Genomic DNA, 54590 nt, shown 5'->3' on the forward strand with positions numbered 1-54590 from the left:
CGCAGGCCGATCCGGACGAATCTCACAATGTGTCTCCTCGAACCAGCGTAACACCTGACGGCAGGGTGAGGCGCGTCTTTTTGAGGGGAGGGGCCGGGTCAGTTGGCCTGAGGCTGTGGTTCTTCGGGTTTGATCCGCTCCAGCGGGTAGTCCCAGAGCATCCAGCCATCGCTGCCCTCAGGGAGCCAGTGGACCGCTGTGTAACCCCATTCGATGGCGCGTTTTCCCGCGTTCCAGCTCATCCAGCAATCCTCGAGACAGAAGATCACCACCGGATGGCTCTTGTCCCCGCCCGTGGCCCGGGCGAGGCCGTCGCGAAAATAGGCGGCCGTGATCTCGGCCACGGCGCCGTAGCCCACATTGGGCAGCCATAGGGCGCCGGGGATCGAGTTGCGCGGCTTGTCGCGCCAGATCGTGCCCTCGGGCAGGTTCGCCGGTTTCGGGGCCTGGGGCATGACATCGATGAAGGCCGCCTCCCCCGATTTCCAAAGGGCATGGGCGGCTTCGGGCCCGATCACCGTGGCCCCGCGCAAGGTTGCGGGCACCGGCGCGCGGTAATGATCCATCCGGTAGTCATCTGGCTCGGGCACCGTCTGCGCAGTGGCCACCAGCGGCAACCACAGCAGAAGGGCGAGCGCCCGGATCATTGCGGAGGCTCGATCACTTCTTTGCCCAGATCCGTCACCAATGGCACGCCCGCGTCAAAGAGCACGGCGTTGATCTCGTCCTGATGGCGACGGATCAGGGAGTTGAGCTTGCGCTGCCAGACCTTCTCGCCTTGCCGTACGCCCATGGTGATCCGGAAGAAAAGCCGCGGGGGCAGCGTCTCGCTTACAAGCGGGATGAGCTTGAGATCCGGGTGGTTCTGCTTGACCAACGGGCCGCCGATGGGCCCCCAGAGGATCGCGGCGTCGATATCGCCCGCCTCCAGATCGTTGAGCATATCCGCCGCCGGGCTTTCGTGGCGGCGATCCACCACGAGGTTGTAGGCCTTGGCCTTGCCCACCAACCCGTTGCGCGCCAGATGGGCCGAGGGCGGTGTGCCTGCGATGATCCCGATCCGCCGCCCCTTGAGGGCCGGATCCTGCAGCGAGGTCACGCCCGCAAGGTCCCCACCGGCCGGCACGATCAGGGAATAGACCGAGGTGAAGTAATGGTTGGTGTTCAAAACCAGTTCATGACCCTGGGCATAGCCGATCACCAGATCGCATTGCTTGGCCTTGAGCGTGTTGCGGATGAACCCCGTGGCCATGGGATACCACGTGTATTGGACCGGCAGCTCGAGCTTGGAGCCGATGAGCTCGGCCAGCGTGTTCTCGAACCCGTCCTCGGTCTTGGCGGACATGGGCAGGTTTGCCGGATCCGCACAGACCCGCAGAGCATTGGTCGAGACCAGATCCGAGGTCTGCGCCTCTGCCCCATCGGCCAGCGCGACCCCGATCACCAGGGTCGCGGCCAGGGTGCCAAGCGTCTTAGCCCATGCAGCCATTCTCTTCCTCGCGGATCAGGTCGCTCTTGGCTTCCTTTTTGGCGGGGCGGCCGCGCGGAACGGCATCCACGGCACGGGCCTTTAGATAGACGTAGATGTCGTCGAGGTAGCACATGACGTTCTTGTTGTCGCCGAAATGGGGCATGACCGAGTTGCCAACCTGACGACCATTCACGACCACGTCGAAGAAGTCGTAATAACCCATGTTGATGGCGGAATTCTTGATCTTGGGGGCGTAGCTCGACCCCTCTCCGTCGGGGCCGTGGCAGACATGGCACTCGGCGTGATAGCGGCGGAACCCGTTAAAGGTCAGCCAGTCCACGGTACCGTCCTCGGCGATGTTGTAGGTCGGGATGTCTTCTTCGGTGAAATACCGTCCATCCTCGGTGTAGGCGACCGGAATTTCCGGGTACTCACCCGCCGGATCGACGTCCTGATCGGACCAGTTTGCCGCGTAAACAACGGTTGCGGTCAAGGCGGCCGCGACGGCTGCGGCGATCGCGAGGGGGGCTGCGGAGCGCATCATTCTGCTGGCCTTTCAATAGCTAGGGGTTGGACCACGGGGTTGGCGCATCGCGGGACGCGCCAACCCCAGTCTCTTCACGAACCGGGCTTAGTTCGGGAGGGCGAACACGGTCAGCTGACCACCCAGAGCGGTGTAGTCGCTCAGCGCGGCATAGCCGCCAACAGCGCCCAGACCGTCATTGGGGTTGGTCAGGCCAGCCGCAAGGCCGATCCCGGCCCAGCCACCAACACCCGACAGGATGCCGATATACTGCCGACCGTCATGCTCATAGGTCATCACGTTGCCGATGATGCCGGACGGGGTCTTGAAGCGATAGAGCTCCTCGCCCGTGTCCGCGTGCACCGCCTTCAGGTGACCTTCGAGCGTGCCGTAGAACACCACGTCACCCGCAGTGGCCAGAGCACCGGACCACACCGAGAACTTCTCGGGGATGGACCACTTGATCTCGCCATTGATGTTGTCCCAGGCGATGAAGTTGCCCATACCGCCATGGCTGTCCGGCGCCGGATACATCGCGAGGGTCGCACCCACATAGGGCTGACCAGCGGTGTAGGACACGCGGAACGGCTCATAGTCCATGCAGACGTGGTTGGTCGGGACGTAGAACATCTCGGTCTTGGGCGAGTAGGACGCAGGCTGCTGGTCCTTGGTGCCAAGAGCCGCCGGGCAGATGCCGGTGGAGTTCACGTCTTCGCCGTTCTGCTCGGTGGAGTACTGGGCCACAACCGCCGGACGACCATAGGTCTCGGACTCGGGGTCCATGTCGACACCCGTGGTCCAGTTCACAACCGGATCGAACTTCTCGGCGACGAGCAGCTCACCAGAGACGCGGTCCATGGTGTAGGCCAGACCGTTGCGGTCGAAGTGGGTCAGAAGCTTGCGCTCCTCGCCATCAATTTCCTGCTCCGTAAGGATCATTTCATTGACGCCGTCATAATCCCACTCGTCATGCGGGGTCATCTGGTAGAACCACTTGGCTTCACCGGTGTCGATGTCCCGCGCCATGACGGTCATGGACCAACGGTTGTCGCCCGGGCGCTGCGCCGGGTTCCAGGTCGAGGGGTTACCGGTTCCGTAGTAGAACAGGTTCTCGTCCATATCCGCGGAATACCAGCCCCAGGTGGTGCCGCCGCCGATCATCCACTGATCACCTTCCCAGGTGTTCGTACCGGAATCGACGCCAACAGGCTTGCCCAGATGCGTGGTTTTTTCCGGATCAACAAGGATATCGCTGTCCGGTCCCATGGAATAGGCGCGCCATTCCTGCTCGCCGGTTTCCATGTTGTAGGCCGTCACGTGCCCACGCACACCGAACTCACCGCCCGAGATGCCGACGATGACCTTGTCTTTCACAGGCAGAACCGTTGCGGTGTTGGTCTCGCCAATGGCGGGGTCGCCATTCTGCGCTTCCCAGAGCACGTCACCTGTATTAGCGTCGAGTGCGACGACCTTGGTGTCCGCCTGGTGCAGGAAGATCTTGCCATCCGCATAGGCCACACCACGGTTCACCGTGTCGCAGCACATCACCGGGATCACGTCCGGATCCTGCTTGGGCTCGTACTTCCAGATGATCTTGCCTTCATTGGCCAGATCGAGCGCGTAGACGATGTTCGGGAACGGCGTGTGCACGTACATCGTGTTGCCGATCACCAGCGGCGAACCCTCATGGCCCCGCAGCACACCGGTCGAGAATGTCCAGGCCACCTGCAGGTCGCCCACATTGTCAGCATTGATTTGGTCAAGCTCGGAATAGCGCTGGTTCTTGTAGTCGCCGGTCTGGATCGCCCATTGTTCCGAATTGTCCATTTGGGCGATCAGGTCGTCATTTGCATACGCAACCGAGGCGGCACAAAGAGCTATACCTGATGTTAGAAGCGAAAGCTTTCTCATCAATATTCCTCCCAGAAAAGCGGTGAAAACACCGCAAGAGTGATGGTCGCCCCCGATTTGGGCCGAGCATCTTGTCGTTCATTTCTTCGGGGCCACGTTCCTCCTCGACCCCGCAGAAAGTCTTGCCTTAAATCCCGTCCGCCCCGAAGGAGGCGAGATAGGCAATCACGTTTTGGCGGTCCTCTTCTTTCCGCAGACCGGCAAAGGCCATCTTCGTGCCTTTTGCATAATCCTTGGGTTTGGTGAGAAACGCCTCGAGGTTTTCAACACTCCAGACGGTGCCGTCGGCATTCAGGCCGGCCAGCGCGTCCGAGTATTTGAAACCTTCAATCGAACCGACTGCGCGGTCGACCACGCCGTTGAGCACGGGTCCCGCGCGGTTCTTGGCATCGGCCCCCACCTGGTGGCAGGCCTTGCATTTGCGGAACACTTTTTCGCCTGCTGCCGCGTCTCCGGCGATGTGACCATCGGCCAGCGCGGCCATGGGCATCGTCAGAAGACAGGTCGCTGCGAGGAGGTTCCGGATCATAATCTCCCTTTCCGTTATGTCAGTTCAGGCGCGCGGCGTGCCATTCAACATGGTCGCCCGCAAAGGTGTTCACGAAAAAATAGGAATGGTCGTAGCCCGCCTGCATACGGACCTGACCGGGCTGGCGCCGGGCGGTCAGCGCCTCGGCCAGGGCCTCGGGCTTGAGCAGGTCGAGGAACTGGTCCGACGCGCCCTGATCCACCAGCAGGTCGCCCTTCCAGCCATGCTCCTTGAGCAGGATCGTGGAATCATGCTCGGACCAGGCTGCCTCGTCATTGCCGAGATAGGCGCTGAGCTGCTTGCGGCCCCAATCGGATTGAGTCGGATGGGCAATCGGCGCGAATGCCGAGAGCGAGGTGAACATGTCCGGATTGCGCAGCGCCATGGTGATCGCGCCATGCCCGCCCATGGAATGGCCGGTAATGCCGTGGCGGTCCTGCACGGGCAGGGTTTCGACCACGAGCCCGCGCAACTCCTGCAGGATGTAGTCATACATCTGGAAATGCGGCTTCCACGGGTCGCGGGTGGCATTCACATAGAACCCCGCCCCCTGCCCCAGATCATAGGCATCGTCATCCGCCACCCCCTCGCCCCGGGGCGAAGTGTCGGGAAAGACCACCGCGACGCCATGCTCTGCCGCGTGTTCCTGGAAGCCGCCTTTGACCATGGCGTTTTCATGGGTACAGGTCAGCCCGGACAGATACCACAGCACCGGCACCGGCCCATCCGCCACCTGCGGCGGCAGATAGGCTGCGAAGGTCATGTCGCAGCCACAGGTGGCCGAGGCATGGGTGAAGACCTTCTGGGTCCCGCCGAAGCTCCGGTTTTCTGAAACCAGATCGACCACGCCTCAGAACTCCACGACGGCGCGAATGGATTCACCTCTGTGCATCAGGTCGAAGCCGTGATTGATCTCGTCCAGGGTCAGCTTGTGGGTGATCATCGGATCGATCTCGATCTTGCCGTCCATGTACCAGTCGACAATCTTCGGCACATCCGTCCGTCCGGACGCACCGCCAAAGGCCGTGCCACGCCAGACCCGGCCCGTGACCAGCTGGAACGGACGGGTGGAGATTTCGGCCCCCGCAGGCGCCACGCCGATGATCACGCTCTCGCCCCAGCCCTTGTGGGCCGCTTCGAGCGCCGTGCGCATCACGCCCACATTGCCCGTCGCGTCGAAGGTGTAATCCGCGCCGCCCCCGGTCAGCTCGACCAGATGCGCCACCAGATCGCCTTCGATCTTGGAGGGGTTCACGAAATCGGTCATGCCGAAATGGGTGGCCATCTCGACCTTGCCATCGTTCAGGTCAACGCCGACGATCTGATCCGCACCCGCCAGACGCAGGCCCTGGATCACGTTGAGGCCGATGCCACCGAGGCCAAAGACGATCCCGCGCGAGCCGATCTCGACCTTGGCGGTGTTGATCACCGCGCCGATCCCCGTGGTCACGCCGCAGCCGATATAGCAGATCTTGTCAAAGGGCGCGTCCTTGCGGACCTTGGCCAGCGCGATCTCCGGGACCACCGTATGGTTCGCGAAGGTCGAGCAGCCCATGTAATGGTGGATCGGCGTGCCATCGAGCATCGAGAACCGGGTCGAGCCATCAGGCAAGAGGCCCTGGCCCTGCGTGGCGCGCACCTTCTGACAGAGGTTCGTCTTGGGGTTGAGGCAGTATTCGCATTCCCGGCATTCCGGAGTGTAGAGCGGGATCACGTGATCCCCGACCTCTAGCGATGTCACGCCTTCACCGATCTCGATCACGACGCCTGCGCCTTCATGGCCGAGGATGGCGGGGAAGATCCCCTCGGGGTCATCACCGGACCGGGTAAACTCATCGGTGTGACACAGGCCGGTTGCCTTGACCTCGACGAGGACCTCGCCGGCCTTCGGGCCTTCGAGGTTCACCTCCATGATTTCCAAAGGCTTCCCAGCGGCCACAGCCACCGCAGCGCGTGTTCTCATAAATTGTCCTCCCACTGACCAGGGTGACGCATGCCACCATGGTCGTAGGATGACTATGGGCGGGCGAGGTTCAATCCATCAATTAAGACAATGGTGGGTATTCGGAAGATTGGACACGCGAAAGCCGGTTGGTCATACTGCGGGGACACCTGAGAAAGGATGTCCCATGTTCAGACCTCTGGCGCTTTCCCTTGCACTTCTGGCCCCGTCCCTGCCCGCATTGGCGGCGGATTACTCGGATCCCACTTGGCCATGCGTCCAACGGAAAGTCGAAACGCTGTCCCCGGGGTTGATGTGGGCCTTTCCTCTGGACCCTGCTGCGGTGGCCCCGGACGAGGCCCGCGACCAAGATGTGCGCGAGCTGGCCGGATACCTGTCCCTGCGCCGGGTCCCCCTCGAAGAACTGGAGCCTCGCGTCGCGGCTTTTGCCGAGACCTATGGCGGGGATCCCGAGGCGCTGGGGCTGGCGTTCTACACGGTGTTCGACACCCTGTCCAAGCGCCGCAGCCGGATCATCAACGGTATTGGGGACTTCTCGTTGAGCCAGATCGCGTTGGCCGAACAGATCGACGCGAACCGCGTCGCCATGGATGTGCAGATGGCCAAGGATGCGCCGGATTTCGACGCGGTGGACGCCCTGGAAGAGAAGATCGACTGGGACCAGATCATCTATACGGACCGCCAGCGCAACATCGCCTATCTATGCGAGACCCCCACCCTGCTGGAACGGCGGCTCTTCGGGATTGCCCAGATGTTGCAGCGCGTGGCGGTGGTCGAGTAGGGCCGCCTATTCCCATTCCAGCTCGGTAAAGGCGACGGTGGCGTTGCGCGGATTATACGCTTCAAAGAGCTGCCAATGGTCTTTTTCCTCGGCCGCGATCACCTCGACCGCATCGCCGAGCCGGGCGCCCTCATCCAGAGCCTGTCGCGTGTCCCGCTCGAGCACTGCGAGATAGCGGAGCATGTCCGCGGCCCCCACCGGCCAGTCGAGAAGCGGGCCGCCATGACCCGGCACCACCCCGGTGACCTCGCGCTGCGCCAGCTCCGCCATGACCGCGCGCCAGCCCAGAAGACTGCCATCGAGCGCGGGCGTATGCTGATCAAAAACCAGATCCCCGGCAAAGAGCACGCCCGTGCCCTGATCCAGCACGGTCAGATCCGTCCCTGTATGGGAGGTCGGCCAGGTCTCGAGCCGGAGCACCCGCCCCCCCAGATCGATCTCGGCCCCGGACTCGACAAACTGGTCGAGCGTCGTAACTTTGGTCCCGAGCAAGGCCTCGGCCCCCATGAGCCGCCCAAGGCTCTCGAGATAGTTGGCCTGCCGGTTGATCAGGGCCCGGGGCAGGTCCGCGTGTCCGACGGCCAGCGCGCCAGCCTCGACGAAGACCGACGCGCCAAAGACATGGTCAGGATGCATATGCGTCAGGATGATGTGGCTCACGGGTTTGTCGGTCACCGCCCGAATGGCGCGCCAGGTCCCCTCGCCCATCCAGCGGGCGGTGCCACTGTCGATCACGGCCACGCTGGTCTCGCCGACCACAAAGCCCAGGTTCGAGACATCCCCGCGATTCGTTGTGTCCGGTTCCGCAATCGCCCCGCGATGGACAAAGACCCCTGCCGCCACCTCGGTCATCTCGAGCGGCGGACCCACCGGCGCACATTCGGGCGCGCCCTTGGGCAGGAGCCCCGCGATGCCCAGATCGGGCGCGCGATCTTGCAATTGCCGGAGACAGGCCGCCTGGCTGGCGGCCTCGAACCCCGGCAGCAGATGGTCGCGGCACGGGCCCGCCTCAAGCGAAACACAGAGGGTTACGATGGCTTCAAACACGGGGGCTGTCCTCCTGCAGGGCGGATACACGCGATTGTGAAACCCGTCGCCTCCCGGGATCCTGTGTCATTTTGCGTATTTTTATGGCATAAGTGTCAAGTTTTCACCCGGGAGGAGAAGATTATGGCCCCAAAACTGATTTGCGCTGCTGCCTTGGCGGCCCTGACCGCAGGACCGGTCTGGGCGGGAGACGCTGTTCAGAATCCGTTGACCGCGAGCGCCACTTGGGAGGATCTGCGCGAGGATGTGCTGGGCGATGTGGCTCTGGCCTCGGCCGACGGGATCCTGTCCGTGGACGCGCCCTACCGCGCCCATGATGCCGCGACCGTGCCGATCCAACTGAAACAAACCGACCCGAACGCGCAAATTCGCGCGGCCACTGTGGTCGTGGACGAAAACCCTGCGCCGGTTGCGGGGGTCTTCACCTTTGGCGATGGCATGGGCGCGCTGGATTTCGAATTGCGGGTCCGGGTGGATCAGTATTCCAATGTGCGCGTCATCGCCGAGACCGAGGACGGGTTCCACATGACGGGCCGCTATGTGAAAGCCTCGGGCGGGTGTTCGGCCCCGGCGACCAAGGACGCGGCGGCAGCTCTGGCCAATATGGGCAAGATGAAGCTGAAATCCTTCGACAGCAGCGCTCAGATGTCCACGCCCCGGCGCGAGGCTCAGATCATGGTGCGCCACCCGAACTATTCCGGCCTGCAGCGGGATCAGATCACACAGCTCTTCATCCCCGCCCATTTCATCGACCATCTGGAGGTCTGGCAGGGTGACGAGCTCCTCTTCACCATGGATGGCGGCATCTCGATTGCCGAGAACCCGGTCTTCCGCTTTGGCTATAACGACAACGGGGCCGAGACCCTGACGGTCAAGGCGACAGATACCGATGGCAATAGCTTCGAATCCGTGCTCGCCAAGAGCGTGACCGGCTAGACGCATACCGCGCCAAGGATCAGGCCGCCGCCTCGCTATCGGGGCGGCGGCCTTTTTCGTGACCCGTCAGGATCAGAAGCAGATCACCTCGGCCTCGGCCTGGGCCCGGCGCAGATCCGCGACGATGTTCTCGGCCATGGCGGCGTTCTGGAAAAACGACATCCGTTCGCCACCGACCCGCCGCATCGAAAGAACCGTCTCTGCGGCGAGGTAATCCTCGTAGGACAGGATCGACGCGATCTCGTCAATCGAGCAGGAGCAACGGTCCAGCATCTCGCGGGTTTGGCCATTGGTGACCATGCAGGCAAAGACATAATCCGCCCGCGCCGCGGTCGGGTAGTCGTTGAGCCGCTCGGCCACGCTCTCGGCCTGGACCAGCGCCGGAATCAAGGCGGGAATCAGGGCCGCGCTGGCCGCGGCGATCAGGGCGCGCGCCTTCATTGCGCCGTGTCGAGGCGGTCGAAGGCGAGGGTGTTGCTGTAGACCTCCCCGCCTGCGGCCTCGGCCTCAAGGCTCATGTACCAGCCGGGCACGGCATCCGACATGGTGACCCGCAATTCCAGATCTCCGAAACCGCGCATCCGGTCCACATTCGGATCCCCCTCGAAGGGCATCATCCGGATGGTGCGCGTCTCGACGGTCTTACCATCGATCACGGCCTCTCCGGCGGTGATGTCCGAGGGTTTGACCAGCGCCTCCTTGACCCGGTTGCGGATGTAAAACGGGCTGCCGCCTGCGGCCTCGGCCATGTCGCGCACGACGGTCTCGTAGAAATACATGATCATCGGATTGCCCACACTGGCCGGGAAGGTCCCCAGCGCCCGATGCTTGCCATCCTGCCGGAACTCGAGCATGGCCATCACCGCCTCTCCCTCGCGAAAACTGAGGGCGACGGCGCCCGTATCGCGCTCGGCCGCTTCGGGTTTCAGGCTGTTGCTGACCGTCCGGCTATAGACCAGCTCGGCATCCCGCGCGACCGTGTCCAGGGTCCCGTTGCGGAACAGCATCTCGTAGGTTTTCTCGCCTTCCAGAGGCGCGGCGACGGCGACCGAGGCGCTCAACACCGCTCCGACCGCCAGGCTCAACATTGTCTTTTTCATTCTTGTCCTCCCCTTGAACCGACTGTGCGGGCGTCGCTATGCCCTGTCACCGCCGACCTTTGTCTGTAGTTGCGTCTCGACCTGTGCCCTCTGATGCGCGGCGGCGGCGGCGTGGCGGCGGATCTTCCAATCGATCAGGGGCCGCAACCGGCTGAGCGCGGCGGGCTTTGTCATCACCGTCAGGTCATTCTCGAGCCCGAGACGCCGCACCAGTTCGCTGCGATCGGCGGTGATCATGATCGCGGGCACATCGCTGCCGGTGATCTCGCGGATGGCGGTGATCGCCATGATGCCCGTATCCGGACCGTCGAGCTGGTAATCAGCGAGGATGATATCCGGCGGAATGCCCATGTCGTTCACATGGGCCAGCGCTTCTTCGGTGGAGCGCGCCGCGAGCACGCTCGCCCCCCATTGCTCCAGCCATTGGATCGTGCCGTAGAGCACATCCTCGTCATTCTCGATCACCATCACGATGTGATCGATCGGGTGACCGCTCTCATCGGCCAGAGCACTCTGGGCCTCGCGCCGGATCGGCACCCCATCCGCCAAGGCGATGTTCATGCGGAACACAGAGCCCCAGCCGGGTTTGGAGCGCACCGACAGCTCATGGCCCAGCAGGCGGCAGGCCCGGTCGACAATCGACAGGCCAAGCCCCACACCCGAGCCGAGCTGCACGTCGTCGCCCCGGGTGAATTCCTCGAAGATCCGCGCCTGATCCTTCTCGGCGATGCCGACCCCCGTATCCCAGACCTCGACGACCACGTGATCGCCCCTGCGCCGCGCCCCCACCAGCACCCGTCCGCCGGGTTCGGTGTATTGCACGGCGTTCACCACAAGGTTCTGGATCGACCGCATCAGGTAGACCGGATCCGAGCGCACAAAGAGTAAGCAGGGCACCACCGTCAGCCGCACGCCCTTGCGGGCTGCAAGCGGGGACTGATCGTCGCGCACGCTTTCCATCAATGCGCCGAGATCCACCGCCATGACCGAGACTGCGTCCGGATCCGCGCTCTCGAGTCGCGAGATGTCGAGCAGCGAGTGCAACAGGTTCTCCGCCGAGGAGAACGCCCCCTTCAGCCGCTTGACCATGGGCTGAAACCCGGTCTCGCGAGTGGCCTCCTGCAGGGTCGAGATCAGCAGCTTGGCCGCGTTGATCGGCTGCAACAGGTCGTGGCTCGCCGCGGCGAGAAACCGGGTCTTGGACGAGACCGCTGCCTCGGCCCGCTCCTTGGACAGGCGTAGCTCTTCCTCGACCCGGGCCTTTTCCTCGTATTGCGCCGTGAGCTGTTCATTCGCCCGGGTCAGCTCGGCGGTGCGGGCCATCACCCGGTTCTCCAGAAGCTCCGTGGTCTGGGTCTCGAGCGTCACATCCTTGAGCTCGACCAGAAACCCGCCATCGGGCAGCACATTCGCATGCACGTCGAGCACCCGGTCCGATCCGTGGTTCACCCGCCGCACCAGCGCGCCCTTGCGGCGCAGCTCGTCGCGCCATTCATCCACCCGCAGCCAGGCATCCTCGGAGATCAGCGACCGGGTGCGCAGGAAGTCGAGCAGGGTGCTCAGCGGTGTGCCCGGCTGCAACAGGGTCAGCGGCACGCCCAGGATCTCGCGGAAGCGGCCATTCTGCATGATCACCTCGCCCTCCGCCGAGAAGGAGCAGACCCCCGACCCCATGTTCTGGAACACCGCTGCCAGGTAATCGGCCTGCCGGTCGATCAGGTGTTCCTTCTCCATCCGGTTGCGGCGGACGAGGGCGGTGATCTCGGTCATCAGAACCACGGTGTTCTCGACCGAGGTCTGCTGAATACTGAGCTGGTACCAACGGTCATCGACCAGCTCGACCACCAGCGCAGTGGTGGCGCCTGCCGATTGGCGCACCTTCAGGGTCTGGCGCAGGACCGACAGCTTGCGGTCCGTAGAGACCACGCGGGCGCTGATCTCGACCAGTTCCAGGTAATGGGACAGGGACAGGCCCGGGATGATCTTGTGCGAGATATCCGGCAGCAGCCCGCGAAACAGGTCGTTGCAGATATTGAGCCGCTCATCCGAGAAGAGCGCGACCCCCTCCCCCATGGAGGACAGCGCCTCGACCAGCGTCTTGCGGGTGCGCTCGCGCTCGGAGCGGACTGTCTCGAGCTCCAAGGTCTGGGCGGCCACCTGCTGCTGCAGGTCGATGGCGGATTGGAAGGCCCGGTAGGCCGAGGGCCCGATCTCGCTCTGGCGGTTGGCGCGGCGCACGAGCGCGTCGATGATGCGGGCCTGTTTCTCGATCTGCACCTGCGGCGGATCATAGGGGTTGACCATGCTCATATGACATAGCCCCGCCCCGGCCCGAAAAAGGCGACCCCCACGAATGTCTGGTTCATGTGAACGCCGCAATACTGCTCGCCATAGGTGTTGAACCCGAACACCCGGGAGGAACAGAGAATATCCGAGACCGCGCGGGCCAGCTGTTTCTGCTCGATCTCGAGCTTGCGCAGCACGCAGTCGAACCCGAGAATGAAGTCAGGCTGTTCCCCGAGGCGGTCCTGTCGCCGCAACCCGGTCTCAAGCGTTTGCAGGATCTCCTGTCCCTTGCCGAGGGTCATGATCAATCCGTCATCGATGGCGGCCATGAAGGACAGCCCCCCATCATCATCCGCATCGGAGATCGCGCGCACATAGTGACGGTCGCGATACTCCACCAGCATCGGGTTCTCGGCAAAGATCGTGGGCGACAGATCCTCGAGCTTGCAGCCGACCAGCCGGGCATATTCCTCGGCCGCCGGCGCGCCGTTGATCTCAAACACCTTGCGGGCCAGCGGATCCGCCCCGGTGATGACCAGAGGTGCCCCCGAGGGCAGGAAATGGTCAAAGCCCACGCCCTGAAATTCGAGATCGGTCTCCAGCATCAGCAGGACCGCCGAGTTGGTATGCGCCACGCCCTTGTGCAGAACGAAGGTCTGCTCGAACCGCAGGGAATCCCCCGCCGAGCCGCCAAAGATCGGCAGATCGCTCAGCACCGCCTCGAGGGTCGAGACCAGCACGTCCTCCTGCTGCGACACCCCGTCTGAGAAGATCAAGCCCAGCCGTTTCCAGCCTGCCGTGTGCTGGAACTCCTGCGCATGGCGCTGCGCGGTCGTGGCCAGCGCCGTGGGCGCAATCGGATCCAATGGCGCCAGCAGGACCGAGGAACAGCGGAAATGCTTCTTGGGAAAGGCCAGCAGCAGAAGCGCCCGGGTCTCGTAGCCCTGATCCGTGATCTGGCCCGCAGTTGAACAGCCAAAGACAGGCACCCCGGCCAAGGCCTCGTCCAAGGCGCTGGCCACGTCGTCCTTCGGCATGTCACCGGGCACGAAGGCCAGCACGAAGCGGGTCTCTGCAAGGCTGATCCGCGCCGCAGCGTCCAGCGCCGCCTCGCGCGCGGAGGTCAGGTGCGAGACCGCCACCTGCACAATCGAGGGATCCATGAAATGATCGCGCATCCGCTCCCTTCCCTATCGACGCAAGAAGGCGCGGGCTTCGGGTTCATCCCCGCGCTGCTCGGCCATGGCCTCTTCGACGACCACCACCGCCTCGGTGCGGTTGCGCGCGCCCAGCCGCCGCAAGAGCGCGGTGATATGCGCCTTCACAGTGGCCTCGGCAAGCGACAGCTCATAGGCGATTTCCTTGTTCGGCTTGCCTTTGCAGATAAGGCGCATGATGCGCTGTTGCTGCGGGGTGAGCTCGGCGAGCTTCGGGTGGTCGAACTCGGCGGCGAGACCTTCGGTATCCTCGGTCTCGGCCTTGCGGAAATCCTTGGGCACATAGGTGCGCCCGGCGGCAATCTTGGCCAGCACCGAGCGGAGCTGCGAAGCGGAAGTGTCCTTGGGCAGAAACCCCGCGGCCCCCTCGCTCAGCAGGGATTGGACCAGCTCGACCGAGGCCAGGGACGAGATCACAAGGATGCGCGAGTTCGGCAGGCGATTGCGCAGGGTCTTGAACCCCGAAACACCGGTCACGTCCGGCAGCTTGAGGTCGAACATCACGAGATCAGGGTCAAATCCCTGCTCCGCAGTCTCCAGCGCCGCATTCAGGGTCTGCGCCTTGCGGATATCACAGCCCGCGAACATCATCTCAAGCGCGGATTCGAGCGCATCGCTATAGAGCGGATGGTCATCCACGATAAGGATCGATGACACAGGTCGGGCTTCGATCGCCGAACGTAGCGTTTGCATGTTTTCCTCCCCCGGGACTCAACCCTACCTAGAAATCAAATCATTTCAACGGTGCCGCGTCATCGGACCGTGTCGGAACGGTCTGTCGAAGGGGACATCCCCCTGCGATGGCCCGCGCGGCCTCATGGTTTTTCGGCCAGAAAAGACCGCGCGAAGGCCGTCAGATCCGGGGCCGTGGCGCGCGGGTCGAACACCGCCTGATCCAAGCCACGCAGCAGGGCAAGCCGGGCCTCGGACGGCCCGTCCCGATCCACGATCCGCCGGGCCATCCTGCGACTTTGCGCGACCTCACCGGCCCGCGCGGCCCGGCGCATCCCCCGCGCAAGAGGGTCGAACAGGGCAAACCGGTGCAGGGCCGACAGCCCCCGAAACGCACGCCCCAGAAGCGCCCAACCGGCCCCGCCCAGAAAGACCACCGCCGCCAGAAGGCCAACGGGCCACCCCGGCAAGCTGGCCTGTACCAGCGCTGCAGGCGCTTGTGAGGTCTCAGGCGCCTCCGGGGTCACGGTGCCGAAGGCCACCCGTTGCGCCGAAATCGTGACCGACCGATCCTCGCGGTTGTCCGTGTCGAAATAGCGAAAGGTCAACGGCTCGACGATGGTCGAGGTGTCATTGCCGGGCCGGATCGTCCAGCGCCAGAACGCATAGGAAATCGGCCCATGGGGTGAGAGCTCGACAAAGCGTTTCTCCGGATGGGGAAAGATCATCGCCGAGGGCGAGGTCAGATCGGGCATCGGGGGGATCATCTCGGGCGTCACTCCCAGCGCCTCGACCCGCACGATGCGCAAGACCCCCTCGCCCGGGGCGAGCTGATCCGGCGCGTTCGACCAATTGTCCGACACCTGCAGCGTCTTGACCGGGAACCACCAGTCCGCGCCCTGCGTCGCGGGCGCCGGGGCTACCTCGATCGTCACCGGCGCGGTCTCGATCCGATGCTCGAACCATTCATCCGCCTCATCCGTCAGGGTCAGCTTGTGGGTGAAGGCGCCGATTGTCAGACGGCCCGCCCGGTCCGGATAGACCGCCATGCGCCGGGTAAAGGTCTTGACCTTGGCACCGTTCAGACGCTCTTCCCGCCAGGTATCCGCACCAAGCTGCGTCCAGCTGAACCCTTCGAAATCCGGCTGCACGATCTCTTCGCGGGTGATGTGCCGCCGATAGATCCCCCGGAGCGTGATCAGCACCATCTCCCGTTCCATGGGCATATAATCGGTCTCTTCGAGCTCGACCCAGATTTCCAGCTCCTCGGGCAGGACCTGACTGGATTGTGCCGCGGCAAGCCCCGGTACGAGCAGGAGCAGACACAGGAACAGGGCCTTCATCGCGGATCCTCCGCCTTGGGGGGCGAGAGGCCGAGCTTCTGGCGCCGTTTGAATTCCGCCGAGATCCGCGCGGCGAGATACTCGCCCGGCACATCGCTGAGCTGCTCCAGCCAGCGTTCATCGGCAATCATGAACTTGTCGTCAAAGACCCGCCGCACCCCGAGACGGCCCCGGCTGTCGAGCTCGGCCAGACCCAGCATGGTGTTGGAGTTCGTCACCTCGCTGCCCGTGCCCGCCGCGCGAGCATCGCCGCGCGCCACGAAGCTGTCCTCCTGCGGCCCCTCCTTGCGCTCGGGGAAGAGCCCCAGCGCCTCGGGGTCGATGCCCAGCCCTGCGTAATAGGCCGCGACCACATCGAAGTTTGCCCGCGCATCCGGGTCGCCCCGCGCATCGGCCAGATCGAAAGCTTCCAGCGCGGCGGCATGCTGCCCGCGATGGGCCTCGGCATTGCCCAGATTGTAGAAGGCGCGCGCCTCGGCAAAGAGCCCGGCGGCGGCGTCATAGTCCCCCGCCCTGTAGTGCGCGACCCCCTGCCATTCGACATCCGCGAAGAACGGCGCGGCCAGACCCGGCATCCCCAGCGCCAGAAGGACCCGGCCATAGGGCGCGCCCCCACCGAGCAGCGCCGCAAGCACGAAGGCCAGGGCAGCGACAATGGCCAGCGCCTTCATGCGGCCCCCTTTCGGAACAGCAGCAGCAGCGGTATCAGCGCCAGCGCGAGAAGATACCGGCCCATGTCCTTCCAGAAAAGCAGCGGGTAATCCTGCGCCTCCAGCCGGGTGCGGGCATCCTCCTGAACCCAGTCCGAAAAGGCGTCGGTCTGCTCCAGCGTGAAAACAGCACCCTGCCCCGCCGCCGCATGGGTGGCAAAGCCCGGGCGCGGCTCCAGCAGCGAGACCAGCGACAGCCGCGCGCCCTGTGCAGCGATCTCTCCGGCAGCCCGGAGAGAGGCGGGGCCAAGCCCGTCGCCATCGGTAAAGAGGACCACATCCCCTGCGATCACCTCTGCATCGGCCAGCAGTTGCGCGGCGAGGGCAAGGGCGCGTTCCGGGCGCGAGCCGCCATCGGGCACCGTCTCGGCGCTCAGCAGTGACAGGGTCTGCCCGAGCTGCAGGTGATCGCCGGTCATGTCCGTCGCCACATAGGCATCACCGCCATAGACGATCAGCCCCCCGGGCCGCGTGCCCAGAGCGGCCAGTCCGAACCGACCCATGGTCAGCATCTGTGGCCAGCGCGCATCCTCTGTGACGCTGGCCGAGGCATCGACCACGAAAAGCACCCCGTCGAGATTGCGATAGGACAGGGTCTCACGCCGCTCGATAGCCGGTCCCGAGAGCGCCAGAAGGATCACCGCCAGCGTGGTCAGAAGCGCCCAGAGCGGCGCGCGACTGCTTTGGCTATCGACGCGGCCCAAGGCGGCCATGGCCCTGAGAAGCGCGGGATCCACCGCCCGCTGCCAATCGCCGAGACCGCCACGGCGGCGCAGCACCCACCAGCCGAACCCGGCCAGTGCGAAAAGCGCCAGCAGCCAGACAGGCCGCAAGAGGGTCACGTCGAGCCCGGTCATGACAGCTCCCGCCAGCCGAACCAGACCCCGATCATCGCGGCCAGTGTCGCGGGCCAGACCCAGTATTCGCGATAGATCTCGGCGGCGAGCCCCTCGCTATCGGTCGCCTCGAGACGATCCAGCGCCTCGGTCACGGCCAGCAGGTCCTCGGTGGTGCGCACCCGGAAGCTTTCCCCGCCCGAGATTTGCGCAATGGCACGCAAGGTGGCGGCGTCGACCACGCCGCGCTCTCCGACCTCGGCCGTGGTCAGGTCCTTGGGCCCCAGCGCAATCGTGTGCACCCGCACCCCGCGACGGGCGGCCAGTTCGGCGACACCGCGCGGATTGGTGGCCCCGGCATTGTTGATCCCGTCCGAGAGCAGGATGACCACCCGGCTTTCCGCCTCGCTGGTCGCCAGACGTTTGAGCGCGAGGCCGAGCCCATCCGAGATGTTCGTGGCCCGCCCCGAGATGCCGATCGTCGCTTCCTCGATCCGGCGTGCAACGGAGTCCGTGTCAAAGGTGAAGGGGGCTGCGAAATAGGCCTCGGACCCGAACACAACCAGTGCCACCCGGTCCCCGGCCCGGCGGCGGGCGAAATCCGCCCCCACGGTGGTCACGGCCTCCAGCCGCGTGACGGGCCGGTCGCCCAGATGGAAATCGTCCCGCACCATGGATCCGGACAGGTCCAGCACGATGGCCAGATCCCGTCCCGAGACCTTGAGCGCCGAGACCGGGGCCAGATCCCGCGGTCCGGAGATCGCCAACAGCACCAGCGCCCAGATCAGCCAGAGGGCCATGCTGCGCCGGTTCACCAGCTGCGCGCCCCCCTTGGGCCGCCCCGCCGCGACCAGAGCATCGCCGATGCGCTCGGGCACGTGGATGGCGCTGCCGGTCACCTGCCCCGCCCGTGCCACACGCAGCGCCAGAAGCGGCAGCGGCAGGAGCAAAAGGATCCAGGGGTCGGCAAGATCAAACAAGGCGCGCCACCTCGCTTTCGAGACTGCCGAGGGGCAGGCCACCGTCAGGCGCATAGAGCGTGCCGCGCAGTTCGGCATAGCGGTCGGGCGCATGCTCGCGGATCAGGTGCAACAGGGCGACGCGGCGCGCGTCCTCAGGCAGGGTCTGGAGCGTCGCGATCCGGTCCTGCAGCGATCTGGATGCGGGGCGGGGCCGCCGTACCGTCAGGGCCCGGAGACCTGCCGCCAGCACCAGCGCCGCGAGGGCCGCCAGCCCCACCGCCACGCACAGCTCGGCCAGGGAACCGCCGGGTGCGAGGGCTGGCAAGTGGATGTCCCGCAGGCTGGCCAGCATGGCCTCTTCGCTGAGAGCGCGGTCGCTCATGCCGCGCGCTCCGCCGGGAAGGCCGCCGCGATACGTCGTGCGGTCGCCTCGATCTCGGCCCCGGCATCCAGCACGAGCGCGCTATGCCCGGCCACCGTCTGGACCGGCGCGGCGGTGCTGTCTTTCGCCTCTGCGCCCCCGCCCAAAGCAACGCGCAGGCGTTGCCCATCCCGGGTGACGATCGGATAGACACCCCGGGGCAGGTCCTGCCCGTCGCGGATCATGACAAGCCGGGGCACCCGGCGCCGCGCCAAGGCGTTCAGTCGATCCGCCAGTCCCGGGCCAGGCACATCAAAGCCCGACGCGATCACGATCTCGCTGCCCGAGGGGACGAGACGATCCGCCCGCGACAGGGCCGCATCCAGGGACGGGTCGCCGCCCTGCCCCGCCGCCATATCGGCAAGCGCGGCCTCATGGGCCCGCACAAGACCGCCAATCACATTCAGCATCCCGCGCACGCGCCCGGCGGGCGGCACCACGACCGGAGCCCCCTGCCCCAGTGCCATCATGCCCACGCGTCCACCGCTTTCGATCACGTTCCAGCCGATCAGGACCAGCGCCTCCGCCGCCGCGACCGAGCGAAAGGCCCGGCGCACACCCCAGAGCATGGCGGGTCGGAAATCAGCCACCAGAAGGGTGACCCGATCACGCTCTTCCTGAAACTCGCGGATATGCAGACGCCCCGTGCGCGCGGTGGTGCCCCGGTCCAGATGACGGATGTCATCCCCGGCCACGTATTCGCGCATATCCGCCACTTCGAGCCCATGCCCCTTGCGCCGTGTCGCAAAGCCGCCGGGAAGCGCGGCAAGAACCGGCGGAGTCTCTGCCGACAGGACCCTTCGGCGCAGGGCGATCAAGGGGTCCGCCCGCAGCGCGATCCCCGGCGCAGAAAGCGCCTCGCTCACAGCGGCTCGACCGCGGCGAGGATGTCGCGCACCACATCCCGTGGCGTGCGCCCATCGGCCACCGCGCGCCAGCTCAGAACCATGCGATGGGCCAGCGCGTCACCGGCGAGCTCGGACACGTCCTCGGGAATGGCATAGTCGCGCCCCTGCAGCAGCGCCCGCGCCCGTGCCGCTGCGGCCAGGGCGAGCGAGCCACGCGGGGAAACCGCATGTTCCACATCCGCCGCCAGAGGCCCTTCGCGCGTGGCCATGACCAGCCGAACGATATAGTCGCGCAACTCCGGGGCCAGATGGATCGCCCGCACCTCGGCCCGGGCGGCGTTCAACGCCTCAAGCGACAGCGATTGCGCCGGGGCCGCGCCCGTCTGGGTTTCGGCCTCGACCAGATCGAGGATCTGCCGCTCGGTCTCAAGCCCCGGCAGGTCGAGCACGATATGCAGCAAGAACCGGTCAAGCTGCGCCTCGGGCAAGGGAAAGGTGCCGTCATGCTCGATCGGGTTCTGGGTGGCGACCACCAGAAAGGGCTCGGGCAAGGGATGGGTCTCGACACCTGCGGTCACCTGATGCTCGGCCATCGCCTCGAGCAGGGCCGATTGCACCTTGGGCGGGGCGCGGTTGATCTCATCCACCAGAACAAGGTTGTTGAACACCGGACCGCGCACGAACTCGAACACGCCGTCCTGAGGTTTGTAGACCGGGGTGCCGGTCACATCCGAAGGCATGAGATCAGGCGTACACTGAATGCGGGCAAAACTGCCCTCCACGGCATCCGACAGCCATTTGACCGCGCGGGTCTTGGCCAGCCCAGGCGCACCTTCGATCAGAAGATGACCATCGGCCAGCAGAGCCACCAGCAAACGTTCGATCAGGCTCTCATGGCCCACAAGACCAGCTGCAAGTTGTGCGCTCAGCGCCGCAACACCCGCATCGCGGGGGGTCGGTCTTGTATCCATGTGTCCTCCTCATCGCCGTCTTTGCGGCGTACCCGCGAGGGTAGCCGAGGAGAGGGAGTCCGCAAACACCGCAGAAAGTCTTAACTGGTGAAGGGGAGCCGGGGCCTAGATCTCGGGGCGTTGGCAACCCGGGGAGATGATCGCGGCAAAGCGCGGGTCCTGCATGGTGTGCTGCGCCTCGATGAGCAGGCGGTCATATTCCAGATCGATATATTCAATGAAGGCCGGATCGACAGTCTGATCCACGGGCGCCTGCGCCACCGCATGGAGCATGAACACATCAAATGCGCAGAGCCCGGGAGGGTTTGAGTTCAGCAGCGCCCGCATGAAGGCCCGGGATTCCCAGTTCAACCGGTGCAGGTTTGTGGGCAGTTCCTGGAGTTTCGACTGAAACTCTGCCGCGCGGTCAAAGAGGATGATATCCATGCCGAAGCTAAAGGACTGGAACAGCTCTTCGATCAGGATCGACTTGTAAAAAAGTGCCTCGAGGGCGCCGACCCGTTCCAAGGCCGGTTGCTTGACCATGATATGGGTGCCGAGCCCCCTGCGTCCGAAAAAGGTCTGCGCCATCGCGGGGGAGGACACCGCGTAGGCGCGCCGCTTGGGCAAGCCCAACTGATAGGTCTGGTTCAGCCAGCCAAGATCGTTCGACAGATCACCATTGGGGGGATAGCCGGAATAGAGCCGCAAAACGACCGTTCGCCCCGCCCCGCAAGCCGTGGCACTGCGACCCGCATACCGCATGGTCAGCGGCTTGCCGAAAACATGATGCGCGAGGTCGCGAAAGGCGTTGATAATCTCGAGCGATGCGGGATGGGGCCTCTCCCCCACGAGACACAGGCTGGCACCGGCCAGATCGCGGCCGTTGATATGGACCGGGATCGACATGTCCCGACCCACCATGGTCGTGCGCAACTCGTAGTTCCAGCCACGCTTGGCCAGATCGACAAAGCTTGCACGGTCAGCATGGGCGACCGTGGCAAACGCCACAGCGCATAAAACAGTCAGAAGCAGGGATCGCATAGGGGGCCTCCAATGCCCCGAACCTAGGGGGCTACCCCGCCCACGTCCAATTTTTCTGGATGTTCTCCGGGACGCGTAGCCGCTGGATCCCGGTCTCTGCCCAAGAGATTCGCAGAAAACAGGGGCGTTTTCGTGATTTATGCGCGATCCTGGACTGGCGGGGTCAGTCGACCAGGCCGCCAGCCTCAAGCGAAGGCCCTTGAAAACAAGGTATTTCGGCGGGCAATGCAGGGCGCAGCCCTCAAAAACAAGAATATCTTGCCTTAGTCTTGTCTTTTGAGGATATACTGCTCCTAATACCAAGAGTACGCGGCGAAAGACCGTGCATTGGCAGGCACCCCGTCACGGGACAAATACAGGCCCCTGATATGCTTGCGTCACTTCAGTGTGTGTTCCGGTCTGCGGAGCATTTGTCACGCATAGAGGAGAAGACGACCCTTCAAATGCCCGTGCCGAGCGGCGGCAACCACTCGGCACGGGCATGATCATAACCTAGCCGGCTATTCACATCTCATCTTCAAAATAGCCCGGCGAAACCCAACCCGCAAGCAAATTGCATTGCGGGAATGAGGAAAATATGTCCGAGCAGATCTCATTCAACCGCGACAAAGGCTTTGTCGCGCTCCCTGTGGGTGTCCTTGACATGGACCTGTCACCCGGGGCTTTTCGCACACTCGTCGAACTCTGCCGCATGGCGAACATGGAAGGCTATTGCTGGCCATCGCTCACTCAGCTCAGTGATCGTCTGGGTCGTTCAAAATCAGCCATCTCCGGCTATCTGAAGGAATTGAGGGGCGTGGGTCTTGTCGCCACCGAAGAGCAGCGCACGGCGAATGGCTACAACTATCGCCTCAAGTATCAGGTCACCTTCTGGGCGGACTGGCGCGCTTCCCTGAGCAATTCGCGTGCCCAGAAAGCTGAACGCAGCATTCAGCCTGTTGAACGCAATACAGAGGATAAAAATCAGAATCATGAAAACCAAACAAGGGTGGATGAATTTGATGATCTTTTGCGTGAATGGAGTCAGTGTTTTGGAAGGGCCCCCTATCCTCAGACCGAGCACGCGCCTGACCCACAGCTTGTGAGCGAGACGTCGAAAGCGATCAAGTTCGCCGAACCCAAGCCTATATCCGCGGATATAACGCCGGACCTAAAAACTCTTTTTGAGGGTCTCGGGGTTCGTATCGACAGGCCCGGATTGCATCTGGTTCAAACCCACCTCAGACGTCTCGATCTTTCCCCAGAGGAGTTGCAGTCCGTTTTGTGCCGCATCGCTAAGAAATGGCCCGGCCATTGGCGGAAACTGCCCACGGAAGCTCAGCTGGAGAAACTGCTGAAGGACACTGGGGTCCGGCCTCAAAGCAAAAAACGCGCGTTGCTCAGGAGCCATCTGAAACGGTGGAGAATGGCGGAAAGGAGCTTGCGTCACACCGCAGCATCCTGTTCTGTGAGAGCAGCTATAACGCCAGATCAACTGGCTTCTTGACCCTATATCCGTGGATATAACGATGGCATACGGGCAGTTCGAACAGTTTATCCGCAATATGACCCGGGTCATGGGGGCGGTAAACACCAAGCTTCAAAGGGATTTGACCCTCAGAACCCGCGTTGCGCGGCGTTTCTCTCTGGTCGAGGTGTCGGCGCTTTTGTCCGTGGACACAACCTATCTGTCCCGAATGTCGAACGAGGACCCGGCGTTTCCAGAGGGCGAGCGCCGCGGGCGGGAGCGGACCTTCTCCCCGTCTGAGATCATGAAGATCCGGGCGATCATCGGATCCAATCCTGCGGCCAAGCGGGCGTATCTTCATTGGCGCACGCCGGATCAGCCGGTCAAGGTTGTGACCTTTGGGGCTCAGAAAGGCGGGACCGGGAAATCCCTCAGCGCGGCCCATTTCGCGCAATATGTGAACCTCCATTACGGTCTTCGGGTTGGGATCATCGATGCGGATCCTCAGGCCACGGTGAGCCTCTATTTCGCGGATCAAAACCTGCCACTGTTCCAGCCTGACACGCCGACCTTGGCCGATTTCATGGGGGTCGAGGATCCGGCCGCCACGGATCTGGGCAAGCGCGAAGGCGCTGACCTTAACGCCATCTGGCAACCCACGCCCTGGCCCGGAATTCGGTTGATCCCAGGTGGGGCGAACATCCAGAACGGGGATATCAGCCTCTTTTTCATGTCGCAGCAGGCGAAGGTGCCGGTCTACCGGGTCCTGAAGGACGCTATCGATCTCTGGTCTGACGCCCATCCACCAGCCACGCGTCTGGACAGCTTGCGTCAGCCCGATGGAAGCTTCGATACGTCTGCCTTCGAGGCGGCACTGGCCGAGACCGTGGATGTGATCGTCATCGATCAGCAGCCATCGCTCACGCTGATGCAGCTCAACGGATTGATCGCCGCAGATAGCGTGGTGATCCCGCAAACGATGAAGGGCTTCGATCTTGCGACCCTGTCCACCTATGTGGCCAATATCGGGGAATATCTCGAATTCATCATGGGCTACGAGGCGGATATCGAGATCGGCGCGGGGGAGCATATGGTATTGCCCACGATCGTGCAGGAACAGAACAACCAGGACACGGATCAGATCCTGGATCTCTATCGCAAGGCACCGCGCGAGGTGATGCAGGTCTGGTACACGCGCTCGGATGCGATTGCGAATGCGTCCGAAGAGTACAAGAGCATCTACGAATACATGCCGCCCAAAACGCGCCGCGCATCGGCCAAGGCCTTCCTGGCCAATGCCAATGCGGTGAATGACGGGCTGGTGCAACGGATCTGGCCGGAGTTTCCCCCACGCGACTATGCCAAATCCTTCATTGAGGAGCGATGGACCTGATGGCACGCAAACGCAAACTCAACGCCTCTCTCGCCGATCCGACGCAGGAGCCGGACAGCACGGAACCTCCCAAGAGCAATATGGGGGGAATGTGGGCTGGGTCTGCCATGAACATGCTCAAGCAGCGGATCGAGGACGCGCATGGCTCGTTGCAGCAGGGCATCCTTGCCGGGACCGTCGCCTTGGAGCTTGAACCGGGGCAGATCGAGGACGCGCTGGGAAGCGACCGCCTCACCCCGTGGCAAGAGGATGAGGATTTCGCTGCACTCGTGGCCAACATCAAGCGGCGGGGGCAAACGCAACCCATTCGTGTGCGTCCGAAATCCGCGAAATGGGCTCCGGATTCTGATAACCCACTGGATACAAAAGACAAGTTCCTTTTGCAGTCAGGGCGCCGGAGGCTGGAAGCCTGTCGCGCGCTGGGGCGCAAGGTTCGGGCGGTCGTCTCGACGGAGCAGGGCGACAAGGCCCTTGCCGATCTTGAGGAGCGGTTTCACGAGAACACCATGCGGCGCAACCTCAATGGGTTCGAAGAGCTGGTCTCGGTGGGATTGCTGGCGCGGAGTCTTCAGGAGCTGACCCAGACCGAAATTGCCGAGCGTTTGGGGGTAGGGCAGGGGGATGTCTCGCTCGGGCTCGCATGCCTCGAGTACCGCGATGACATCCTGGCGCAGGTGGATATCACGACGACGCCGAAACGGCAGTACCGCGCCCTGCTGCCCAAGTTGAAGCGGGGCGAGCCGGTGGGGCCGGGGGCCGCGCCGCGCACGGCCTCCTCCCGGTCCTCTAAGTCCCGAGAGATTGCAGGGGTGCTCTACGAGGCCCAGAAGCAGCGGGATGGGTACCTCGTACAGGTCAAGCGGGCCCAGATCTCTGAAGAGGATCTGGACCGCCTGATGGATGAGATCGCACAGCTGGTTCAGAAATACGCCGGGCCCGAGTGATCTAGGTGGCGGGTTCCGTGTTCTTGCTGGGGAAGACACGGTAGACCAGCGGTGCATCCTCCTGCGCCGCGTGGTCGTCCGCCTGACTCTGGAGCGCGCCGTGATGGGGTGACTTCACGCAGACCGGGTCCGTCGCATTCGGATCCCCGAGGATCGCCATGGCCTGACAGCGGCACCCACCGAAATCGATGGTCTTGCGCTCGCAGCTTGTACAGGGCTCGGACATCCACTCCGTCCCGCGATAGGCGTTAAAGGCCGCGCCCTCGTACCAGATCTCGGACAGGCCCCGGTCAAGCACCGTGTCGAAGCTCAGATGCGGGATCGATTGCGCGGCGTGACAGGGCAGCACGGTACCATCCGGCGTCACGTTGAGCCCGGACGTGCCCCAGCCCCCCATGCAGCGTTTGGGATAGTCCTCATGGTAGTCTGCCGGGACGTAATCGATGACCAGCGTGCCCTTTAGCCGGGCCCGAGCCTCGGCCACGATCGCCGTCGCCTCCCGGGCCTGTTCGCGGGTTGGCATGAGCGCATCCCGGTTCTTGAGTGCCCAGCCGTGGAACTGAACCGTGGCGACCTCGATCCTGCGGGCGCCCATCTCTTGCGCCATCTCAAGCGCGCGCGGCAGCTGATGCAGATTGCGCCGGTGGAGCACTGCGTTCAGGGTCAGGGGAAAGCCGATGGCGCCGATCCACCCGGCCACCTGCATCTTGCGGGCAAAGCCGCCCTTGTAGCCGCCAATCTCATCGGCCATTTCCGGGTTCGTGCCCTGCAGTGACAGTTGGATATGATCCAGCCCTGCGGCATCGAGCTCGGCCAGCCGGCGTTCGGTCAGCCCGATCCCGGAGGTGATCAGGTTGGTATAAAGCCCCGCGTCGCGGGCCGCCCTTACAAGCTCGACAATGTCACGCCGCGACACGGGCTCGCCGCCCGACAGGTGAAGCTGCAGCACGCCCAGCTCCGCGGCCTCGCGAAAGACCCGGGCCCAGGTGTCCGTATCCAGCTCGGACTCCTTGCGCGCCATCTCGATCGGGTTGGAGCAGTAGGGACAGGAGAGCGGGCAGCGATAGGTCAGCTCGGCCAGCATGGCGATGGGGGGCGGGGGCGCGTTGGGGATCTGTGCCGTCATGCCTCGACATCCAGGAAACGGCGGTTCCGCAGGGCCATGAGGAACCCGGCACTATCCGCCGCGATCTGGTCCTGCGGGGCGTTATACGCCTCGGACAGGGCCTTGGTGATCTCGCCAAAGCTGCGGGCGCCGTCGATCTCGGACAGGATGGCATGGCCGACCTGATCGAGGGTGACCGCGCGCTCGGGCGCCAGCAGCACCCAGGTGTCGCGCACCTTGTCGAAATGTAGCCGCACGCCGCGGGGCAGGGCGGGGATGTCGGTGGCCTCCATCAGGAGGCCCGCTTGTGCTGGGCAAGGCCCTGATCGGGCTGCCACGCGCCGGGGGGGATCCGTCCCGGCTCCACATAGGCTGCACTCAGCGCATCGAGCTGGGCCCACAGGACGTCGGTCTTGAAGATCAGGGCATTCGCCGCCGCGTCCTGCTTTTCCTGCGTGTCCGCGTGATCGAGCACCCAGGACAGGCCAAACGCCACATCCTTGGGGGCCTCTTTCAGGCGGTTGCGGAAATAGCTGAGCGAGCTGTCATCGGCGAAGGCGTAGTTCTTCAGCAGGCCCTGAATGCGGTTGGCATGGATCTTGGGGGCGAAGAGCTCGGTCAGGGAGGCGGCCACGGCCTCCAGCAGGGTCTTTTCCCGCACGAAGCGCACATAGGCGTCCACGGCAAACTTCGTGGCCGGCAGCACACCCTCGCGGGAGGCGACATAGTCGGGGTCCAGCCCCACCGCCTCGGCCAGACGCAGCCAGCGGCGGATGCCCCCCTCATTCTCGGCGGTGCCGTCATGGTCCTCGATCCGCGAGCGCCAGGCCCGGCGCAAATCCGGGGTCTCGACCCGGGACATGAAGGCGGCGTCCTTCATGGGGATCGAATGCTGATAGTAATAGCGGTTGATCACCCAGGCGCGCACCTGATCAGGCGTGCAGGACCCGCCATGGAGCCGGTCGTGGAACGGGTGCAGGTCGTGGTAGCGCTCGGCACCGATCTGGCGCAGGCGGGCTTCGAATTGCTCACGGGTTTGGGCCATCAGGACACCTCCATACCGTCTTGGCCGATGATCCAGCCTGCGGCCTCGGCTTGCGCCTTTTCGACCGAACTGGGGCGGAGCACCGGGTTCGTGTTGTTCATGTGGACAAAGATCTTCTGGCGGATCGACAGGCCTGCGAAGGCTGCGAGAGAGCCGTCAGGGCCGCTCATGGACATATGCCCCATGCGCTTGCCTGTCTTGTGGCTGAGCCCGGCCTGGACCATCTCGTCATCGGCCCAGAGCGTGCCGTCGAAAAACAGAGTATCGGCCCCTTCGAGCCGGTCCCGCAGGTCGTCATTCAAGAGCGCGCAGCCGGGGATGTAGAACGCCGTCTTTTCCGCCGTTTCGAGGCGGACGCCCACGGTCTGGTCGCCGATCAGCTCGGTCTCGACCGTTTCGCCTTCGAGATAGAGGGGTACCTTGCCGGGGACGGGGAAGAGGGTCGCCGTCAGGCCCGGCGTCAGCTCGAAGGGCGTGTCCAGCGCGATGGTCTCGCGCGGCACCACATCGGCATTCACCGCGTTGAAGATCGGGTTTTCGGCCAGCACTTCGTGGATGCCCGCCGTTGCAAAGAGCCGAAAGGGCTGCATTTCGCGCAAGGTCAGCAGGCCGGCCACATGGTCGATATCGCCATTGGTGACCAGCACGCTGTGCAGAGGCAGTTCGCGCAGGTCGGTCGGGTGCAGGGCAGGGGTATCGGCGAGCTGGCCGCGAATGTCCGGCGATGCGTTGAGCACGGCCCAAGACACGCCGTCGGCGGTCACAGCGAGCGAAGACTGGGTTTGCGGGGGGATGGTGCCAGATCGGGCGAGATTGCAGTTGTCACAACCACAATTCCATTGAGGGAGCCCACCTCCGGCAGCGGCCCCTAAAATCTGCGCGCGGAATGCCATTCACGCCATCCCGCGCTGCAAGTGTCTTAGAACAGAACTTCGCGCTCTTCGTCGAAGTCCGGGCCGTACATGTTGATTTCCATACCGCACTCGATTTCGCGGATGATGGGCTTGGTCCATGCCATGAGTAGTTCCTCCCTCGGGGATCATTGCGTGTCCTTCCACGGTGGCAGAGTGACGCGGCGCAAGCGACTCTTATATTCTAAGAACTTCATCGCGTATGCCTCTCTCAGCTGTCGGACATGTCCGGCATATGCCCGGACAGGCAGAAGCCGCGATTGCGCACTGTCTTGATTTCAAACCCGAAATCCGCGGTTTCAAGCTTGCGGCGCAAATAGCCCACATAGACATCCACCACGTTCTCGTTATTGGCGCCTTCGGCGGCCCAGAGGGTGTCATAGAGCTTGCTGCGGGGCTGCGGGTCCTCGCCTGAAAGGGTCAGCAGGGCCAAAAGGTCGAACTCCCGCTCGGTCAGGGTCACGCTGTCCGAGCCGCTTGTGAGGCTGCGGGTCGCCGCGATCAGCCGCGCCGGGGCCGGGCGTTGCGCGGCGGCACGGCGCTCTTGCACGCGGAGGCGGGCGACAAGCTCATCGAAGTGAAAGGGCTTGATGACATAGTCATCGGCGCCAGCCTCGAGCCCGGTGGCCCGGTCTTCCACATCCGAAAGCGCCGAGAGCATCAGGATCGGCAGGGTCACGCCCTGGGCCCTGGCGGATCGGACAAGCTCGACCCCGGAATCCGACCCCAGCATCACGTCCACGATGGCGCCGGCATAGCTGCCCTGTTCAAGGCGGCGCAGGGCGCGGTCCGCCCGGTTCTCGGCCTCGGTCTCATAATCATAGAGGGCCAGCCCCCGGATGAGGGCCGAGGTGATCTCGGGGTCATCTTCGACAATAAGGAGTCGTGGCTTCATGGGCTCACTGTGAAAGTTGCTATCGCAGGTGACAACCGCGACCTTCTGACGTGCTAGGCGGCCTGCGCGGGCGGCAGCAGAACGGTGACCCTGAGACCCGGGTTGGACCCGAGCGCCTCGGCGCGGGGCAGGGGGCTTTGCAGCCGGATCTCGCCACCTTGGGCTTCGATCACCCAGCGGCTGAGCGCGAGCCCCACGCCAAAACCCTGAGCGCTGGAGGCACCGGGCCCCTGGGAAAACCGTTCGAACACATGCTCCTGCAGGGGCTCGGGAATGCCGGGGCCGTTATCGGTCAAAGCGATGCCGGTTCTTCCCTCCGCCGTCACGGGGCCGAGATGCAGTTGCGCGCCGCTCCGGGCGTGGCGGATCGCGTTGCGCACCAGCCCCACCAGCACCTGACGCAGCCAGTTGGGATCCGCGCTCACCAACGTGTCGGGACAGGGCGCGAGATCGAGCGTCATGCCCGCATTGTCCAGTTCGGCCCGAACCTCGCGGGTGACCGCGTCCACCAGCGTATCGAGCGCCACTGGGGTGCATTCGATCGCCAGCTGACCGGTTTCTGAACGTGCGAGGCGGAGCAGGTCGTCGATCTTGCGGTTCAGCCGCTCGGCCCGGGTCTCGATGGTGGCAAAGGCCTCGGCCGCTTCGGGCAACGCCTGCTTGCCGATCTGGGCCTCCATCAGGATGACCGTCAGGGGCGTCCGCAGCTCGTGGCTGACATCTGCGAAAAAATGGCGGCGGTTCTCGTCCGTCTTCTCAAGCCGGGCATTGGCTTCTTCGAGTTCCCGGGTGCGGGTGGCGATGGTCTCGTTGAGTTGGGCCCATTCCGCCTCGACCTCGGCCTGACGCGCAGAGAGGGCGGCTGCCATGCGGTTGGTTTGCTGGGAAAGCTGACCGATCTCATCCAGTCGGCTCACAGGCAGCACGCCGGAAAAATCGCCCCGGCCGATCTGGTCCGCCGCGCTGCGCACCGCGTCGAGCCGGTAGAATTGCGGGCGGATCAGGCCGAAATAGAAGGCCGCGACGCTCAGCCCCGCGGCAAGCGCAATGGCGAGGGCCATCCAGGCCAGTTGGGCGCGCAGGGCGTCGATGCCGGACAAGATTTCGCTGCGAAAGAGCCGCTCCGTATTGATCGCCTGCCCCAGCAATGGGTCGAAACTGGCCGCGAAACTGTCGATATAGCCGCGCAACCGCGCGGTATCCTGCGTGTCTGCCGACAGACCCCGGACGGTCTGATTCAGCGTCGCTTCCATGCGGGCCACGCCGAGCGACTGCGTGCCGTAGCGGGACTGCTCGTCGATGCCGAGGGCGCGGGCGGCAAGCACGGCGTCCTCCACATCTGTGTGGAGCAGGGCAAACGTGTCCTGTAACTGCCCAACCACTGGTGAGATCCGGTCGGCCCGGATGTCCGAGGGCAGACCGGCCTGAACGGCTTCGCTCGCCACAACGAGGAAGGTCGCCGCCTGGGTAGAGGCCGTCGCATAACGCGCCATGCGCTTTTCCGAGGCGAGCGCCGTGTCCAGCCGTTCGGCAACTTCGGTCAGACCGAGATAGAGGATCCCCGCGGTCAGGATCGTCGCCGCCCCGAGAAGAGCCGCCCCCAGCGAAAGGCGCAGCTTCAACGAGATTGCGGGGCGGGCGGGACCGGCTGTCATCCCGGTAGTGTTCGGGAAATTCTCTGGCGAGTGCAAGCGTCGCGGGGTCGTGGTCTAGCGCGCGAGGCTCTCCAACGGGTTGTCCCTGGCCAGTTTCGAGTGCTGCATCCGGTCCAGTTCTGCCAGCGCCCTGTCGGGATCCCCGGTCCGCGCAAGCGCGCGGTCATAGGCCCGCTGTACCGAGCGCGGGCGCCAGGGCAGGGCGGCATTGGCCAGCCATGTCCGCAGGTCCGGGGGCAGCCTGTCAAAGGCGCGCATCGGGTCTTCGGTGCGTTTGCGGGTGCGCAGGCGGGTTTCTCCGAGATTGCGGCGCATGATCAGGCATCCTCGACATCGAAGATCGGGTCCAGCACCAGCACGAGGCGCGTCTCGCCCGTGCCCGCGATAGGCGGCGAGCGGTGCAGAAAGGTCGTGCTGGTCTTGGCTGGCCAGAGAGAGCCGCGCATCACGATCGGGGCGCAGGCGGGCAGGGTTTCGACCGGGTCCGGATCACCCCCGTCCTGGGAGAGCCCATATTGGGTGCCGGTACCGCGATAGCTACAGACCAGCCGGGCAAAGATCGCATCCATATGAAACTTCGCGCAGGCATTTGTGGTCACCACATCGAGCCGCAGGCGCAGATAGGGCGCGCGCATCACCGTCGCGAACCGGTTCGCGAGCTCGGCGATATCCGCCTCGAGCCAGTCGCGTTCGGGACCCGTGGGCAGGCCATGGGTGTCGCCCAGCCGGGTCAGCGCGTCGGGCACGGCCTCGGGGCGCAGAACAAGCCGGGCCGAGGGCAAGGCATCGGGGTCGAGCCCGTCGATCCAGTCCTGAAAACCGGGTGCCGGCGCGCGCTGCCAGATCGCGGCGGCGCAGCCCGGGTCGCGGATCGCGTAGAGCCCGTTCATGGTGTCGGTTGTGACGACCGCGGCTCCGGCATCGTGGCGCGGGTGTGTGTGGGCGATGTTCATGCCGCATCCTCCACGCGCCGCCAGCCGGGGAAGGGATCCGACAGGTCCAGCGGCAGCTGGGCAGGGCCAGCGGCCAGGGTTTCCGGCACAAGGCAGGTGTCCAGCCGCGCCTTCAGGCTCGGCCAGTCGATCCCGGTACCAATGAAGACCAGCTCCTGACGACGGTCCCCCCAGGGCTCGTCCCAGTTATGCTCGATATAGGCCCGCACCGCGTCATTGTCGGGCCAGCGTTCCCGCGGTGCCGAGGCCCACCATGTCCCGATCGGGGCCACGGAGGAAAGCGCCCCGGCCAGCGAAAACTCCGCCACCCAGTTCGGGCGGGTCGCGATCCAGAAATGTCCCTTGGCGCGGATCACCCCAGGCAGGTCCCCGTTCAGAAAATCGTGGATACGCTGAGGGTCAAAGGGCCGACGGGCGCGATAGACATAGCTCGCCACCCCGTATTCCTCGGTCTCCGGTACGTGATCGGCAAAGCCATAGAGCTCCTTCGCCCACATCGGATGGGCATGGGCCTTGTCGAAGTCAAACTTGCCGGTGTTCAGGATCTTGTGGGCGGGGACCACGGAATGGTCCGTCTCGAGGATCTCGGCATCGGCGTTCAGGCTGCGAATGATCTTGCGCGCGGCATCCGTGCGTTCGGGGCCCGCATCCTCGACCTTGTTCAGGACTATCACATCCGCAAACTCGATCTGATCGGTCAGCAGATGCACGAGAGTTCGTTCATCTTCTGCGCCCGTGACTTCGCCCCGATCATGGAGGAAATCATGGCTCGAGAAATCCTGCAGCAGGTTCACCGCATCCACCACGGTGACCATCGTGTCGACCCGGGACACATCCGACAGGCTCGCCCCGGCCTCATCCCGGAAGTCGAAAGTCGCGGCCACGGGCAGGGGTTCCGATATCCCGGTGGATTCGATCAGCAGGTAATCAAACCGCGCTTCCCCGGCAAGGCGGCGCACTTCCGCCAGCAGGTCGTCCCGCAGGGTGCAGCAGATGCAGCCATTGGACATCTCGACCAGCGTCTCATCCGTGCGGCTGAGCTCGGTCTCGGCGCGCACCAGATCCGCGTCGATATTCACCTCGGACATGTCATTGACGATCACCGCCACCCGGAGCCCGTCGCGATTGTTGAGCACCCGGTTGAGCAGCGTGGTTTTGCCGGCACCGAGAAATCCTGAGAGGACGGTGACAGGCAGGCGTGGGTCGGTCATGGCCTAGGTCTCCTGGGGTTGGGGCTGAGTGGCGCGGAGCATGTCGAGGCTGCGCATGAGTTCCGGGCGGGTCATGTCCCGCGCGATCACGACGATGCGGGACCGTCGATCGCTGCCGCGCCAGGAGCGCAGGGGCACCGGGCGTTCGAAAACCTGTTGCACGCCGTGGAACACGAAGGGGATGTCGAGCCCTTCGAGGAAGACGATGCCCTTGACCCGCAACAGATCATTGCCGCGCAGGGCGGTCAGGGTGTTGAGCCACAGATCGAAGGCCGCATCGGTCAGCGGGTGCTCCAGCACCACGGAAACACTGCCGATCCGCTGATCATGGAGCGGTGCGGGCTCGGCCATGGGCGTGCTTGACGACAGGCCCGAGAGGTTGGCGAAAGGGTCCGCCTGTTGCGGAGTGGTCCAGGCCAGCGCGTGATCGACCGCGATATCCTCGCGGACGCTGGTCAGGTTCCAGAGCGTGTTTGGCGGCAGCTCCCCGAGGACCGGGTGCAGGATGGGGGCGGTCTCGTTCAGCGCGCGCAGACGCTCGGTCAGCGCCTTGGTCTTCGGCTCGGATGCGAGGTCCGTCTTGCTGATCAGGATCAGATCGGCCAGAGCGACCTGCGAGACGGCTTCGAATTGCGCATCGAGTGTGGTTGCGCCATTGACCGCATCCACCAGCGTGACAACCCCGTCGACCCGGGTGTGCCGCGACAGGGTCGTGTCCATCATCATGATCTTCAGGATCGGCCCCGGATCGGCCATGCCGGTGGTTTCGATGACGATGCGCTCGAATTGCAGCGCGCCGGCCTCGCGCCGGTCCAGCAGGCGGGCAATGGTTTCCGGCAGCTCGCCGCGCACCGAGCAGCACAGACACCCAGATTGCATCAGGACAACCTCGTCCTCGACCGACTGTATCAGGTCATGGTCGAGCCCCGCCTCGCCAAACTCGTTGACGATCACTGCGACCTTGCCGTCCGAGGCGTCTTCGAGGACCCGGTTCAGCAGCGTCGTTTTCCCGGCGCCCAGAAACCCGGTGAGCAGGGTCACGGGAACGCGCAGGTCAGTTGGGGCGGGGGCAGGGGAGTCGGTCATCGGGGCGCTCGGAGCTGATGTAATAACATTTCAATTCATGGGCAGATAGTGGTTGTGAAACTCTGGATGTGCCCCGGCGGGCGTTTCGCCGGGGGCAATCATTGGCGGCCCTGCAAATGCGGGCCGCCTCAAAGGGTCAGAAGCAACCGGCCAGCGCGGTGGCCATGTTGCGGATCATTTGCGGATAGAGATCGGCCCCGAGCTCCAGATCCGCGCCAAGCGGATCGATTACCGCGGTGTTGGCCGAGCTGCCGTCGAGCACGGTGGTCACAAGACCCGGGTTGAACTGAGGTTCGGCCAGCACGCATTGAATGCCTTCATTCTGCACACGGCCCTGTACCTCGGCGATGCGCGCCGGGCTCGGGTCCGCTGCATCCCCGAGCGAGATCGCCCCGGAGGCGGGGAAGTCGAAGTCCATTTCGAAATACTGATACGCATCGTGGAAGGAGATGAAACGACCGCCCTTCACGGGCTCCAGAATGGCGGTCACCTCGGTAATGAGCGCGTCCATTTCCGCACGGGCCTCGGCGGCATTGGCGAAATAGGTGCCTGCATTCTCGGGGTCGGCGGCCGAAAGCTTGGCTGCGATCACGTTCAGCCAGGTTGCTGCATTGGTCGGCGAGAGCCACGCATGGGGGTCATGGTCACCGTGGTCATGGCCTTCATGGCCATGTGCATCGTGGTCGTGGCCGGCATGCTCCTCATGATCGTGTTTGTCGTGATCGTGCTCAGCATGGTCTTCGTGATCATGGGCATCATGATCATGCTCTGCGTGCTCTTCATGATCGTGTTCATCATGGTCATGCTCGGCATGGTCCTCGTTCGCATGCTTGTTATGATCGTGCTCATCATGGGCGTGCTCGTCGTGGTCGTGGTCGTGGTCGTGAGCCTCGGCCTTGGCTTCCATGTGGCCGTGCTCGTGATCATGATCCTCGTGGTCCGCGTGTTCCTCATGCCCATGCTCTTCATCCCCGTGATCATGGGCTTCGAACAGGGCGCCCTCCCGGAAGTCATGGAGGATCGTGCCTTCGGCCTCGAGCAGGGCTGTCACCGAGGCAGTCGCGGCCAGCGTGTCCACGGCATCTTCGAGCCAGGGCGTCAGGTCCTCACCAAGCCAGAACACCAGATCTGCATCCTGAAGCGCCTTGGCCTCGGATGGGCGCAGGTTGTACTGGTGGGGCGAGGCCCCCGCCGGGATGACAAGGTCCGGAGACCCCACACCAGCCATGACCCGCGCAACGAGCGAGTGGACCGGCGCGATGTCCGCAGCCACACTGGGGGCGTCGGCCACTGCCGTGCCCCCCAGCAGGGCAGCCGACAGGGAGAGCGGGAGAAGCATTCTGGACATTGGAACCTCTGCGTGATCTTATAACATTTCGATCTCGGTATATGATATAAGATAACATGACAAGAGAGAGGGAGCAGATGTCCGGTGAAAATCCCGCGCCCGTCGGCTTTGAACAGCACGATCATGCCGCCTGTGTCGGTACTGGGCTGGCCGCCGCTGAGGCGCGCTGCGCGGCCGAGGGTCTGCGCCTGACACCGGTGCGCCGCAAGGTGCTCGAGATCCTGTTGCAGGAGCATCGCGCGCTCGGGGCCTATGCGATCCTCGACTTGCTGCGCGAGGCGGGGTTCGGATCACAGCCGCCCGTGGCCTATCGCGCGCTGGATTTTCTGGCCGAGCATGGGTTCGTCCACAAGATCGAGCGGCTCAACGCCTTTGTCGCATGTGCCCATCCCGGAACCTCCCATATGCCTGCCTTCATGATTTGCCGCCTCTGCGAAGCCGTTGCCGAAACCCGATCCACCCCCGCCCGGGGCTCGCTGGGCGAAGCCGCGCGGGCGGCCGGGTTCCAGATCGAGCGCACGGTCGTCGAGGCCGAGGGCGTCTGCCCCAAATGCATCGACAAGGTCGGCTCATGAGCCTGATCTCTGTCCAGAACCTGAGCGTCCGCTATGGCGCCAATACCGTGTTGCAGCATGTCTCGCTTGACCTGTTTCGCGGCGAGATCGTCACGATTGTGGGCCCGAACGGGTCCGGCAAGACGAGCCTGTTGCGCGCGATCATCGGGGCAGCCACCCCGGCGAGCGGGACAGTCACGCGCCAGCCGGGGCTCAAGATCGGCTATGTCCCGCAAAAGCTGCATATCGATCCGACGCTTCCGATGACCGTCTCGCGCTTCATGCAGCTGACGGATCGTGTGTCCCGTGTGGCATGCAAGGAGGCGCTGGAGGCCGCGGGCGTGCCGGACCTGCTGAAGCGGCAGATGTCCCAGCTCTCGGGGGGGCAATTCCAGCGGGTTTTGTTGGCGCGGGCGCTGATCAATCAGCCGGATGTGCTCTTGCTGGATGAGGCAACCCAGGGGCTCGATCAGCCGGGATCGGCCTCGTTCTATCGACAGATCGAGACCGTGCGGCGCGAGACCGGCTGTGCCGTCCTAATGATCAGCCATGAACTGCACGTGGTCATGAGCGCATCGGACAGGGTGGTCTGTCTGAACGGGCATATCTGCTGTCAGGGCGCGCCTGCCGTGGTGGCGTCGGCGCCGGAATACCGGGCGCTGTTCGGCACCGGGACGGGCGGCGCGCTGGCGCTGTACCGGCACGACCATGACCACGACCACAGCCACGATCATCTGCACGACCATGCCCATGATCACGACCATGCGCATAGCCACGAGGCCGCCCAGTAATGCTCGACGATTTCATGACCCGCGCCACGTTGGCCGGGGTTGGTGTGGCCTTTGCGGCGGCCCCTTTGGGGTGTTTCGTGGTCTGGCGCCGGATGGCCTATTTCGGCGACGCCACGGCCCATGCGGCGATCCTTGGCGTGGCGCTGTCTCTGGCGCTGCAAGTGTCGGTCTTTGCCGGGGCGATGATTGTCGCGCTGATCATGGCGATGACCGTCACCCTGCTGGCTGGGCGCGGCTATGCGATGGATACGCTGCTGGGCGTGCTGGCCCATTCGGCCCTCGCATTCGGTCTGGTGGCGGTGTCCTTCCTGTCAGGCATCCGGATCGACCTGATGGCCTATTTGTTCGGCGACATCCTTGCGGTGTCGCGTTCGGATCTTCTGGTGATCTGGGGGGGCGCGGCCCTTGTGGTGGCCCTGATCGTGTGGCGCTGGTCGCCGCTCTTGACCTCGACGCTGAACCACGAGCTGGCCTATGCCAGCGGGCTGGACCCCAAGCGCGAGCAGTTGATCCTGACCCTGTCCCTCGCGATCACGGTTGCGGTCGCGATCAAGGTGGTGGGGGTTCTGTTGATTGCAGCCATGCTGATCATACCAGCTGCTGCGGCGCGCGGTCTTGCGCGGACACCCGAAGCCATGGCCGGGATTGCGGCTGCCATAGGCGCGCTCTCGGCGGTGGCAGGGTTGCAGAGCGCTTATCTGCTCGACACGCCCGCGGGGCCTTCCATCGTCTGCGTTGCGGCGATCCTCTTTGCGGCGCTCAACCTCGTGAGCTGGCGTAAGCAAAGCGGGACGTGAGGCTGGCCGAAAGAGTGAGACCGTCTCGCGGGTAATCAGAGTTATGTAACTTTTCAGGCTTCCGAGCCGACCCAGAGCCCATCAAGACCGGAGCGCGGTAACCCGGCGCAACACGATGTCAGCTTGAACCGTTATCGACTTCTTCGAAGAGCAGGATCGCCATATCGCAGGCGCGCACCGCTCAGGTCACTCTTGCTGACCTTTCTGGCTTGAATGATCGCGGTTCAGCCTTCAAGCTAGTCTCAGATTTATCCGAAAAGCTGTCCAGATGATAGAACCACTTGAGATCGCCGCCCTGATCGAGAAATACGCGCCCCCCGATGTGGGAAAGGTCAGCGCCCTGCGTCTGGCCATTCGGCGGGGCGTGACCGAACAGGTTCTGAGGCCGCAGGATGAACTGCCCTCTACGCGCAAGGCGGCCCATGCTCTGGCGATGTCGCGGAATTCGGTGATCGAGGCCTATGAGGGTTTGCAGGCCGAAGGCGTGATTGAGACCCGGCGCGGCGCGCGCCCCAGGGTCTGCGCCCTGCCCGAGTTGCAGCCCAAGCGCACAGCCCGACAAACTGCGATTTTCCTCTCCGAGCGGGGCCGGGCCCTCAGCGCGGATCACCGCGCAGGCTACGAAACGGGCAAGGTTGAGGCGTTTGCGCCGGGCCTGCCGGATCCCAGCCTGTTTCCTCGCGACGATTGGGCGATCTGCCTGAGGCGCGTGGCTCGGCGCAATCGTGGCGGGCTCGACATGTATGAATCGTTCCAGGGCCTGCCGCTCCTGCGCGAGGCGCTCGCGCTGCATCTCAAGCGCAGCCGCGGCGTCTCTGTCTCGCCCGAGCAGCTCTTCATCCTGCCCTGCACGCAAAGTGGCATGTCGCTGATAACGGATCTGCTCAGCGATCCCGGCGATACGGTCGTGATGGAGGATCCCTGCTATGCAGGCGGCAAGGCCCTGTTCGAGGCGAAGGGCCTTAGGACGCGTGCTTTGGCTCAGAATCTGCGCCGGGCCGAAACGACGGAGCGGACCCGGCTGATCTATGTCACGCCGTCGACGCAATACCCGACCGGAACCCGGATGCAGCTCGCGCGGCGGCTGGATGTTCTTGCCTTCGCCGAGGCGCAGAATGCCATCGTGATCGAGGATGATTATGACGGTGATTTCGTCTGGAAAGGCGCGGATGTGCCACCCGTCTTTGCCTTGGACAAGGCGGCGTCCGTGGCGCTCCTTGGGACCCTGTCCAAGAGCCTGATGCCGGCCATGCGCCTGGGATGGCTGATCGTGCCGCCGGATCTGGTGGCGCCTGTGCGCCGCGCCCACCGCGCGATCGGGGCCAGCGTGAACACCCATGTTCAGGCCGCCATGGCAGAGTTCATCAGTTCCGGTCGTTTCGCGCGACATCTCAGGACGACGGCACGGATCTATCAGGATCGGATGCTGTGCCTCACGGATGCGCTGCACAGTCGTTTGGGCGCGGATATCGCGGTCTCGAAACCGGATGGCGGGCTGCAGATCTGCCTGCGCTTGCCCGACGGCACGGATGATGGCCGGATCAAGGACCACCTCTGGGCACGGGGGTTTCAGGTCCTGCCCCTGTCGCGGCTCTGCATCGACAGCCCGGCGCGTGGCCTCGTCATCGGATTTGCGCGGGCAAACCCGAGTGCCGCCGCGCGTTTGGCCACCGCCATTGCAGAGGCCCTGCCCGAGCTGTGAGAGGGCCGTCCTGACAAGTGGTCCGCGGATTTCCCCCAAAGCTGTCCCTGCAGGTGCCTGCCTGACCGGGTAAACTGCGCGTATTCGACCCATAACAGGAGCCTGCCCGATGCCCTTCGCGCTTATCCCGCGCCGAGCGGAACAGGATGGATCCCATCGCTGGGCGATCTGGGATGGGGTCGGCGCACTGCGTTCGATCAGTTCGCAGCGGATAGCAACCGCAACTTTAGGCAGGCTACCAAGGAAAACTGGTTTGCTCGCCACGGGGTCGGGCACCACGCTTGAGCGCGCTTTTTGTCGGTTTGCGCCTTGGCGGGACGGCCCGCTTGGTTTGGAACCCCGCCGGGCGCTCACATGACGGGCGCGGCCCGACCTCACGCTGTGACGGCGGTCGCCTTTGAAGCGCTGGCTGCCAGAGATCTGGCGGCACTTGCCGCGCTGAGCGTGACGCCGGACCAAGAAGAGTTCGGAGGCAGTTTCGATGCCTCGCTCGCGGAGTGGCGGACATCCGAGCCCCGGTGCCTGTTGGGGTTGGCTTTTCTGCGGGACGAAATGCCGATCGGTTTGGTCCTGTTAAAACGACCACCGCTTTCGCCGGACTGGGTTGCGCGTGATGCGGTGTCGCTCCACGGGTTCAAGATCGCTACGCCCTATCAGGGCGGTGGTCTGGGGTGGAAGGCTCTGGAATGCGCGGTTGAGACCGTGTCGCGGCACTGGTCCGATGCCCGCCGGCTCTGCCTCGCGGTCGATGCGGAGAATGCCGCTGCGCTGGCACTCTACCGTGGCGCGGGAATGCAAGACAGTGGCGCAGCGCATCAGGGCCGTATCGGGGTCGAGTATCGCCTGAGCCTGACCCTCTGATCATGCTTATGTCGCGGCGAAGGCCGCAATGGTCCAGTCCCGCACCGCGATCAGGGCAGCGGTCGGTTCCAAACCCTCCGGGTACACAAACCAGTAGGCGTAGCGCGCCTTCAGGTGGGTGGGAAACGGCGCCACCAGCCGCCCCGCCGCAATGTCCTCGGAGATCAGGTGGGACCGCCCGAGAGCGACGCCGTTGCCCTCGATGGCGGCCTGCAAGATGGTGGTGTCATCGCCGAGGCGCGGTCCCTCCGGGGGCGGCATTGGCACGCTGGCGGCGGCGCACCATTCCGGCCAATCCTCCGGAATGTCCCCATGCAGAAGCGTCGCGCGTGCGAGATCCGCGGGGGCATGCAAGGCGTGGTCCCGAACATAGCCGGGGGCGGCGACCGGTGTGACGGTTTCCTCCGCAAGCGGGTGCGCCACCAGCCCGGGCGCGGGCTTCGGTCCATACCGGATGGCCGCGTCGATCCCCTCGGCGGCAAAGTCCACCAGATGGCGCGATGCGCTGACCCGCAGGTCGATATAGGGATGGGCTGACACGAACCCGCCAAGCCGGGGCGCCAGCCATTTCGCGGCCACCGATGGCAACATCGAGAGCGTGACGACCGCCTGCGCGCTGGCCACCTCAGCCACGGCCCGGCGCGCATCCGCCAGCGCGGGGGATAAACCTGCGACGAGGCGGCCACCTGTGGGGGTCAGGCTGAGCCGCGCGCCCCGGCGCAAGAACAGCACGACCCCGATCATCGACTCGAGATCCGCCACTTGGCGCGACACCGCGCTCTGGGTGATGCCGAGCGCGCGCCCGGCCGCGGTGAAATTGCCATGCTCGGCCGCCGCCACAAAGACCTCGAGGCTCCGCAAGGAGGGGCGCGGGTCTGGCCGCCGATCATGATGAGAAAAACTCATGTTGAGATCGTAAACTACTCATTTCGTCAAATCAATTCGGGGCAATAGCATGAGTGATAAGCATCCAAGTGGAGGGATCCATGTCGCGCGTCACCGAGCCGAAAGCACAAGGGCAGATCCCGGGGCGGGATCTGGCTGGCCTGTTGCGCCGCGCGGTCCCGGATCTGCCGCTGGTCGTATGGATGGTGCTGGCAACGCTGGCGCTCGGCTTGGCCGGTGGGCTCAGCGCTGAGATGTTGGTGCGCACCTATAATGCCAGTTTCGGGCTTGCCCTTGGCGAGTTCGCGCTGATCCTGCTGCCATCTTTCGTGCTGGCTGCCGCATTGGGCCATGCAGAGATCGCGTCCCCCAATGCGGGGCGAGTGGCGGCACTGGCCTCTCCGGTTGCGGGGGCGGGCATGATCTGCCCGGACACGGCCTATGCTGCGCTTTCCCCCGCCGCGGGGAGGCACAAGATCGATGTGGCCTTTGGGGCCTATGCCGGGTTCAAGCTGCTCTATCCGGCAGGGCCGCTTCTGGTGGCGACGGGGCTGGGCGTCACGGGGCAGGACGGTCTGGCCGCAGATCTGGCACTGGCCGGGATTGCCCTCCTTTTACCCGTATGGGCGGTCGGTGTGCTCTGGGGGCGGGTGACCCGAGCGCCGGATGACGGATCCGGAAAGGACCCTGCCTCAGCCGTGCCCGATGCTGCGACCCGCAAGGTGGTGCGGGCCTTCGCGGCGTTCGGCGTGCTGGCGGGCTTGCTGGGGATGGGGGCTGCGATGGGGCCGACGGGGCAAAACCTCGTCGATTTCCTGCTGCAACCGAAGGGTGCGCTCTTGGCAGCGGCGGGTCTGGCCTTGTTGCAAACCGCACCGCGGCACCGGCGCGCGTGTTGGGATGCTGCGCTGGGGCGAACGGGGTCGCTCCTGCTTGTGATCGGCGCGGCCAGTGCCTTTGGCGCGGTGTTGACGCATCTGGTGCCACTGGCGGATCTCGTCCCCGATGGACGCGGGATCGGGGCCCTGATCGGGCTCTTTGGTCTGACCGTGGTGTTCAAGCTGGTCCAGGGGTCGTCCATGGCGACTTTTGCCTCGGTGGCGCCGGTCGCTGCACCGGTCGTGGCCGCCGCCGGGCTCGATCCGGTCGCCGCGGTCTATGCCATCTGTCTCGGCTCCTTCATCGCGATCTTGCCCAATGACAGCTATTTCTGGCTGGTGCGCCGGGATGCCCTTGGGCGGGAGCCGCGGGATACGCGCGCGCTCTGGGTGCTGGCCAGCGGGGCGACGCTGCAGGCGGTCACAGGGTTGGGGCTCGTACTCACGGCCAGTCTGCTCTGGCCATGACACCATCGCGTCTGGATCACTGGGGCTCGGCAGACAGTCCGGCGGTTTGGCAGGCCGACAGGTAGCGGCGTACGGTCTCGGTCATCCCGAAGCTCAGCGCATCGCAAAACAGCGCATGACCAATCGACACCTCGTCTATCGTTGGGATTTGCGCGAGCAGAGCACGCGTGCCCGGCACCGTCAGATCGTGACCGGCATTCACCCCAAGACCGCACCCCCGCGCGGCCATCGCCGCCTGCGCCAAGCGGTGCAACTCGTGCGCGGCCAAACCGGCATCGGCATGCGCGCTGCCATAGGGTCCGGTATAGAGCTCTACCCGGTCTGCCCCTGTCGCCGCCGCATCGGACATGTGCGCGGCTTCCGCATCGGCAAAGAGCGCCACCCGGCAGCCCGCTGATTTCAGACGCGCAACCCAGTCGGCGAGCTCCGCCGCCTGTGCCCGAAAATCCCATCCGTGGTCGCTGGTCGCCTGATCCGGCGCATCCGAAACAAGGGTCACCTGCTCGGGGCGCACGGCCTCGACCAGGGACAGGAAGCGTGGATCCGGATAGCCCTCGATGTTCAACTCGCGATTCGGAAAGTGCGCGTCGATCATCCGGCGAAAGGTCCAGGCATCCTCGGCAGTGGCGTGCCGGGCATCGGGGCGCGGATGCAGGGTCAGACCAGCGGCCCCAGCGGTCAGCGCGGCGCGGGCGAGCCCGGGCACATCCGGCCAGGGGTGGCCGCGCCGGTTCCGCAACAGAGCCGCCACGTTCATGTTCACCGAGAGTTGGGTCATCCGTGTCACCTGCCTTGGGTCGGGGTCGGACCGGGTCCGGTCCCTGTCGCGCTGACCCGGAAGATTGCAGCGATTTCACCGCTCGGGGATGGCCACTTTCCTACGAAAGCGCCGAACCATCCCGTGCGGCCAGAGGTGATCACGTCGATCAGTGGTCCAGTGACCTGTGCGCTGACAGGGCGGAGCGATCGAATGCCTCGCACTTGTTCGCGCCCGCCCCTTGGCCAGCGAAGCCCGGGCCAACCGGATCAGACCCCCTCCTGCAAGGGCGGCAATCGCGGATCGAACATCGAGGATTTGATGATCGCGGTGTTTGTCTCTGCCCGGTCATGGAAAGGAAGGAGGATATCGTCCAGCTCGGAAATGTCCCGCAGCGCCAGTCGGGCGACATAGCAATCCTCCCCGGTGACCCGGTCGCAGGCCATGAAACGGGGTTGCTCCTCGATCATGCGCTCCACCGCGTGCAGTTGGCCGCTGCGCGGTTTGATCCGCACGAGCGCCTGAATACTGTATCCGAACCGCCGCAAGTCGATCCGACCGCCAAAGCCGGTGATATGGCCCTGCTCCTGCAGGCTGCGCAGGCGCTCGCCCACCGCCGGGCCCGAAAGGCCGACATCCTTGCCGATCTCGGCGAGGCTGGTCCGGCCATGAGATTCGAGGATTTCCACGATGCGGTAGTCTGTTTGATCAAGGGATTTGGACATGAAGGAAGGATAGGCAAACAAGCATCAATCAGAAAGCAAAAAGGAGAAACCGCCATTGAGAATGCGGGGACATGCACCTGCCGGATCGGGTAGCTTCCCCGCAAATGAAAGTCAGGAGGTCCCCATGGACATTCAACGCATTGCCGCTTTCAGCCAAGGCTCCGAAGGGGGCAACCCGGCTGGTGTTGTCCTTTTGCAGGACGCCGTCAGCGCCGCCGAGATGGCGCGTGTCGCGGCTGAGATCGGCTATTCCGAGACCGCCTTTGCCGTGGCGCAGGAAGGCGACGCAAGGACATGGCGCGTGCGCTATTTCTCGCCGGAATCCGAGGTGCCCTTTTGCGGGCATGCCACGATTGCTCTTGGGGCGGCGCTTGGCGCGCAGGGTGGCGCGGGGAGCTATACGCTTGTTCTGAACGACGCCACGATCAGCGTTGCGGCAGAGGCGACAGAGCATGGGATGCTCGCGACCCTGTCCTCGCCCCCGACCAAGAGCCGCGCGCTGTCCGAGGCGGAGCTGCGCGATGTCTTGACCCTCTTTGATCTGACCGGGGCCGATCTCGACCCGCGCCTTGCGCCGGCGCATATCCATGGTGGCGCGGATCACGTGGTCCTGCCGCTGAGGGACCGGGCCCGTCTGGCCGCCATGTCCTATGACCTCGATGCCGGGCGATCGGTCATGCGTGCCCATGGCCTTGTGACTGTCATGCTGCTCTATATCGAGGAGGGTCGCAGTTTCATCGCCCGCAATGCCTTTGCCTCGGGCGGCGTGCTCGAGGACCCGGCCACAGGAGCCGCCGCCGCCGCATTCGCAGGCTATCTGCGCGATGCGGGCTGGCCCCATGGCGGCGGGTTCACCATTAGGCAAGGGGAAGACATGGGCAGTCCGTCCCTGATCAAGGTCGCCCTGGATGATACACCGGGCGCTTCTGTGAGCGTGTCCGGTGCGGCGCGCGAGATCACATGACCCGGCTGCCCGAAATCATCCAGACCTATCTGGACGCCTATAATCGCAAGGATGTCGAGGTCATGCTGGCCTGTCTTGCGCAGGAGGTGACGTTTCAGAACATCTCGGACGGGGTCGTAACGGCAGAGACCGTGGGGCGGGCCGCCTTTGAAACGCTGGCCCGCGCCGGGGCCGAGGCGTTTCGAAGCCGCTCCCAAAGGGTGCGCCACGCGATCACGGTCGCGGATACAACCCTGGTTGAGATCGGCTATCGCGCCGAAGTGGCCATGGATCTGCCTAATGGCTGGGTGGCGGGGCAAGTGCTCAGCTTTCAAGGCGCATCCGCCTTCCGGGTGCAGGATGGCAAGATCATCAGCATCATTGACCAGAGCGACACGGTGGAGGGCCCGTCCTGAGACGTGCAACTCAGGCGGAGCCTGCGTTGCCGGGTGTGGCCTCAGCGCAAAAGCGCTGCCGGTAGTCCGTGGGCGAAACGCCCAGGCCCCGCAGAAAGGCGCGTCGCATGCGGTCCTCGCTTCGGAAGCCGCAGAGCGTCGCAATCTGCTTGGCGCTTCTGGACGATGTTTCCAGAAGCTCCTGGGCGCGTTCAACCCGCATTGCCTCGACGGCCTTGGCCGGGGTCGTGCCGAGGGATTTCGCGTAGCTGCGCGCGAAGTTGCGCGCGCTCATGCCCGCTTCGGCGGCCAGCGCTTCGACGGTCAGAGGCGCGTCGAGATTGTCCGAGATCCACTGGTGCAAGCGCTCGAACCGTCCCGCGCCATCGCGGAGCTGCCGTGTCAGGGCCGGGCTATACTGGGACTGCCCCCCGGATCGGACCATCTGCGCGACCATGGCCCGAGCCATCTTGAGCGCGGCGGCGCGGCCCAGATCCTCGGACACGATCGCCAGAGCCATATCGATGCCCGCGGTGATCCCGGCGGAGGTCCAGACCTGTCCATCCTGAATGAAGATCGGGTCCAGATCGACCTGAACCTGCGGAAAGGTCTCGGCCAGCCGGGCGCAATCATCCCAATGGGTGACGGCGCGCCGTCCATCCAGAAGCCCCGTCGCCGCCAGAACGAGAGCCCCGGAACAGACGGAGGCGACCCGCCCGGCCCCTTTGGCCAGGTCCCGCACGGCGGCCACGAGCTGCGGGTCGCGCATCCCCGGGATTGCCCCCTGTCCACCGACGATGATCAGGGTGTGGATGGGATGCCCCTGTAGGCCGGACGCGGGCTGCGTCGGGATCGACAGTACGGTGTTCGTCCCGATCATGCCGCCGGGCACGGACACGACCTGACAGGCATATCCCTTGTCTTGCGTCGCGGGATCTTCGGCATGGGAAAAGACCTGCAACGGGCCGACGAGATCCAGCAGGGTGATATCGGGATAGACCACGAAGACCACCGATCTGGGGGTCTGGCTCGGGTGATCTGGTTTGGCACTTTTTGACGGCATCTTGGCATTTCTGCCAGAGCTCACAGGACTAGTCTAGACAGAGAGACAACCCGGAGTGTGCCCGATGATGAACCTGAAACCGAATTGCGAATGCTGTGACAAGGACCTGCCGCCCGCCTCGTGCGAGGCCCGCATCTGCACCTTTGAATGCACATTCTGCGCGACCTGCGCGGAGCACCGGTTCGACAATACCTGCCCGAATTGCGGGGGCAATTTCGTGCCGCGCCCGGTGCGTCCGCCGGAAAAGCTCAGCCGGTTTCCGGCCTCAACCGAACGCGTTCGCAAGGCCCACGCGGTCTGCGCCGAGCCCCAGACCTAGCCCGTCGGTCCCCGGGTCGGACCGCACAGCCTGCGGGGTCAGAGCCGCGCGGCCAACAGCGTCAGCAGTTTCTGGTGGTCGGCGTCGAAATTGCGGATGCCTTCGGCCAGCTTCTCGGTGGCCATGGCGTCGGCGTTCAAACCCCAGCGGAACGCTGTCTCCGGCGTGGGGTTCGCCGCGCCACTGGTCGCGCCGGGCGAGAGGATGCGGGGCACCGCACTGTCATCCTCGCGCAGGGCCTGCAGCAGTTTCGGCGCAATGGTCAGCCGGTCGCAACCGGCCAGTGCCTTGATCTGGTCTGTGTTGCGGAAGGACGCGCCCATCACCACGGTGTCGATGCCGTGGGATTTGTAATAGGCATAGATCTCGCGCACCGATTGCACGCCCGGATCCTCGTCCGGGGCATAGCTGTCGACGCCATTGGCCTTCTTGTACCAATCGGTGATCCGCCCCACGAAGGGCGAGATCAGGAACACACCCGCATCGGCGCAGGCCTTGGCCTGCTCCATGGCGAAAAGGAGTGTCAGGTTGCAGTTGATCCCCTCCTTTTCCAGTGTCGCGGCGGCCTGGATCCCTTCCCAGGTGGAGGCTAGCTTGATCAGGATCCGGTCTTTCTCCACGCCGCGGCGGGCGTAATCCTCGACGATCTCGTGGGCGCGCCGGATCGAGGCCTCCGTGTCAAACGACAGGCGCGCATCCACCTCGGTCGAGACCCGTCCCGGCACCAACGTCGAGAGTGTCGCCCCGATCGCTACGGTCAGTGTATCGCAGAGCGCGCGCGCATCCTGCCCCTTGGCCTTGGCTTCGGCCACCTCAGCGGCGATCAGCGCCTCGGCATCGGGGCTGTCCAGCGCGGCCAGAACCAGAGACGGGTTCGTCGTGCAATCCTGAGGCTTGTGTTCTTTGACAAGGGCCGCATCGCCGGTGTCGGCCACGATCACGGTCATGGTTTGAAGCTGCGCGAGGGCGTTGGTCATGGGGTCTTCCAATCGGGCAAAAGGGGTCGAAACGGTCGGACCGCGACGCCTGGGGCGCGTTGCGGTCCCTCAGGCAGCGGGTGCTGCTTTCTCGCGCAGAAGCATTCGCGCTTTGACCGGGATGTCAAACGCTGCGGGTCCGAAACCCGCAGAAACACGCCCCAGCCGGTCGAAATACCGGCGGTGATCCGGCCAAGGCGACAGCTCCCTGTGTTCGGAGGAGGGCGCGAGACCGGCATCACCTCGCCTTACTGGATCTGTTTCAGGCCGGGATAGGCCGCGCGGAAGGCGTGGTAGGCGGCATCATACGCCGGGGCGAGGGTCGCATCGGGTGCGATTTCGCGGCGGGTCTCGGGAGCGGTGATCACCTCCGCCGGCTGTGCCCCCGTTACCGCGATCTGCGCCAGTCGCGCCGCCCCCAGAGCCGCCCCGAATTCCCGCCCGGCGGGGATGATGAGCGGCACGCCCAGCACCGTAGCCAGAAGGCGCAGCCAGTATTCCGACGCACTGCCACCGCCGATGGCCGTCAGTGCGCCCACATCCGCCCCGGTGGATTTCAGAGCCTCGAGGGAATCCCGCAATCCGAAGCTCACCCCTTCGAGCACCGCGCGGGTCAGACCGGCGCGGTCGGTGCTGGTGGCGATCCCGGTGAACCCGCCCCGGATCCGCGAGTCGTTATGCGGTGTCCGCTCGCCCGAGAGATACGGCAGAAACCGCACATCGCCGGGCGGCTGCAGGGCGTCGCCCAGCTCTCCGGTCAGATCGGCGGGGCGCGTGCTGGTGATCCGCGACAGCCAGTTCAGGCTGTCCGTCGCCGAGAGCATCACGCCCATCTGATACCAGTGATCTGGCACCGCGTGACAAAAGGTGTGTACGGCGGTCTCGGGCGCGGGGCTGAACCGCTCGCGGGCCAGCAACACGACACCGGACGTGCCGAGCGAGACGAACCCCGCCCCCTCCTGCAACGCGCCGATCCCGCAGGCCGCGGCGGCATTGTCGCCTGCCCCGCCGCAGACCACCACGGGCCCGGACAAGCCCCAGCGGCGGCGCAGCTCGGGGCGCAGATCTCCGGCCGGGGCGCATCCCTCGACCAGATCGGGCATCTGGTCTCGGCGCATCTCACCGGCCTCGAGCAATCGATCAGACCAGCACCGCGCCCCCACATCCAGCCATGAGGTGCCCGCACTGTCGGACATATCCGCCACATGGGCCCCGGTCAGGTGGTGGTTCAGGTAGGCTGCGGGCAACAGGACCTTTGCAATCTTCGCAAAGATCTCGGGCTCGTGGTGCTTGACCCACAGAAGCTTGGGCGCCGTGAACCCCGGAAAGACGATATTCGCCGAGAGCGCCCGGACATCCGCCATCGCATCGAGCGCGGCGGCCTCCTGCTCGGATCGGGTGTCATTCCACAGGATGCAGGGTCGCAGCACAGCGCCCCCGGCGTCGAGCAAGGTCGCCCCGTGCATATGCCCGGCCACGCCGATCCCGCGAAGCTCGGCAAATGCGGGATAACGCGCGCGCAGGTCCTCGACGGCCATGTCCAGCGCCGCGATCCAGTCCGCAGGGTCCTGCTCGGCCCAGCCCGGGGCTGGGTTCGAGACCGCATAACTGCTCTCGGCGGAGCCGATGGGCACCCCATCCGTCCCGACAAGCAGCGCCCTCAGACCCGAGGTCCCCAGATCAATCCCCAGATAACTCATGCACCGCCCTCCCCGACCGGCTCCGTTTGCAGATGGTGTGATCGTCTCGAACCGCGCGGGCCCCCGCCCGGCGCGTCAGTCTTCGAACAGATCATCGAACGAGGCCATGATAACCGCTGCGCCCGCCGCGCGCAGCGCCGCACTGTGGTCGGCCTGAACATCCACCAGATGTCCGCCACCGATAAAGCCGACCGAACGCATGCCTGCCTCCTCGGCTGCCTGAACCCCAAAGAGGGAATCCTCGACCACCAGGCATTCGGCCGGGGTCACGCCTAGTCGCTCGGCCGCCAGCAGAAACAGATCCGGCGCCGGTTTGCCGCGCGCCACAAGCTCGCTGCTCAGGATCCGGGGGAAACGCGCGGTCAGGCCCATGGCCTCCAGCGCGATGCCGATCCGCTCGAAGGTCCCGCTGGAGGCGATGCAGAACGGGATGCCCCGCGCCTCAAGCCGGTCCAGCAGGGCGATCACGCCGGGCACAGGTTGCAGGCTGCGGCGGAACTCGGCAAAGAGCGCGTCCTGCCAGAGCCGCGCGAAGTCCGTTGCGCAAAGGCCGTCGACCCGCTGCGTGGCGAATTCCGTGATCGCACGCAGGGATTTGCCGAGAAACTGGTCCCGGACCTCCTCAAGCGACATCGGGATCCCCGAGCGGTCCAGCACGTCTCGCAGCGATGCCAGCGAGATCGGCTCGCTATCGGCGATCACCCCGTCGAAATCGAAGATCACTGCCGCGATCCCTGCGGTGATGTCGCGCGGGCCGGGCGGCTCAAGGGGAACGGACTGGTTCATGGCCGCGCCGGATCAGACCGCGCGCCCTTCGGCGTCGAACTGATGCAGGCGGCCCTCGGGGATCTTCAGGCCAACGGTTGCGCCAACCTCTGTCGGATCATCGCCATCAACGCGGGCCACCACGTCGCCCCCGCCAGCCACGCCGAGATACAGCAGGCTCTCTCCGCCCAAGCGTTCTTTCACTTTCACCGTCGCGTCCGCATGGCCCTGCGCGGCATCGACCAGCTCGAAATGCTCCGGGCGGCAGCCGATAAAGGCGGCCCGCCCATCGAGACTCAGATCCCGCAACCCGGTATCGGCTGGGAAGACATTCATCGCCGGGGAGCCGATGAACTCGGCCACGAAGCGGGAATTGGGCTTGTGATAGAGATCCATCGGCGAGCCGACCTGCTCCACCCGGCCCCCGTTCAGAACGACGATCTTGTCGGCCATGGTCATCGCTTCGACCTGATCATGGGTCACGTAGATCATCGTGGCGTCGAGCTGCTTGTGCAGCCCTTCGAGCTCCACCCGCATCTGCACCCGCAACTTGGCGTCGAGATTGGACAGCGGCTCGTCGAACAAGAACACCTTGGGGTTCTTGACGATGGCGCGTCCGATGGCGACGCGCTGGCGCTGGCCCCCCGAGAGCTGCGAGGGTTTGCGTTCCAGATAGTCGCCCAGTTGCAGGATCCGGGCGGCCTCGGCGATGCGTTCGGCCCGGGTCGCCGGGTCGAACCCGTTGACCTTCATTCCGAATTCCATGTTCTCGCGCACGGTCATATGCGGGTAGAGCGCATAGGACTGGAACACCATTGAGATGTCGCGGTCCGCCGGCTCTGCATTCGTCACGTCGCGCCCGTCAATCTCGATCGAACCGGTATCCACCCCTTCGAGCCCGGCCAGCGTGCGCAGCAATGTGGACTTTCCGCAGCCCGATGGCCCGACGAAGACAACGAACTCGCCATCCTCGATATCCAGCGTGACATCGAACAGCGCCTGCATCGATCCGTAGAACTTGTTGAGCTGGTTGATCTTGATCCCCGCCACGGCTGGCCTCCTGCAGATGACGCCCCATTGGTGGCGCAACTCTCAAACGTGCTTTTGTAACTCAATAGAAACTTTTGTATTGACTCGCAAGTTGTAATTATACTTTTGTATGGCTGCGAATACATTCTTTGTCTGAGCAACGAAGTCCTTTTGGGAGGAAAACCAATGAAGAACATGCGCAAACTTCTGTGCAGCGCCGCTTGTGCCAGCATCATTGCCACCGGTGCCGTGGCCGATGGCCATGGCTGGAGCCTGAAGGAGGCTGCTGCCCCCTATGCGGGGACGACCGTTGATGTCGTGTTCCTGCTGCGCCCCGGTTACGAGGCCATCGAGGCCATGCTGCCCGCCTTCGAGGAAGAGACGGGGATCAAGATCAACATCATCAAGCACCCCTACGAGAACGCGCTCGGCGAGCAGGTGCGGGACTTCGTGGCGGGCGGTGATCTGGATATCGCGCTGATCGACCTCGTCTGGATCGGCAACTTCGCCGAGAACGAGTGGATCGTACCCGCAGACCAGATCATGGCGGACTATCCTGAGATCGTGGACCCGGATCTCGATCTCGATGACTTCTTTCCGCTCGTGCTCAACGCGTTTGGCGGCTGGAATGACACGATCTATGGCCTGCCCTTCGACAACTATTCCGGCCTGATGTTCTACAACAAGCAGATGCTGGCCGATGCCGGGTTCGATGGTCCGCCCGAAACCTGGGACGAACTGATGAACGTCTATGGTCCGGCGCTGACCAAGGATGGCAAATACGCCTATGCCCTGCAGTCCAAGCGGAACGAGACCCAGTCCGCGGACAGCTTTGCGCGGATGCTCTGGCCCTTCGGTGGCTCTTTCCTCGACGCGGATTTCCGGTCCAACCTGATGAGCCCCGAGAGCCAGGCCGGTCTGAAATTCCGCCAGGAGCTGATGCAGTACATGCCCGATGGCATCGTTGCCTATGACCATGCGGAAACCGTGAACGCCTTCTCCCAGGGCGATGTGGCGATGATCACCGAGTGGTCGGCCTTCTATTCCTCCGTGGTGGATCCGGATACGTCCAAGATCGCGGCGGATGTGGGCATCGCGCCCGAGCCCAAGGGCCCGGCAGGCCGCAAGCCCGCGCTTGGCGGCTTCTCCCTCGCGGTGGCCGAGCAGGCGGATGACAAGGAACGCGCGGCGGCGTGGCTCTTCATCCAGTGGGCGACCTCCAAGGCCAATGCCAAAGAGTATCTCGAGCGTGGCGGCGTGCCTGCCCGCCAGTCCGTCTATGCGGATCCGGCGCTGGCCGAGACCTATACCTTCATCCCCGCACTGGTCGAAAGCTGGCAGGAAGGCGTGCCGGAGTTCCGTCCGCGCTTTGCCGAATGGCCCGAGATCACCGAGATCGTGCAGGAATGGGGCACCAAGATGATGCTGGGTGAGGTCACCACCGAGGAGGGCGCCGAAGAGATCGGCAGCCGGATGGAAAAAGTCCTCGAGGATGCTGGTTACTACGACGACGACAAGCCGCTCCTGCAGTAACCCCCTGCGAACATTGATCAAACAGGGGTGGCGCGTCACCGCGCGCCACCCCGTTGCAGCACAGACGACATTTTGGGGGGAGACGTCATGCGTGGGCAGGTATCGCGCCGCACCATTCTCAGTTTCATTGGTCCGGCCGTATTCGGTCTTGCCATCGTGGGCATCGCGCCACTGCTTTACGCCGTGTGGACATCCCTGCATTTCTACAACCTGACCAAGCTCAAGCGGGTCGAGTTCATCGGGCTCGAGAATTACTGGACCGTCCTGACCGACGAGGTGTTCTGGCAGGCGATGGGTCGGACCTTTTTCCTGCTCGGCACCGCCTTGCCCCTGCAGTTGATCTTTGGGCTGGGCATCGCGCTGGTGCTGCACCAGCCGGGGCTGACTCTGATGAAAACCCTCGCGCGGCTGAGCCTCGTGCTGCCCATGGCGACGACCTATGCGGTGGTGGGCCTTCTGGGACAGGTGATGTTCAACCAGAAATTCGGCGTGGTGAACCAGCTGCTTGGCGGGGCCGATATCAACTGGATCGGCGATCCGACAAACGCCTTTATCATGATCATCTTCTGGGACGTGTGGCAGTGGACGCCCTTTGTCGCCCTTGTCCTGCTGGCGGGCCTGACCATGGTCCCCGGCGAGGTCGAAGAGGCTGCGCGGCTCGAGACCAAACGCTGGTGGACCATCCTGCGCTATGTGCAGCTGCCCTTCCTGCTGCCGGGGCTGACTGCGGTGCTGATCCTGCGGACGGCCGATACGCTGAAGCTCTTTGATATGGTGTTCACGTTGACGCGCGGCGGGCCCGGAGCCTCGACCGAGTTGATCTCGCTGATGATCCAGAGGGTGGGCTTTCGCGGCTTCGACCAGGGGCTTGCCTCGGCCCAGGCGATCATCCTCCTGATCGTGACGATCGTGCTCGCGCAGATCTACATCCGCCTGTTCTACAAGGAGGTCTGATCCATGGCCACCAACCGCTCCCTCCTGTGGCAGATCCTGCTGCTGCTCGCGATCATCACGCTCTGTGTCTTTCCGTTCTACTGGATGGTCACGACCTCGCTCAAAACGCAGATCGTCGCCCTTGAGGCGCCACCGGTCTGGACCTTCGCCCCGACCCTCGACAATTACCGCGAGGCGCTGTTCGAGGATGGGGTGCTGCGCACGCTCATCAACTCGCTGGTCATCGCGGTTTCGACCACCCTGTTGGCGTTGATCCTCGGGGTGCCTGCGGCTTTCGCCCTCGCCCGGTTCGAGTTTCGCGGCAAGAAGGACCTGTGGTTCTGGTTCATCACCAACCGCATGGTGTCGCCCATCGTGCTCGCCCTGCCCTTCTTCCTGATCGCGCGGAACCTCGGGATCCTCGACAAGCATATCACGCTGATCCTGATCTACCTGACCTTCAACCTGCCGATCGTTATCTGGATCGTCACCGACCAGTTCCGGGGCCTGCCCTACGAGCTCGACGAGGCGGCGCGGCTCGAAGGGGCGTCGCAATTCACCATCATGCGCAAGATCTGCCTGCCGTTGGCCATGCCCGGCGTGGCGGTTTCCGCGATCTTCTCGTTCATCTTCTCGTGGAACGAGTTGATGTTCGGGCTGATCCTGACCCGGAGCGAGGCCAAGACCGCGCCGGCCATGGCCGTGTCATTCATGGAGGGCTACAACCTGCCCTATGGCAAGATCATGGCCACCTCGACCCTGATCGTGATCCCGGTGCTGATCTTCGCCCTTCTGGCGTCGAAGCAGCTGGTGCGCGGCCTGACCATGGGGGCTGTTAAGTGATACAAAGGCCTGATCCGCGATACTTTTGCAGATCAGACCTCCTCCCCCCTCCCTGAAAAGGCCAGCCCCATGTCGCGCTCCATCAAACTTGACCAGATCGACCCGGAAGAACAGCTGCTCGTGCGGCTC

59 protein-coding genes (1 of these 59 running past the window's edge) are annotated in these 54590 nt (G+C 64.5%); 18 read left to right on the forward strand and 41 right to left on the reverse strand.

Annotated elements, in window-relative coordinates; translation table 11 throughout:
- Positions 1 to 98: 98 nt before the first annotated feature.
- From ACP150_RS20680 to ACP150_RS20710, 7 genes are all read right to left on the reverse strand, one after another.
- The gene (locus ACP150_RS20680; RefSeq protein WP_424968608.1) at positions 99 to 647 is read right to left on the reverse strand and encodes a PQQ-dependent catabolism-associated CXXCW motif protein; all 549 of its coding nucleotides are present in this window, start codon (positions 645 to 647) and stop codon (positions 99 to 101) included.
- Positions 644 to 1489 carry a substrate-binding domain-containing protein gene (locus ACP150_RS20685; protein ID WP_424968609.1) on the reverse strand — a complete coding sequence of 282 codons (846 nt, stop codon included), beginning with the start codon at positions 1487 to 1489 and terminating at the stop codon, positions 644 to 646. Before ACP150_RS20685 ends, ACP150_RS20680 begins: the two co-directional genes overlap by 4 nt.
- On the reverse strand, positions 1473 to 2015 hold the full coding sequence (locus ACP150_RS20690; protein WP_424968610.1) for a c-type cytochrome, methanol metabolism-related: 543 nt from the start codon (positions 2013 to 2015) through the stop codon (positions 1473 to 1475). The genes ACP150_RS20685 and ACP150_RS20690 overlap by 17 nt, the downstream gene beginning before the upstream one ends.
- Positions 2016 to 2102: 87 nt before the next feature.
- Positions 2103 to 3905 (reverse strand): methanol/ethanol family PQQ-dependent dehydrogenase, encoded by a 1803-nt coding sequence (locus ACP150_RS20695; RefSeq protein ID WP_424968611.1) that lies wholly within the window; start codon positions 3903 to 3905, stop codon positions 2103 to 2105.
- Positions 3906 to 4032: 127 nt separating this feature from the next.
- Entirely contained in the window at positions 4033 to 4434 is a 402-nt protein-coding gene (locus ACP150_RS20700; RefSeq protein ID WP_424968612.1) for a c-type cytochrome, read from the reverse strand.
- A gap of 19 nt (positions 4435 to 4453) precedes the next feature.
- Positions 4454 to 5281: an S-formylglutathione hydrolase gene (fghA, locus tag ACP150_RS20705; RefSeq protein ID WP_424968613.1), complete on the reverse strand. Its 828-nt coding sequence runs from the start codon at positions 5279 to 5281 to the stop codon at positions 4454 to 4456.
- A gap of 3 nt (positions 5282 to 5284) precedes the next feature.
- Positions 5285 to 6397 carry an S-(hydroxymethyl)glutathione dehydrogenase/class III alcohol dehydrogenase gene (locus ACP150_RS20710; RefSeq protein ID WP_424968614.1) on the reverse strand — a complete coding sequence of 371 codons (1113 nt, stop codon included), beginning with the start codon at positions 6395 to 6397 and terminating at the stop codon, positions 5285 to 5287.
- Positions 6398 to 6563: 166 nt separating this feature from the next.
- Here ACP150_RS20710 and ACP150_RS20715 point away from each other — a divergent pair, with 166 nt between their 5' ends.
- Positions 6564 to 7178: a hypothetical protein gene (locus ACP150_RS20715; RefSeq protein ID WP_424968615.1), complete on the forward strand. Its 615-nt coding sequence runs from the start codon at positions 6564 to 6566 to the stop codon at positions 7176 to 7178.
- A 6-nt stretch (positions 7179 to 7184) separates the two neighbouring features.
- Here the strand turns inward: ACP150_RS20715 and ACP150_RS20720 are convergent, their stop codons facing one another.
- Positions 7185 to 8225: a quinoprotein relay system zinc metallohydrolase 2 gene (locus ACP150_RS20720; protein ID WP_424968616.1), complete on the reverse strand. Its 1041-nt coding sequence runs from the start codon at positions 8223 to 8225 to the stop codon at positions 7185 to 7187.
- Positions 8226 to 8348: 123 nt separating this feature from the next.
- Between ACP150_RS20720 and ACP150_RS20725 the strand changes: the two genes are divergently transcribed.
- Entirely contained in the window at positions 8349 to 9161 is an 813-nt protein-coding gene (locus tag ACP150_RS20725) for a quinoprotein dehydrogenase-associated SoxYZ-like carrier (RefSeq protein ID WP_424968617.1), read from the forward strand.
- 72 nt (positions 9162 to 9233) lie between these two features.
- Here the strand turns inward: ACP150_RS20725 and ACP150_RS20730 are convergent, their stop codons facing one another.
- The 13 genes from ACP150_RS20730 to ACP150_RS20790 all read right to left on the reverse strand — a co-directional run bounded on the left by ACP150_RS20730 (position 9234) and on the right by ACP150_RS20790 (position 21550).
- Positions 9234 to 9602 carry a hypothetical protein gene (locus ACP150_RS20730; RefSeq protein WP_424968618.1) on the reverse strand — a complete coding sequence of 123 codons (369 nt, stop codon included), beginning with the start codon at positions 9600 to 9602 and terminating at the stop codon, positions 9234 to 9236.
- Entirely contained in the window at positions 9599 to 10261 is a 663-nt protein-coding gene (locus ACP150_RS20735) for a hypothetical protein (protein WP_424968619.1), read from the reverse strand. Before ACP150_RS20735 ends, ACP150_RS20730 begins: the two co-directional genes overlap by 4 nt.
- Before the next feature lie 36 nt (positions 10262 to 10297).
- Positions 10298 to 12571 (reverse strand): PAS-domain containing protein, encoded by a 2274-nt coding sequence (locus tag ACP150_RS20740; RefSeq protein ID WP_424968620.1) that lies wholly within the window; start codon positions 12569 to 12571, stop codon positions 10298 to 10300.
- Positions 12568 to 13725, reverse strand: coding sequence for an FIST N-terminal domain-containing protein (locus tag ACP150_RS20745; protein WP_424968621.1), 1158 nt, complete (start codon positions 13723 to 13725; stop codon positions 12568 to 12570). The genes ACP150_RS20740 and ACP150_RS20745 overlap by 4 nt, the downstream gene beginning before the upstream one ends.
- Positions 13726 to 13737: 12 nt before the next feature.
- Positions 13738 to 14457: a response regulator gene (locus ACP150_RS20750; protein ID WP_424968622.1), complete on the reverse strand. Its 720-nt coding sequence runs from the start codon at positions 14455 to 14457 to the stop codon at positions 13738 to 13740.
- A gap of 122 nt (positions 14458 to 14579) precedes the next feature.
- A complete protein-coding gene (locus tag ACP150_RS20755) occupies positions 14580 to 15779 on the reverse strand; it encodes a hypothetical protein (protein WP_424968623.1) in 1200 nt (399 codons plus the stop codon).
- Positions 15776 to 16450, reverse strand: a complete 675-nt coding sequence (locus ACP150_RS20760; protein ID WP_424968624.1) for a hypothetical protein — start codon at positions 16448 to 16450, stop codon at positions 15776 to 15778. Before ACP150_RS20760 ends, ACP150_RS20755 begins: the two co-directional genes overlap by 4 nt.
- Positions 16447 to 17346 (reverse strand): VWA domain-containing protein, encoded by a 900-nt coding sequence (locus ACP150_RS20765; RefSeq protein WP_424968626.1) that lies wholly within the window; start codon positions 17344 to 17346, stop codon positions 16447 to 16449. The genes ACP150_RS20760 and ACP150_RS20765 overlap by 4 nt, the downstream gene beginning before the upstream one ends.
- Entirely contained in the window at positions 17343 to 18305 is a 963-nt protein-coding gene (locus tag ACP150_RS20770; RefSeq protein WP_424968627.1) for a VWA domain-containing protein, read from the reverse strand. The genes ACP150_RS20765 and ACP150_RS20770 overlap by 4 nt, the downstream gene beginning before the upstream one ends.
- Complete coding sequence (locus ACP150_RS20775) at positions 18298 to 18669, reverse strand: hypothetical protein (protein ID WP_424968628.1); 372 nt, start codon at positions 18667 to 18669, stop codon at positions 18298 to 18300. The genes ACP150_RS20770 and ACP150_RS20775 overlap by 8 nt, the downstream gene beginning before the upstream one ends.
- Positions 18666 to 19574 carry a DUF58 domain-containing protein gene (locus ACP150_RS20780; protein ID WP_424968629.1) on the reverse strand — a complete coding sequence of 303 codons (909 nt, stop codon included), beginning with the start codon at positions 19572 to 19574 and terminating at the stop codon, positions 18666 to 18668. The genes ACP150_RS20775 and ACP150_RS20780 overlap by 4 nt, the downstream gene beginning before the upstream one ends.
- Entirely contained in the window at positions 19571 to 20527 is a 957-nt protein-coding gene (locus ACP150_RS20785; RefSeq protein ID WP_424968630.1) for an AAA family ATPase, read from the reverse strand. The genes ACP150_RS20780 and ACP150_RS20785 overlap by 4 nt, the downstream gene beginning before the upstream one ends.
- Positions 20528 to 20632: 105 nt before the next feature.
- Positions 20633 to 21550 carry a hypothetical protein gene (locus ACP150_RS20790; protein WP_424968631.1) on the reverse strand — a complete coding sequence of 306 codons (918 nt, stop codon included), beginning with the start codon at positions 21548 to 21550 and terminating at the stop codon, positions 20633 to 20635.
- Positions 21551 to 22127: 577 nt separating this feature from the next.
- Between ACP150_RS20790 and ACP150_RS20795 the strand changes: the two genes are divergently transcribed.
- The 3 genes from ACP150_RS20795 to ACP150_RS20805 are packed head-to-tail and all read left to right on the forward strand — an operon-like array spanning position 22128 to position 25334.
- Positions 22128 to 23036: a helix-turn-helix domain-containing protein gene (locus ACP150_RS20795; protein WP_424968632.1), complete on the forward strand. Its 909-nt coding sequence runs from the start codon at positions 22128 to 22130 to the stop codon at positions 23034 to 23036.
- 22 nt (positions 23037 to 23058) lie between these two features.
- The gene (locus ACP150_RS20800) at positions 23059 to 24390 is read left to right on the forward strand and encodes an AAA family ATPase (protein WP_424968633.1); all 1332 of its coding nucleotides are present in this window, start codon (positions 23059 to 23061) and stop codon (positions 24388 to 24390) included.
- On the forward strand, positions 24390 to 25334 hold the full coding sequence (locus ACP150_RS20805) for a ParB N-terminal domain-containing protein (protein ID WP_424968634.1): 945 nt from the start codon (positions 24390 to 24392) through the stop codon (positions 25332 to 25334). The genes ACP150_RS20800 and ACP150_RS20805 overlap by 1 nt, the downstream gene beginning before the upstream one ends.
- Position 25335: 1 nt before the next feature.
- Here ACP150_RS20805 and pqqE read toward each other — a convergent pair whose 3' ends face one another.
- From pqqE to ACP150_RS20865, 12 genes are all read right to left on the reverse strand, one after another.
- Entirely contained in the window at positions 25336 to 26460 is a 1125-nt protein-coding gene (pqqE, locus tag ACP150_RS20810) for a pyrroloquinoline quinone biosynthesis protein PqqE (RefSeq protein ID WP_424968635.1), read from the reverse strand.
- Entirely contained in the window at positions 26457 to 26732 is a 276-nt protein-coding gene (gene pqqD / locus ACP150_RS20815) for a pyrroloquinoline quinone biosynthesis peptide chaperone PqqD (RefSeq protein ID WP_424968636.1), read from the reverse strand. The genes pqqE and pqqD overlap by 4 nt, the downstream gene beginning before the upstream one ends.
- A complete protein-coding gene (gene pqqC, locus ACP150_RS20820) occupies positions 26732 to 27484 on the reverse strand; it encodes a pyrroloquinoline-quinone synthase PqqC (protein WP_424968637.1) in 753 nt (250 codons plus the stop codon). Before pqqC ends, pqqD begins: the two co-directional genes overlap by 1 nt.
- The gene (gene pqqB, locus ACP150_RS20825; protein ID WP_424968638.1) at positions 27484 to 28377 is read right to left on the reverse strand and encodes a pyrroloquinoline quinone biosynthesis protein PqqB; all 894 of its coding nucleotides are present in this window, start codon (positions 28375 to 28377) and stop codon (positions 27484 to 27486) included. Before pqqB ends, pqqC begins: the two co-directional genes overlap by 1 nt.
- A 26-nt stretch (positions 28378 to 28403) precedes the next feature.
- Complete coding sequence (gene pqqA / locus ACP150_RS20830) at positions 28404 to 28502, reverse strand: pyrroloquinoline quinone precursor peptide PqqA (protein ID WP_424968639.1); 99 nt, start codon at positions 28500 to 28502, stop codon at positions 28404 to 28406.
- 104 nt (positions 28503 to 28606) lie between these two features.
- Positions 28607 to 29290, reverse strand: a complete 684-nt coding sequence (locus ACP150_RS20835) for a response regulator transcription factor (RefSeq protein ID WP_424968640.1) — start codon at positions 29288 to 29290, stop codon at positions 28607 to 28609.
- A 53-nt stretch (positions 29291 to 29343) separates the two neighbouring features.
- On the reverse strand, positions 29344 to 30945 hold the full coding sequence (locus tag ACP150_RS20840; RefSeq protein WP_424968642.1) for an ATP-binding protein: 1602 nt from the start codon (positions 30943 to 30945) through the stop codon (positions 29344 to 29346).
- Between the two features lie 54 nt (positions 30946 to 30999).
- Positions 31000 to 31260 carry a DUF6525 family protein gene (locus ACP150_RS20845; protein ID WP_424968643.1) on the reverse strand — a complete coding sequence of 87 codons (261 nt, stop codon included), beginning with the start codon at positions 31258 to 31260 and terminating at the stop codon, positions 31000 to 31002.
- Positions 31261 to 31262: 2 nt separating this feature from the next.
- Positions 31263 to 31898, reverse strand: coding sequence for a DUF1826 domain-containing protein (locus ACP150_RS20850; RefSeq protein ID WP_424968644.1), 636 nt, complete (start codon positions 31896 to 31898; stop codon positions 31263 to 31265).
- The gene (locus ACP150_RS20855) at positions 31895 to 33109 is read right to left on the reverse strand and encodes a GTP-binding protein (RefSeq protein WP_424968645.1); all 1215 of its coding nucleotides are present in this window, start codon (positions 33107 to 33109) and stop codon (positions 31895 to 31897) included. The genes ACP150_RS20850 and ACP150_RS20855 overlap by 4 nt, the downstream gene beginning before the upstream one ends.
- A 3-nt stretch (positions 33110 to 33112) precedes the next feature.
- Positions 33113 to 34195, reverse strand: coding sequence for a CobW family GTP-binding protein (locus tag ACP150_RS20860; protein ID WP_424968646.1), 1083 nt, complete (start codon positions 34193 to 34195; stop codon positions 33113 to 33115).
- 136 nt (positions 34196 to 34331) lie between these two features.
- Complete coding sequence (locus tag ACP150_RS20865; RefSeq protein WP_424968647.1) at positions 34332 to 35543, reverse strand: zinc ABC transporter substrate-binding protein; 1212 nt, start codon at positions 35541 to 35543, stop codon at positions 34332 to 34334.
- A 77-nt stretch (positions 35544 to 35620) separates the two neighbouring features.
- On the opposite strand from ACP150_RS20865, the gene ACP150_RS20870 reads away from it, so the two are divergent.
- The 5 genes from ACP150_RS20870 to ACP150_RS20890 all read left to right on the forward strand — a co-directional run bounded on the left by ACP150_RS20870 (position 35621) and on the right by ACP150_RS20890 (position 40248).
- Positions 35621 to 36118 carry a transcriptional repressor gene (locus tag ACP150_RS20870; RefSeq protein WP_424968648.1) on the forward strand — a complete coding sequence of 166 codons (498 nt, stop codon included), beginning with the start codon at positions 35621 to 35623 and terminating at the stop codon, positions 36116 to 36118.
- Positions 36115 to 36888, forward strand: coding sequence for an ATP-binding cassette domain-containing protein (locus tag ACP150_RS20875; RefSeq protein WP_424968649.1), 774 nt, complete (start codon positions 36115 to 36117; stop codon positions 36886 to 36888). The genes ACP150_RS20870 and ACP150_RS20875 overlap by 4 nt, the downstream gene beginning before the upstream one ends.
- Positions 36888 to 37685, forward strand: coding sequence for a metal ABC transporter permease (locus tag ACP150_RS20880; RefSeq protein WP_424968651.1), 798 nt, complete (start codon positions 36888 to 36890; stop codon positions 37683 to 37685). Before ACP150_RS20875 ends, ACP150_RS20880 begins: the two co-directional genes overlap by 1 nt.
- Before the next feature lie 268 nt (positions 37686 to 37953).
- Complete coding sequence (locus ACP150_RS20885) at positions 37954 to 39387, forward strand: PLP-dependent aminotransferase family protein (RefSeq protein WP_424968652.1); 1434 nt, start codon at positions 37954 to 37956, stop codon at positions 39385 to 39387.
- A gap of 354 nt (positions 39388 to 39741) precedes the next feature.
- Positions 39742 to 40248, forward strand: a complete 507-nt coding sequence (locus tag ACP150_RS20890) for a GNAT family N-acetyltransferase (RefSeq protein WP_424968653.1) — start codon at positions 39742 to 39744, stop codon at positions 40246 to 40248.
- A 6-nt stretch (positions 40249 to 40254) separates the two neighbouring features.
- On the opposite strand, the gene ACP150_RS20895 is transcribed toward ACP150_RS20890, so the two are convergent.
- Positions 40255 to 41154, reverse strand: a complete 900-nt coding sequence (locus ACP150_RS20895; protein WP_424968654.1) for a LysR substrate-binding domain-containing protein — start codon at positions 41152 to 41154, stop codon at positions 40255 to 40257.
- Positions 41155 to 41234: 80 nt separating this feature from the next.
- Between ACP150_RS20895 and ACP150_RS20900 the strand changes: the two genes are divergently transcribed.
- On the forward strand, positions 41235 to 42479 hold the full coding sequence (locus ACP150_RS20900; protein ID WP_424968655.1) for a hypothetical protein: 1245 nt from the start codon (positions 41235 to 41237) through the stop codon (positions 42477 to 42479).
- A 16-nt stretch (positions 42480 to 42495) separates the two neighbouring features.
- Here ACP150_RS20900 and ACP150_RS20905 read toward each other — a convergent pair whose 3' ends face one another.
- A complete protein-coding gene (locus ACP150_RS20905; protein ID WP_424968656.1) occupies positions 42496 to 43257 on the reverse strand; it encodes a pyridoxine 5'-phosphate synthase in 762 nt (253 codons plus the stop codon).
- A gap of 248 nt (positions 43258 to 43505) precedes the next feature.
- The gene (locus ACP150_RS20910) at positions 43506 to 43961 is read right to left on the reverse strand and encodes an Lrp/AsnC family transcriptional regulator (protein ID WP_424968657.1); all 456 of its coding nucleotides are present in this window, start codon (positions 43959 to 43961) and stop codon (positions 43506 to 43508) included.
- Positions 43962 to 44085: 124 nt separating this feature from the next.
- On the opposite strand from ACP150_RS20910, the gene ACP150_RS20915 reads away from it, so the two are divergent.
- Together ACP150_RS20915 and ACP150_RS20920 are read left to right on the forward strand one after the other, a co-directional pair.
- Positions 44086 to 44925: a PhzF family phenazine biosynthesis protein gene (locus ACP150_RS20915; protein ID WP_424968658.1), complete on the forward strand. Its 840-nt coding sequence runs from the start codon at positions 44086 to 44088 to the stop codon at positions 44923 to 44925.
- A complete protein-coding gene (locus tag ACP150_RS20920; RefSeq protein WP_424968659.1) occupies positions 44922 to 45320 on the forward strand; it encodes a nuclear transport factor 2 family protein in 399 nt (132 codons plus the stop codon). The genes ACP150_RS20915 and ACP150_RS20920 overlap by 4 nt, the downstream gene beginning before the upstream one ends.
- 10 nt (positions 45321 to 45330) lie before the next feature.
- Here ACP150_RS20920 and ACP150_RS20925 read toward each other — a convergent pair whose 3' ends face one another.
- Entirely contained in the window at positions 45331 to 46362 is a 1032-nt protein-coding gene (locus tag ACP150_RS20925) for a GlxA family transcriptional regulator (RefSeq protein ID WP_424968660.1), read from the reverse strand.
- A gap of 64 nt (positions 46363 to 46426) precedes the next feature.
- On the opposite strand from ACP150_RS20925, the gene ACP150_RS20930 reads away from it, so the two are divergent.
- Entirely contained in the window at positions 46427 to 46681 is a 255-nt protein-coding gene (locus ACP150_RS20930) for a DUF1272 domain-containing protein (protein ID WP_424968661.1), read from the forward strand.
- A gap of 38 nt (positions 46682 to 46719) precedes the next feature.
- On the opposite strand, the gene tal is transcribed toward ACP150_RS20930, so the two are convergent.
- The 4 genes from tal to ACP150_RS20950 form a co-directional block, all read right to left on the reverse strand.
- Complete coding sequence (gene tal, locus ACP150_RS20935) at positions 46720 to 47658, reverse strand: transaldolase (protein WP_424968662.1); 939 nt, start codon at positions 47656 to 47658, stop codon at positions 46720 to 46722.
- A gap of 248 nt (positions 47659 to 47906) precedes the next feature.
- Positions 47907 to 49358 (reverse strand): xylulokinase, encoded by a 1452-nt coding sequence (xylB, locus tag ACP150_RS20940; protein ID WP_424968663.1) that lies wholly within the window; start codon positions 49356 to 49358, stop codon positions 47907 to 47909.
- Between the two features lie 75 nt (positions 49359 to 49433).
- Positions 49434 to 50144 (reverse strand): HAD family hydrolase, encoded by a 711-nt coding sequence (locus ACP150_RS20945; protein ID WP_424968664.1) that lies wholly within the window; start codon positions 50142 to 50144, stop codon positions 49434 to 49436.
- Positions 50145 to 50156: 12 nt separating this feature from the next.
- Positions 50157 to 51173 carry an ABC transporter ATP-binding protein gene (locus tag ACP150_RS20950; protein WP_424968665.1) on the reverse strand — a complete coding sequence of 339 codons (1017 nt, stop codon included), beginning with the start codon at positions 51171 to 51173 and terminating at the stop codon, positions 50157 to 50159.
- A 165-nt stretch (positions 51174 to 51338) separates the two neighbouring features.
- On the opposite strand from ACP150_RS20950, the gene ACP150_RS20955 reads away from it, so the two are divergent.
- From ACP150_RS20955 to ACP150_RS20970, 4 genes are all read left to right on the forward strand, one after another.
- A complete protein-coding gene (locus tag ACP150_RS20955) occupies positions 51339 to 52685 on the forward strand; it encodes an ABC transporter substrate-binding protein (RefSeq protein ID WP_424968666.1) in 1347 nt (448 codons plus the stop codon).
- A gap of 87 nt (positions 52686 to 52772) precedes the next feature.
- On the forward strand, positions 52773 to 53639 hold the full coding sequence (locus ACP150_RS20960) for a carbohydrate ABC transporter permease (protein WP_424968667.1): 867 nt from the start codon (positions 52773 to 52775) through the stop codon (positions 53637 to 53639).
- A gap of 3 nt (positions 53640 to 53642) precedes the next feature.
- Complete coding sequence (locus ACP150_RS20965; RefSeq protein ID WP_424968668.1) at positions 53643 to 54461, forward strand: carbohydrate ABC transporter permease; 819 nt, start codon at positions 53643 to 53645, stop codon at positions 54459 to 54461.
- A gap of 69 nt (positions 54462 to 54530) precedes the next feature.
- A protein-coding gene (locus tag ACP150_RS20970) for a sugar-binding transcriptional regulator (RefSeq protein ID WP_424968669.1) crosses the window boundary here: on the forward strand, positions 54531 to 54590 show its 5' portion. 912 nt of this gene lie beyond the right edge of the window; the window shows 60 of its 972 coding nt (coding positions 1–60); the start codon lies at positions 54531 to 54533; its stop codon lies off the right edge, out of view.

It is taken from the genome of Dinoroseobacter sp. S375, from assembly GCF_049800775.1.
Lineage (GTDB): Bacteria > Pseudomonadota > Alphaproteobacteria > Rhodobacterales > Rhodobacteraceae > Dinoroseobacter.

What these genes read in the sequence shown, in the direction of transcription:
- ACP150_RS20680 (WP_424968608.1), bottom strand. Translation starts at nt 647, where the DNA reads ATGATCCGGGCGCTCGCCCTTCTGCTGTGGTTGCCGCTGGTGGCCACT.
- ACP150_RS20685 (WP_424968609.1), bottom strand. Translation starts at nt 1,489, where the DNA reads ATGGCTGCATGGGCTAAGACGCTTGGCACCCTGGCCGCGACCCTGGTG.
- ACP150_RS20690 (WP_424968610.1), bottom strand. Translation starts at nt 2,015, where the DNA reads ATGATGCGCTCCGCAGCCCCCCTCGCGATCGCCGCAGCCGTCGCGGCC.
- ACP150_RS20695 (WP_424968611.1), bottom strand. Translation starts at nt 3,905, where the DNA reads ATGAGAAAGCTTTCGCTTCTAACATCAGGTATAGCTCTTTGTGCCGCC.
- ACP150_RS20700 (WP_424968612.1), bottom strand. Translation starts at nt 4,434, where the DNA reads ATGATCCGGAACCTCCTCGCAGCGACCTGTCTTCTGACGATGCCCATG.
- ACP150_RS20710 (WP_424968614.1), bottom strand. Translation starts at nt 6,397, where the DNA reads ATGAGAACACGCGCTGCGGTGGCTGTGGCCGCTGGGAAGCCTTTGGAA.
- ACP150_RS20715 (WP_424968615.1), top strand. Translation starts at nt 6,564, where the DNA reads ATGTTCAGACCTCTGGCGCTTTCCCTTGCACTTCTGGCCCCGTCCCTG.
- ACP150_RS20725 (WP_424968617.1), top strand. Translation starts at nt 8,349, where the DNA reads ATGGCCCCAAAACTGATTTGCGCTGCTGCCTTGGCGGCCCTGACCGCA.
- ACP150_RS20730 (WP_424968618.1), bottom strand. Translation starts at nt 9,602, where the DNA reads ATGAAGGCGCGCGCCCTGATCGCCGCGGCCAGCGCGGCCCTGATTCCC.
- ACP150_RS20735 (WP_424968619.1), bottom strand. Translation starts at nt 10,261, where the DNA reads ATGAAAAAGACAATGTTGAGCCTGGCGGTCGGAGCGGTGTTGAGCGCC.
- ACP150_RS20740 (WP_424968620.1), bottom strand. Translation starts at nt 12,571, where the DNA reads ATGAGCATGGTCAACCCCTATGATCCGCCGCAGGTGCAGATCGAGAAA.
- ACP150_RS20745 (WP_424968621.1), bottom strand. Translation starts at nt 13,725, where the DNA reads ATGCGCGATCATTTCATGGATCCCTCGATTGTGCAGGTGGCGGTCTCG.
- ACP150_RS20750 (WP_424968622.1), bottom strand. Translation starts at nt 14,457, where the DNA reads ATGCAAACGCTACGTTCGGCGATCGAAGCCCGACCTGTGTCATCGATC.
- ACP150_RS20755 (WP_424968623.1), bottom strand. Translation starts at nt 15,779, where the DNA reads ATGAAGGCCCTGTTCCTGTGTCTGCTCCTGCTCGTACCGGGGCTTGCC.
- ACP150_RS20760 (WP_424968624.1), bottom strand. Translation starts at nt 16,450, where the DNA reads ATGAAGGCGCTGGCCATTGTCGCTGCCCTGGCCTTCGTGCTTGCGGCG.
- ACP150_RS20765 (WP_424968626.1), bottom strand. Translation starts at nt 17,346, where the DNA reads ATGACCGGGCTCGACGTGACCCTCTTGCGGCCTGTCTGGCTGCTGGCG.
- ACP150_RS20775 (WP_424968628.1), bottom strand. Translation starts at nt 18,669, where the DNA reads ATGAGCGACCGCGCTCTCAGCGAAGAGGCCATGCTGGCCAGCCTGCGG.
- ACP150_RS20785 (WP_424968630.1), bottom strand. Translation starts at nt 20,527, where the DNA reads ATGGATACAAGACCGACCCCCCGCGATGCGGGTGTTGCGGCGCTGAGC.
- ACP150_RS20790 (WP_424968631.1), bottom strand. Translation starts at nt 21,550, where the DNA reads ATGCGATCCCTGCTTCTGACTGTTTTATGCGCTGTGGCGTTTGCCACG.
- ACP150_RS20795 (WP_424968632.1), top strand. Translation starts at nt 22,128, where the DNA reads ATGTCCGAGCAGATCTCATTCAACCGCGACAAAGGCTTTGTCGCGCTC.
- ACP150_RS20800 (WP_424968633.1), top strand. Translation starts at nt 23,059, where the DNA reads ATGGCATACGGGCAGTTCGAACAGTTTATCCGCAATATGACCCGGGTC.
- ACP150_RS20805 (WP_424968634.1), top strand. Translation starts at nt 24,390, where the DNA reads ATGGCACGCAAACGCAAACTCAACGCCTCTCTCGCCGATCCGACGCAG.
- pqqE (WP_424968635.1), bottom strand. Translation starts at nt 26,460, where the DNA reads ATGACGGCACAGATCCCCAACGCGCCCCCGCCCCCCATCGCCATGCTG.
- pqqD (WP_424968636.1), bottom strand. Translation starts at nt 26,732, where the DNA reads ATGGAGGCCACCGACATCCCCGCCCTGCCCCGCGGCGTGCGGCTACAT.
- pqqC (WP_424968637.1), bottom strand. Translation starts at nt 27,484, where the DNA reads ATGGCCCAAACCCGTGAGCAATTCGAAGCCCGCCTGCGCCAGATCGGT.
- pqqB (WP_424968638.1), bottom strand. Translation starts at nt 28,377, where the DNA reads ATGGCATTCCGCGCGCAGATTTTAGGGGCCGCTGCCGGAGGTGGGCTC.
- pqqA (WP_424968639.1), bottom strand. Translation starts at nt 28,502, where the DNA reads ATGGCATGGACCAAGCCCATCATCCGCGAAATCGAGTGCGGTATGGAA.
- ACP150_RS20835 (WP_424968640.1), bottom strand. Translation starts at nt 29,290, where the DNA reads ATGAAGCCACGACTCCTTATTGTCGAAGATGACCCCGAGATCACCTCG.
- ACP150_RS20840 (WP_424968642.1), bottom strand. Translation starts at nt 30,945, where the DNA reads ATGACAGCCGGTCCCGCCCGCCCCGCAATCTCGTTGAAGCTGCGCCTT.
- ACP150_RS20845 (WP_424968643.1), bottom strand. Translation starts at nt 31,260, where the DNA reads ATGCGCCGCAATCTCGGAGAAACCCGCCTGCGCACCCGCAAACGCACC.
- ACP150_RS20850 (WP_424968644.1), bottom strand. Translation starts at nt 31,898, where the DNA reads ATGAACATCGCCCACACACACCCGCGCCACGATGCCGGAGCCGCGGTC.
- ACP150_RS20855 (WP_424968645.1), bottom strand. Translation starts at nt 33,109, where the DNA reads ATGACCGACCCACGCCTGCCTGTCACCGTCCTCTCAGGATTTCTCGGT.
- ACP150_RS20860 (WP_424968646.1), bottom strand. Translation starts at nt 34,195, where the DNA reads ATGACCGACTCCCCTGCCCCCGCCCCAACTGACCTGCGCGTTCCCGTG.
- ACP150_RS20865 (WP_424968647.1), bottom strand. Translation starts at nt 35,543, where the DNA reads ATGTCCAGAATGCTTCTCCCGCTCTCCCTGTCGGCTGCCCTGCTGGGG.
- ACP150_RS20870 (WP_424968648.1), top strand. Translation starts at nt 35,621, where the DNA reads ATGTCCGGTGAAAATCCCGCGCCCGTCGGCTTTGAACAGCACGATCAT.
- ACP150_RS20875 (WP_424968649.1), top strand. Translation starts at nt 36,115, where the DNA reads ATGAGCCTGATCTCTGTCCAGAACCTGAGCGTCCGCTATGGCGCCAAT.
- ACP150_RS20880 (WP_424968651.1), top strand. Translation starts at nt 36,888, where the DNA reads ATGCTCGACGATTTCATGACCCGCGCCACGTTGGCCGGGGTTGGTGTG.
- ACP150_RS20885 (WP_424968652.1), top strand. Translation starts at nt 37,954, where the DNA reads ATGATAGAACCACTTGAGATCGCCGCCCTGATCGAGAAATACGCGCCC.
- ACP150_RS20890 (WP_424968653.1), top strand. Translation starts at nt 39,742, where the DNA reads ATGACGGGCGCGGCCCGACCTCACGCTGTGACGGCGGTCGCCTTTGAA.
- ACP150_RS20895 (WP_424968654.1), bottom strand. Translation starts at nt 41,154, where the DNA reads ATGAGTTTTTCTCATCATGATCGGCGGCCAGACCCGCGCCCCTCCTTG.
- ACP150_RS20900 (WP_424968655.1), top strand. Translation starts at nt 41,235, where the DNA reads ATGTCGCGCGTCACCGAGCCGAAAGCACAAGGGCAGATCCCGGGGCGG.
- ACP150_RS20905 (WP_424968656.1), bottom strand. Translation starts at nt 43,257, where the DNA reads ATGACCCAACTCTCGGTGAACATGAACGTGGCGGCTCTGTTGCGGAAC.
- ACP150_RS20910 (WP_424968657.1), bottom strand. Translation starts at nt 43,961, where the DNA reads ATGTCCAAATCCCTTGATCAAACAGACTACCGCATCGTGGAAATCCTC.
- ACP150_RS20915 (WP_424968658.1), top strand. Translation starts at nt 44,086, where the DNA reads ATGGACATTCAACGCATTGCCGCTTTCAGCCAAGGCTCCGAAGGGGGC.
- ACP150_RS20920 (WP_424968659.1), top strand. Translation starts at nt 44,922, where the DNA reads ATGACCCGGCTGCCCGAAATCATCCAGACCTATCTGGACGCCTATAAT.
- ACP150_RS20925 (WP_424968660.1), bottom strand. Translation starts at nt 46,362, where the DNA reads ATGCCGTCAAAAAGTGCCAAACCAGATCACCCGAGCCAGACCCCCAGA.
- ACP150_RS20930 (WP_424968661.1), top strand. Translation starts at nt 46,427, where the DNA reads ATGATGAACCTGAAACCGAATTGCGAATGCTGTGACAAGGACCTGCCG.
- tal (WP_424968662.1), bottom strand. Translation starts at nt 47,658, where the DNA reads ATGACCAACGCCCTCGCGCAGCTTCAAACCATGACCGTGATCGTGGCC.
- xylB (WP_424968663.1), bottom strand. Translation starts at nt 49,358, where the DNA reads ATGAGTTATCTGGGGATTGATCTGGGGACCTCGGGTCTGAGGGCGCTG.
- ACP150_RS20945 (WP_424968664.1), bottom strand. Translation starts at nt 50,144, where the DNA reads ATGAACCAGTCCGTTCCCCTTGAGCCGCCCGGCCCGCGCGACATCACC.
- ACP150_RS20955 (WP_424968666.1), top strand. Translation starts at nt 51,339, where the DNA reads ATGAAGAACATGCGCAAACTTCTGTGCAGCGCCGCTTGTGCCAGCATC.
- ACP150_RS20960 (WP_424968667.1), top strand. Translation starts at nt 52,773, where the DNA reads ATGCGTGGGCAGGTATCGCGCCGCACCATTCTCAGTTTCATTGGTCCG.
- ACP150_RS20965 (WP_424968668.1), top strand. Translation starts at nt 53,643, where the DNA reads ATGGCCACCAACCGCTCCCTCCTGTGGCAGATCCTGCTGCTGCTCGCG.